This is a genomic window from Sporosarcina sp. GW1-11, from assembly GCF_033088395.1.
Lineage (GTDB): Bacteria > Bacillota > Bacilli > Bacillales_A > Planococcaceae > Sporosarcina.
The window spans coordinates 1-57,671 of the sequence record NZ_JAPMIW010000008.1; the positions used below are offsets into that span (position 1 = coordinate 1).

The 57,671-nt window shown below is 40.7% G+C and carries 60 protein-coding genes, 3 pseudogenes, 3 riboswitches and 1 other annotated feature (1 of these 67 running past the window's edge); of the genes and pseudogenes, 20 read left to right on the forward strand and 43 right to left on the reverse strand.

Annotated elements, in window-relative coordinates; genetic code table 11:
* The 4 genes from ORD22_RS06795 to ORD22_RS06810 form a co-directional block, all read right to left on the reverse strand.
* The coding region (locus ORD22_RS06795; protein ID WP_317645178.1) for a DeoR family transcriptional regulator at positions 1-265 on the reverse strand (265 nt) is incomplete at its 3' end.
* An 80-nt stretch (positions 266-345) separates the two neighbouring features.
* Positions 346-552 carry a hypothetical protein gene (locus ORD22_RS06800; protein WP_317645179.1) on the reverse strand — a complete coding sequence of 69 codons (207 nt, stop codon included), beginning with the start codon at positions 550-552 and terminating at the stop codon, positions 346-348.
* 117 nt (positions 553-669) lie between these two features.
* A complete protein-coding gene (locus tag ORD22_RS06805; protein ID WP_317645180.1) occupies positions 670-906 on the reverse strand; it encodes a PDDEXK family nuclease in 237 nt (78 codons plus the stop codon).
* Between the two features lie 177 nt (positions 907-1,083).
* Positions 1,084-1,806 (reverse strand): hypothetical protein, encoded by a 723-nt coding sequence (locus ORD22_RS06810; protein ID WP_317645181.1) that lies wholly within the window; start codon positions 1,804-1,806, stop codon positions 1,084-1,086.
* Positions 1,807-2,203: 397 nt separating this feature from the next.
* Positions 2,204-2,303, forward strand: a riboswitch (purine riboswitch).
* A gap of 54 nt (positions 2,304-2,357) precedes the next feature.
* Between ORD22_RS06810 and ORD22_RS06815 the strand changes: the two genes are divergently transcribed.
* The 4 genes from ORD22_RS06815 (at position 2,358) to yfkAB (ending at position 6,257) form a co-directional block, all read left to right on the forward strand.
* Complete coding sequence (locus tag ORD22_RS06815; protein WP_317645182.1) at positions 2,358-3,527, forward strand: MFS transporter; 1,170 nt, start codon at positions 2,358-2,360, stop codon at positions 3,525-3,527.
* Between the two features lie 61 nt (positions 3,528-3,588).
* Positions 3,589-3,906 carry a DUF3784 domain-containing protein gene (locus ORD22_RS06820; protein ID WP_317645183.1) on the forward strand — a complete coding sequence of 106 codons (318 nt, stop codon included), beginning with the start codon at positions 3,589-3,591 and terminating at the stop codon, positions 3,904-3,906.
* Between the two features lie 263 nt (positions 3,907-4,169).
* Positions 4,170-5,135, forward strand: a complete 966-nt coding sequence (locus ORD22_RS06825; RefSeq protein WP_317645184.1) for a YecA family protein — start codon at positions 4,170-4,172, stop codon at positions 5,133-5,135.
* 21 nt (positions 5,136-5,156) lie between these two features.
* Entirely contained in the window at positions 5,157-6,257 is a 1,101-nt protein-coding gene (gene yfkAB, locus ORD22_RS06830; RefSeq protein WP_317645185.1) for a radical SAM/CxCxxxxC motif protein YfkAB, read from the forward strand.
* A gap of 32 nt (positions 6,258-6,289) precedes the next feature.
* Here the strand turns inward: yfkAB and ORD22_RS06835 are convergent, their stop codons facing one another.
* From ORD22_RS06835 to ORD22_RS06855, 5 genes are all read right to left on the reverse strand, one after another.
* Positions 6,290-7,075 carry a MetQ/NlpA family ABC transporter substrate-binding protein gene (locus tag ORD22_RS06835; protein WP_317645186.1) on the reverse strand — a complete coding sequence of 262 codons (786 nt, stop codon included), beginning with the start codon at positions 7,073-7,075 and terminating at the stop codon, positions 6,290-6,292.
* A gap of 131 nt (positions 7,076-7,206) precedes the next feature.
* The gene (locus ORD22_RS06840) at positions 7,207-7,647 is read right to left on the reverse strand and encodes a DUF2269 family protein (RefSeq protein ID WP_317645187.1); all 441 of its coding nucleotides are present in this window, start codon (positions 7,645-7,647) and stop codon (positions 7,207-7,209) included.
* An 8-nt stretch (positions 7,648-7,655) separates the two neighbouring features.
* Entirely contained in the window at positions 7,656-7,988 is a 333-nt protein-coding gene (locus tag ORD22_RS06845) for an ASCH domain-containing protein (protein WP_317645188.1), read from the reverse strand.
* A 37-nt stretch (positions 7,989-8,025) separates the two neighbouring features.
* Positions 8,026-8,322 carry a hypothetical protein gene (locus ORD22_RS06850; RefSeq protein ID WP_317645189.1) on the reverse strand — a complete coding sequence of 99 codons (297 nt, stop codon included), beginning with the start codon at positions 8,320-8,322 and terminating at the stop codon, positions 8,026-8,028.
* A 55-nt stretch (positions 8,323-8,377) separates the two neighbouring features.
* Positions 8,378-9,136 carry a FixH family protein gene (locus ORD22_RS06855; RefSeq protein WP_317645190.1) on the reverse strand — a complete coding sequence of 253 codons (759 nt, stop codon included), beginning with the start codon at positions 9,134-9,136 and terminating at the stop codon, positions 8,378-8,380.
* Between the two features lie 154 nt (positions 9,137-9,290).
* Here ORD22_RS06855 and ORD22_RS06860 point away from each other — a divergent pair, with 154 nt between their 5' ends.
* The 4 genes from ORD22_RS06860 to ORD22_RS06875 all read left to right on the forward strand — a co-directional run bounded on the left by ORD22_RS06860 (position 9,291) and on the right by ORD22_RS06875 (position 12,356).
* Positions 9,291-9,968 carry a response regulator transcription factor gene (locus ORD22_RS06860; RefSeq protein WP_317645191.1) on the forward strand — a complete coding sequence of 226 codons (678 nt, stop codon included), beginning with the start codon at positions 9,291-9,293 and terminating at the stop codon, positions 9,966-9,968.
* Positions 9,965-11,365: a sensor histidine kinase gene (locus tag ORD22_RS06865; protein WP_317645192.1), complete on the forward strand. Its 1,401-nt coding sequence runs from the start codon at positions 9,965-9,967 to the stop codon at positions 11,363-11,365. Before ORD22_RS06860 ends, ORD22_RS06865 begins: the two co-directional genes overlap by 4 nt.
* A gap of 1 nt (position 11,366) precedes the next feature.
* Positions 11,367-11,927: an SCO family protein gene (locus ORD22_RS06870; RefSeq protein WP_317645193.1), complete on the forward strand. Its 561-nt coding sequence runs from the start codon at positions 11,367-11,369 to the stop codon at positions 11,925-11,927.
* Between the two features lie 63 nt (positions 11,928-11,990).
* Positions 11,991-12,356 (forward strand): hypothetical protein, encoded by a 366-nt coding sequence (locus ORD22_RS06875; protein WP_317645194.1) that lies wholly within the window; start codon positions 11,991-11,993, stop codon positions 12,354-12,356.
* Between the two features lie 14 nt (positions 12,357-12,370).
* Here ORD22_RS06875 and rlmN read toward each other — a convergent pair whose 3' ends face one another.
* The 11 genes and pseudogenes from rlmN to hisZ all read right to left on the reverse strand — a co-directional run bounded on the left by rlmN (position 12,371) and on the right by hisZ (position 22,318).
* On the reverse strand, positions 12,371-13,447 hold the full coding sequence (gene rlmN / locus ORD22_RS06880; RefSeq protein WP_317645195.1) for a dual-specificity RNA methyltransferase RlmN: 1,077 nt from the start codon (positions 13,445-13,447) through the stop codon (positions 12,371-12,373).
* A gap of 80 nt (positions 13,448-13,527) precedes the next feature.
* Positions 13,528-13,707, reverse strand: a complete 180-nt coding sequence (locus tag ORD22_RS06885; protein WP_317645196.1) for a hypothetical protein — start codon at positions 13,705-13,707, stop codon at positions 13,528-13,530.
* A 98-nt stretch (positions 13,708-13,805) separates the two neighbouring features.
* Positions 13,806-15,158, reverse strand: a complete 1,353-nt coding sequence (locus tag ORD22_RS06890; protein ID WP_317645197.1) for a cyclic 2,3-diphosphoglycerate synthase — start codon at positions 15,156-15,158, stop codon at positions 13,806-13,808.
* Between the two features lie 274 nt (positions 15,159-15,432).
* Positions 15,433-16,474 (reverse strand): annotated as a pseudogene (hisC, locus tag ORD22_RS06895) (histidinol-phosphate transaminase).
* A complete protein-coding gene (gene hisIE / locus ORD22_RS06900) occupies positions 16,467-17,117 on the reverse strand; it encodes a bifunctional phosphoribosyl-AMP cyclohydrolase/phosphoribosyl-ATP diphosphatase HisIE (protein ID WP_317645198.1) in 651 nt (216 codons plus the stop codon). The pseudogene hisC and the gene hisIE overlap by 8 nt, the downstream one beginning before the upstream one ends.
* Positions 17,110-17,874, reverse strand: a complete 765-nt coding sequence (gene hisF / locus ORD22_RS06905) for an imidazole glycerol phosphate synthase subunit HisF (protein WP_317645199.1) — start codon at positions 17,872-17,874, stop codon at positions 17,110-17,112. The genes hisIE and hisF overlap by 8 nt, the downstream gene beginning before the upstream one ends.
* Positions 17,861-18,567, reverse strand: a pseudogene (gene hisA / locus ORD22_RS06910) (1-(5-phosphoribosyl)-5-[(5-phosphoribosylamino)methylideneamino]imidazole-4-carboxamide isomerase). The gene hisF and the pseudogene hisA overlap by 14 nt, the downstream one beginning before the upstream one ends.
* A 33-nt stretch (positions 18,568-18,600) precedes the next feature.
* Positions 18,601-19,185 carry an imidazoleglycerol-phosphate dehydratase HisB gene (hisB, locus tag ORD22_RS06915; protein WP_317645200.1) on the reverse strand — a complete coding sequence of 195 codons (585 nt, stop codon included), beginning with the start codon at positions 19,183-19,185 and terminating at the stop codon, positions 18,601-18,603.
* Positions 19,186-20,466 carry a histidinol dehydrogenase gene (hisD, locus tag ORD22_RS06920; protein ID WP_317645201.1) on the reverse strand — a complete coding sequence of 427 codons (1,281 nt, stop codon included), beginning with the start codon at positions 20,464-20,466 and terminating at the stop codon, positions 19,186-19,188. It abuts the gene before it with no gap.
* Positions 20,463-21,098 (reverse strand): ATP phosphoribosyltransferase, encoded by a 636-nt coding sequence (hisG, locus tag ORD22_RS06925; RefSeq protein ID WP_317645202.1) that lies wholly within the window; start codon positions 21,096-21,098, stop codon positions 20,463-20,465. The genes hisD and hisG overlap by 4 nt, the downstream gene beginning before the upstream one ends.
* Positions 21,086-22,318, reverse strand: coding sequence for an ATP phosphoribosyltransferase regulatory subunit (hisZ, locus tag ORD22_RS06930; RefSeq protein WP_317645203.1), 1,233 nt, complete (start codon positions 22,316-22,318; stop codon positions 21,086-21,088). Before hisZ ends, hisG begins: the two co-directional genes overlap by 13 nt.
* Before the next feature lie 146 nt (positions 22,319-22,464).
* On the opposite strand from hisZ, the gene ORD22_RS06935 reads away from it, so the two are divergent.
* On the forward strand, positions 22,465-23,259 hold the full coding sequence (locus ORD22_RS06935) for a histidinol-phosphatase HisJ family protein (protein ID WP_317645204.1): 795 nt from the start codon (positions 22,465-22,467) through the stop codon (positions 23,257-23,259).
* A gap of 156 nt (positions 23,260-23,415) precedes the next feature.
* Here the strand turns inward: ORD22_RS06935 and ORD22_RS06940 are convergent, their stop codons facing one another.
* Positions 23,416-23,988, reverse strand: a complete 573-nt coding sequence (locus ORD22_RS06940) for a YdcF family protein (protein ID WP_317645205.1) — start codon at positions 23,986-23,988, stop codon at positions 23,416-23,418.
* A gap of 137 nt (positions 23,989-24,125) precedes the next feature.
* Positions 24,126-25,508: an NADP-specific glutamate dehydrogenase gene (gene gdhA, locus ORD22_RS06945; protein WP_317645206.1), complete on the reverse strand. Its 1,383-nt coding sequence runs from the start codon at positions 25,506-25,508 to the stop codon at positions 24,126-24,128.
* Between the two features lie 399 nt (positions 25,509-25,907).
* On the opposite strand from gdhA, the gene ORD22_RS06950 reads away from it, so the two are divergent.
* On the forward strand, positions 25,908-26,051 hold the full coding sequence (locus tag ORD22_RS06950; protein ID WP_317645207.1) for a hypothetical protein: 144 nt from the start codon (positions 25,908-25,910) through the stop codon (positions 26,049-26,051).
* 49 nt (positions 26,052-26,100) lie between these two features.
* On the opposite strand, the gene ORD22_RS06955 is transcribed toward ORD22_RS06950, so the two are convergent.
* On the reverse strand, positions 26,101-27,381 hold the full coding sequence (locus ORD22_RS06955) for a LysM peptidoglycan-binding domain-containing protein (protein WP_317645208.1): 1,281 nt from the start codon (positions 27,379-27,381) through the stop codon (positions 26,101-26,103).
* A 121-nt stretch (positions 27,382-27,502) separates the two neighbouring features.
* Between ORD22_RS06955 and ORD22_RS06960 the strand changes: the two genes are divergently transcribed.
* The gene (locus ORD22_RS06960; RefSeq protein ID WP_411567630.1) at positions 27,503-28,135 is read left to right on the forward strand and encodes a spore coat protein; all 633 of its coding nucleotides are present in this window, start codon (positions 27,503-27,505) and stop codon (positions 28,133-28,135) included.
* A gap of 104 nt (positions 28,136-28,239) precedes the next feature.
* On the forward strand, positions 28,240-28,899 hold the full coding sequence (locus ORD22_RS06965; protein WP_317645209.1) for an HAD family hydrolase: 660 nt from the start codon (positions 28,240-28,242) through the stop codon (positions 28,897-28,899).
* 110 nt (positions 28,900-29,009) lie between these two features.
* Here ORD22_RS06965 and ORD22_RS06970 read toward each other — a convergent pair whose 3' ends face one another.
* Together ORD22_RS06970 and metA are read right to left on the reverse strand one after the other, a co-directional pair.
* Positions 29,010-29,714 (reverse strand): YetF domain-containing protein, encoded by a 705-nt coding sequence (locus ORD22_RS06970; RefSeq protein ID WP_411567631.1) that lies wholly within the window; start codon positions 29,712-29,714, stop codon positions 29,010-29,012.
* Between the two features lie 87 nt (positions 29,715-29,801).
* Positions 29,802-30,710: a homoserine O-acetyltransferase MetA gene (gene metA, locus ORD22_RS06975; RefSeq protein WP_317645211.1), complete on the reverse strand. Its 909-nt coding sequence runs from the start codon at positions 30,708-30,710 to the stop codon at positions 29,802-29,804.
* A gap of 91 nt (positions 30,711-30,801) precedes the next feature.
* Positions 30,802-30,908, reverse strand: a riboswitch (SAM riboswitch).
* Positions 30,909-31,089: 181 nt separating this feature from the next.
* On the opposite strand from metA, the gene ORD22_RS06980 reads away from it, so the two are divergent.
* Positions 31,090-31,359 carry an AbrB/MazE/SpoVT family DNA-binding domain-containing protein gene (locus tag ORD22_RS06980; protein ID WP_317645212.1) on the forward strand — a complete coding sequence of 90 codons (270 nt, stop codon included), beginning with the start codon at positions 31,090-31,092 and terminating at the stop codon, positions 31,357-31,359.
* A gap of 43 nt (positions 31,360-31,402) precedes the next feature.
* On the opposite strand, the gene ORD22_RS06985 is transcribed toward ORD22_RS06980, so the two are convergent.
* Positions 31,403-31,714, reverse strand: a complete 312-nt coding sequence (locus ORD22_RS06985) for a thioredoxin family protein (protein WP_317645213.1) — start codon at positions 31,712-31,714, stop codon at positions 31,403-31,405.
* Between the two features lie 257 nt (positions 31,715-31,971).
* Positions 31,972-32,198 (forward strand) — a binding site (T-box leader).
* A gap of 134 nt (positions 32,199-32,332) precedes the next feature.
* On the opposite strand from ORD22_RS06985, the gene serA reads away from it, so the two are divergent.
* Positions 32,333-33,919 (forward strand): phosphoglycerate dehydrogenase, encoded by a 1,587-nt coding sequence (gene serA / locus ORD22_RS06990; RefSeq protein WP_317645214.1) that lies wholly within the window; start codon positions 32,333-32,335, stop codon positions 33,917-33,919.
* Between the two features lie 41 nt (positions 33,920-33,960).
* Here serA and ORD22_RS06995 read toward each other — a convergent pair whose 3' ends face one another.
* Both ORD22_RS06995 and ORD22_RS07000 read right to left on the reverse strand, forming a co-directional pair.
* Positions 33,961-34,407, reverse strand: coding sequence for a small multi-drug export protein (locus tag ORD22_RS06995; protein WP_317645215.1), 447 nt, complete (start codon positions 34,405-34,407; stop codon positions 33,961-33,963).
* 72 nt (positions 34,408-34,479) lie between these two features.
* Complete coding sequence (locus ORD22_RS07000) at positions 34,480-35,274, reverse strand: HAD family hydrolase (protein WP_317645216.1); 795 nt, start codon at positions 35,272-35,274, stop codon at positions 34,480-34,482.
* A 177-nt stretch (positions 35,275-35,451) separates the two neighbouring features.
* On the opposite strand from ORD22_RS07000, the gene thpR reads away from it, so the two are divergent.
* Entirely contained in the window at positions 35,452-36,000 is a 549-nt protein-coding gene (gene thpR, locus ORD22_RS07005) for an RNA 2',3'-cyclic phosphodiesterase (RefSeq protein WP_317645217.1), read from the forward strand.
* Between the two features lie 34 nt (positions 36,001-36,034).
* Here thpR and ORD22_RS07010 read toward each other — a convergent pair whose 3' ends face one another.
* From ORD22_RS07010 to bioD, 3 genes are all read right to left on the reverse strand, one after another.
* Positions 36,035-37,765 carry a methyl-accepting chemotaxis protein gene (locus ORD22_RS07010; protein WP_317645218.1) on the reverse strand — a complete coding sequence of 577 codons (1,731 nt, stop codon included), beginning with the start codon at positions 37,763-37,765 and terminating at the stop codon, positions 36,035-36,037.
* A 270-nt stretch (positions 37,766-38,035) separates the two neighbouring features.
* The gene (bioA, locus tag ORD22_RS07015) at positions 38,036-39,406 is read right to left on the reverse strand and encodes an adenosylmethionine--8-amino-7-oxononanoate transaminase (RefSeq protein ID WP_411567629.1); all 1,371 of its coding nucleotides are present in this window, start codon (positions 39,404-39,406) and stop codon (positions 38,036-38,038) included.
* On the reverse strand, positions 39,390-40,109 hold the full coding sequence (gene bioD / locus ORD22_RS07020) for a dethiobiotin synthase (RefSeq protein WP_317645220.1): 720 nt from the start codon (positions 40,107-40,109) through the stop codon (positions 39,390-39,392). Before bioD ends, bioA begins: the two co-directional genes overlap by 17 nt.
* Positions 40,110-40,204: 95 nt before the next feature.
* On the opposite strand from bioD, the gene ORD22_RS07025 reads away from it, so the two are divergent.
* From ORD22_RS07025 to ORD22_RS07040, 4 genes are all read left to right on the forward strand, one after another.
* Positions 40,205-40,774: a biotin transporter BioY gene (locus ORD22_RS07025; protein ID WP_317645221.1), complete on the forward strand. Its 570-nt coding sequence runs from the start codon at positions 40,205-40,207 to the stop codon at positions 40,772-40,774.
* A 105-nt stretch (positions 40,775-40,879) separates the two neighbouring features.
* Positions 40,880-41,785 (forward strand): AEC family transporter, encoded by a 906-nt coding sequence (locus ORD22_RS07030; RefSeq protein ID WP_317645222.1) that lies wholly within the window; start codon positions 40,880-40,882, stop codon positions 41,783-41,785.
* A gap of 178 nt (positions 41,786-41,963) precedes the next feature.
* Positions 41,964-43,121: an acyl-CoA dehydrogenase family protein gene (locus ORD22_RS07035; RefSeq protein WP_317645223.1), complete on the forward strand. Its 1,158-nt coding sequence runs from the start codon at positions 41,964-41,966 to the stop codon at positions 43,119-43,121.
* Positions 43,118-43,675 (forward strand): SLOG family protein, encoded by a 558-nt coding sequence (locus ORD22_RS07040; protein WP_317645224.1) that lies wholly within the window; start codon positions 43,118-43,120, stop codon positions 43,673-43,675. Before ORD22_RS07035 ends, ORD22_RS07040 begins: the two co-directional genes overlap by 4 nt.
* A 36-nt stretch (positions 43,676-43,711) precedes the next feature.
* Here ORD22_RS07040 and ORD22_RS07045 read toward each other — a convergent pair whose 3' ends face one another.
* Positions 43,712-44,251: a hydrolase gene (locus tag ORD22_RS07045; RefSeq protein ID WP_317645225.1), complete on the reverse strand. Its 540-nt coding sequence runs from the start codon at positions 44,249-44,251 to the stop codon at positions 43,712-43,714.
* 159 nt (positions 44,252-44,410) lie between these two features.
* Positions 44,411-46,594, reverse strand: a complete 2,184-nt coding sequence (locus tag ORD22_RS07050) for a malate synthase G (protein WP_317645226.1) — start codon at positions 46,592-46,594, stop codon at positions 44,411-44,413.
* Between the two features lie 442 nt (positions 46,595-47,036).
* On the opposite strand from ORD22_RS07050, the pseudogene metE reads away from it, so the two are divergent.
* A pseudogene (metE, locus tag ORD22_RS07055) lies at positions 47,037-48,152 on the forward strand (5-methyltetrahydropteroyltriglutamate--homocysteine S-methyltransferase); the annotation flags it as partial.
* Between the two features lie 52 nt (positions 48,153-48,204).
* On the opposite strand, the gene hutH reads toward metE, so the two are convergent.
* The 10 genes from hutH to cyoE form a co-directional block, all read right to left on the reverse strand.
* On the reverse strand, positions 48,205-49,749 hold the full coding sequence (gene hutH / locus ORD22_RS07060; RefSeq protein WP_317645227.1) for a histidine ammonia-lyase: 1,545 nt from the start codon (positions 49,747-49,749) through the stop codon (positions 48,205-48,207).
* 157 nt (positions 49,750-49,906) lie between these two features.
* Positions 49,907-50,356 (reverse strand): histidine utilization transcription antiterminator HutP, encoded by a 450-nt coding sequence (hutP, locus tag ORD22_RS07065; RefSeq protein WP_317645228.1) that lies wholly within the window; start codon positions 50,354-50,356, stop codon positions 49,907-49,909.
* Between the two features lie 159 nt (positions 50,357-50,515).
* Complete coding sequence (gene ribH, locus ORD22_RS07070; RefSeq protein WP_317645229.1) at positions 50,516-50,983, reverse strand: 6,7-dimethyl-8-ribityllumazine synthase; 468 nt, start codon at positions 50,981-50,983, stop codon at positions 50,516-50,518.
* A gap of 12 nt (positions 50,984-50,995) precedes the next feature.
* Positions 50,996-52,189, reverse strand: a complete 1,194-nt coding sequence (locus ORD22_RS07075) for a bifunctional 3,4-dihydroxy-2-butanone-4-phosphate synthase/GTP cyclohydrolase II (protein WP_317645230.1) — start codon at positions 52,187-52,189, stop codon at positions 50,996-50,998.
* Between the two features lie 31 nt (positions 52,190-52,220).
* Positions 52,221-52,865 carry a riboflavin synthase gene (ribE, locus tag ORD22_RS07080; RefSeq protein WP_317645231.1) on the reverse strand — a complete coding sequence of 215 codons (645 nt, stop codon included), beginning with the start codon at positions 52,863-52,865 and terminating at the stop codon, positions 52,221-52,223.
* 3 nt (positions 52,866-52,868) lie between these two features.
* A complete protein-coding gene (gene ribD, locus ORD22_RS07085) occupies positions 52,869-53,957 on the reverse strand; it encodes a bifunctional diaminohydroxyphosphoribosylaminopyrimidine deaminase/5-amino-6-(5-phosphoribosylamino)uracil reductase RibD (RefSeq protein WP_317645232.1) in 1,089 nt (362 codons plus the stop codon).
* A 118-nt stretch (positions 53,958-54,075) separates the two neighbouring features.
* Positions 54,076-54,224: riboswitch (FMN riboswitch) on the reverse strand.
* A 61-nt stretch (positions 54,225-54,285) separates the two neighbouring features.
* Entirely contained in the window at positions 54,286-55,365 is a 1,080-nt protein-coding gene (menC, locus tag ORD22_RS07090) for an o-succinylbenzoate synthase (protein ID WP_317645233.1), read from the reverse strand.
* A complete protein-coding gene (locus ORD22_RS07095; protein ID WP_317645234.1) occupies positions 55,362-56,201 on the reverse strand; it encodes a GNAT family N-acetyltransferase in 840 nt (279 codons plus the stop codon). The genes menC and ORD22_RS07095 overlap by 4 nt, the downstream gene beginning before the upstream one ends.
* An 11-nt stretch (positions 56,202-56,212) precedes the next feature.
* Complete coding sequence (locus ORD22_RS07100) at positions 56,213-57,340, reverse strand: M20 peptidase aminoacylase family protein (protein ID WP_317645235.1); 1,128 nt, start codon at positions 57,338-57,340, stop codon at positions 56,213-56,215.
* Positions 57,341-57,455: 115 nt separating this feature from the next.
* A protein-coding gene (gene cyoE / locus ORD22_RS07105) for a heme o synthase (RefSeq protein ID WP_317645236.1) crosses the window boundary here: on the reverse strand, positions 57,456-57,671 show its final stretch. 696 nt of this gene lie beyond the right edge of the window; only the last 216 of its 912 coding nucleotides appear in the window; the start codon falls outside the window, past its right edge; the stop codon is at positions 57,456-57,458.

Genomic DNA, 57,671 nt, shown 5'->3' on the forward strand with positions numbered 1-57,671 from the left:
AATGAATTCGCTCAATGATTTCTAGCTTAGCTAATTTTCGTAATGAACGGCGAATTGTAGAATTTGATACATGTAATTTCTTTTCCATCGTTTCATGCTTCAAGTGTGCGGCTAAATACTTCACCGAATAGCAGCGAATCATCTCCAGAACCGCACGATCTGTTTTATTCATCGCATTGTAGTGATTGTCTGAATGCTTGCGTGCTGCCGCGTCTAATTGTTCTTTGTTTGCGAATTTTGCGTAAGTAGAAAGATAGTGTGTCATAGGAAAAACCCCTTTTTCCCTCTATATAGAGAGGGAGGGGTGAAAAGTGGACAGGATGTAAGAAATATTTTTGAAAGTATTTATGCGAAACCTAATTCCTTATTTAGCTCTAACATACGTTCGATCGACACTCCCGTTATTCCGACGATTTTTTCTATATCCATATTCCGTATCAATAAATTACGCACAGTTAATTCTTTTTCTTTTTCAAGTTCTCCTTCTTTGGCTGTTTCTTCCCTGCACTTCGCTTCTCTCAAAATGTCTTCACAATCCACAAATTCTTTCACACGCGCTTGATCACATCATATTGATTCGTGTATTAGGTCTGCTAATTTTGATAAATATATCCGTTTCACCGCTCGTTTATTCATGCATTTCCCTCGTACTTTGTATAGTTGTAACTGCTAAACTATTTTAGCGGATTCAAATACGCTTTTCCCGTCGATCATCGTGAGTAATCGATTAAATTCTATATCTGCCAACGGTTTGCCTTTAAGTTTCTTTTCATTGAATCGATTGATCTGCGTACGGAAGTTTTGGATTAGTGCATCCTCGTTTGGAATCCTCACTTTTTCATAGCCTTGTTTAATCAATTTATCAATCATATTATTTTCAAGATGTGCCTCAGATTGATAGCTCATTCGTATCACATCCCTTACTCCGATAAGTAGCTTCTAACTTTATTCTACTATAAGTTACAATTATTTTTTAGTTAATGCAGGAAATTAGTGGTAGTACATAAAAAAGAACCAGCCATTTCTACATCGGTGGGAGTAGGAGGCTGATTGTTTAGTTTACTAAATTTGTCTGAAGAATCATTACAGCATAGCGAATTCTTGCTCCAGTTCTTCAATATTTTTGATAGCATCTTGAATCCCATCTTCTTTTAATTGAAATTCTTTTTTAACTTTTTCAATTTGACTTTTCGTAATTTTTTTGGTTATTTTTGCCATACCGCTAACTGCCAAAACACCTGGTATAATAGCACCTACCGCCAATATATAAGGGTTAGTCATAGCACCGGATACCATAAATGCCATATCATCTAGCTGATGTTTGGGCTTCAATTTTATTTTACTGTCGATTAGTAATTCATTTAATTCAACAGATAAAACCTGTTTAGTTTGTTCAATAGCATACTCCCCTATTTTTTTCATTTGCGAAACTTCCTTATCGTAATTCAGTAATTTCAAACATTCTATTTCATATCTACAAGCAACAGCATATACGTACCAATCAGTTGCAAGTAGTTCCTGTTGAACTGTTAATGAACTTTTAAATGTAGTCCATTCTTGCAGCGCTAATTCTAAATACTTAATGTAATTTTGTTCATGTGACCGATACAATAATGCTTTATTTTGATAACTTTCAGCGTTTACAAAATGAGTGAATTTTATATTGAACTGTAGATCTTCAATTTTCGCATCCATTTCATCTAATTTGGCACCTATTTTTTGTAACGATTTATCTACTTTCTTTAGGACTCTATGAGTGTTTATAAACTTACTCGCTGATAATGCCGCTGAAATTGGTTCGACCATAATAATACCTCCTTCATAAATGTTTAATTTTTATTAAATACCTACCTGTTGCTACCGTTATAATATCAAAGCTCAGTATTCTTATAAAAGGGATTGGTATTTCAACATATTGCAATTTAACTCTATTAATTGAGCATCCTTCTCTCAATAGATAAGCAGCTAGCGTTAGCTCTTTTGATGAAAGTAGAAGGCTAACGCTCATATTGTAATGTTGGTTTTAATTTGATCTATTTAACAAAGACCGTTTATCTAGTGATCCCTAAAAGTTAGATTGGAACTCTAACTTTTTGGATGCGCGTCATTATATTATACAGAATTTCCTCCCCCTTTACCATTCACACCCCCAAGCCGTCCACCTTGCCAACACACCAAATTCATGCTAAATTGAACAATAGAAAATTTCATTACGGAATCATTATGTATAACCTCGATAATATGGTTCGAGGGTCTCTACCAGGAACCGTCAAATCCTGATTACAAAGTACTTTTTGTAATCGGGATTTTTCTATGGAGTTTATTAGATACTGACAACTTAGGTAGGAGGAATTATCTTGGATTTACGTGTACTTTTATTAGCTATTTCGGCAATTACGGTTGGGCTTGTAGAACTGGTCGTTGGCGGGATTTTACCGGTTATTGCGGATGATTTGAATGTGTCGATCGCGACTGCTGGACAATTAATTACGATTTTCGCGCTAGTCTTTGCAGTCGCGGGGCCTGTGTTGCTTTCCTTGACGGCTAAGATCGAACGTAAGAAGTTGTATTTGATTACGCTTATTGTGTTTTTAATTGGAAATATTCTAACCTATATTAGTCCTACGTTCGGCTTGATGGTGGCAGCGCGTGTGGTGACGGCTGCTAGTGCGGCACTTGTGATTGTGCTGGCGTTGACTATCACAGTGCGGATTGTAGAGCCAAAGGTCCGAGCGAAGGCGCTAGGCTATATTTATATGGGAATTAGTTCGTCGCTAGTGCTTGGCGTGCCGATTGGGATTATGGTGACAAATGCATTTGGCTGGCGATCGGTGTTTCTCGGAATTTCAATATTAACGATTGGTTCGATTGTGCTGATTGCGAAGTTTTTGGAGAAGATTCCGACGGGCCAAGTGCAACCACTTTCCGCGCAGATTAAGGCACTTGCCAATAAAAAGATTTTCTTTGCGCATTTAGCAACGATGTTTATGTTAGCTGGGCATTACACGGTGTACGCGTATTTTACACCGTTTCTTGAAACGACGATGCAGCTAAGTCCGTATTGGATTAGTGTGTTTTACTTCTTGTTTGGACTTGCGGCAGTCGGTGGCGGTGTGTTCGGTGGCGGACTCGCTTCTCGTTTGGGATCGAAGAAGAGCATTTTGATCATTTTGGGGGCATTCGCTGTCAGCTTGTTCGCTCTTCCTTACTCAACGTTCTCGATTCCGTTGTTCATTGTATTCATGATGGTTTGGGGCGGGCTTAGCTGGGCGCTGGCACCTGCACAGCAGGATTATATTATTCAGAGTGATCCCGCGTCTTCAGATATTCACCAAAGCTTTAATAATTCTTCGCTACAAGTCGGAATTGCGCTTGGTTCAGGTGTAGGTGGTATGGTATTTAGTCAGACAGGCAGTGTGACGATGATGCCTGCGGTGGGTGGCAGTATTGTCATTATCGCGTTAATCTGTGCAGCGATTTCACTGAAAATAGTTGATCAAAAAAGAAGTCAGCAAGTAGTTTCTTAATCAGGTAGAATGGAGTCAACGTACTGTTGGCTCTATTTTTTATGGGAAGTGAGGTTGTAACATGCTCGGATTGTTAATTAATGTTGCTATGATGATTGTTTTTATCGTGTATGGGGCGATGTTGTCGCAAGGAAAAGGGGCTTCGTTACTGTCAGGCTATAATACGATGTCTTTGGAGAAAAAAGCGAAGATTGATGAATTCGCTTTATGTAAATTCATGGCAAAAATAATGTACGCACTCGCTTTTTGTCTAGGATTATTCGCACTAAGCGAGTGGTTGGAACAGGATATGTTATTTATTGTAGGTTTGGCTCTGTTCTTTGTAGTCATTATGTTTGCGATTGTTTATAGCAATACAGGCAATCGGTTTGCTAAGTGAGGAAGATAAAAAATGCTCTCTCCTTTTCATTTGTGTAGATCATATTATCAAACACCTCAGACATTTAAGCCAGCTTATATATATGCAATTTTCCACACTACTATTTAGTAGTATTTGATTTTCCCTTTACTTTATACGAATTCGATCTAAACTGTCCATTACTTCTACGCACTAAACTGCCACATCACAATAAAATCCATGCCAACTCCCCTACTGTTTGGTACACTAGACTATGTGCTAATTTTATTAAGGGAAGTGTAATAATGGTAGGAAGAAACGAACCATGCCCATGCGGTAGTGGAAAGAAGTATAAAAAATGTTGTGAATCAAAGCAAGCCGTAACTGTAGAAGATGTTCAAACAGAAGAAATGGAGCGTCTATTGCAGACGTTTTACGATACACATCCGGAACGTGTAGATGTGAACGAGTTTATCGAGTACTCGAAAGCTTGGAAGTCTTTATTAGATCATTATTTGCCAGAAGAAATGATCCAAACTATTGCGCTAGATGAGTTTTTCTTCCATCACCGGACAGATATTTGGGCGAACTATGTAGAGAAACAGAAAAAGAAACAAGTACGCCCTTCTATTTTGGAATTGTTAGACCTATGGGGTGAACCACGTGTCTTTATTGGTGAAGTAACAGCGGTAGACAATACGTATTTATCCGCCACAAGCATTCTTGGTGACGAGACAATTAAATTATGGAAAGAAAGCGATAAACCAGTTCCTGCGGGCGTTCACTTCTATTGCTTCCTATTGCCAGATGGTACTTCAACAGGCAATTATCTAGCTGTTTCTAGTCTCATCTTCTTCCCAACAGATCATACGGAAGCGATCAAGACATTCGCGAAGTCCGTTGCGGATGAACAATTGAAAGATTATACGATGAAGTTCTGGGAAGCTCTTGGGGAAGATGGATATTCAGGTGGCGAATTCACAGAATTTGAAGCGGGCGTCTTATTGTCTGCTGGTGCGTTCTTAGAGACGAATGACCGCCAGTCCGATGAATTACTTGAATTACTTGAAGATTTTTTAGTGGATGAGCAGCCGAAAGCACGTAAGATGGTTGCGATTGCCGCAGGTGCGATTCGTTATGGACAAGAGAATGATTTCTTCACACCTCTAGATATGACATTAAAAGAGATTGCGGAATCATTTGACGTGTCCCCTTCTTCAATGAATAAGTACGCAAAAGATATTTCGCAGTACGTGAGTGACAAGAACTAAACCGAGTGAGGAGTTTGGAAGATGATAGTATCACAATCTAAAATGTCGGATCCATGGGAAGCGTATAACGATGTAGAACTTTACGGTAAACAAGTATTATCAAGCATTGAGTTCACAACAACGTATTTATGTAATATGCGCTGTGAACACTGTGCGGTCGGATATATGTTACAGCCAAAAGATCCACAAGCTTTACCGATCAAACTGTTACTTGAGAAGTTAGATGACATTCCTCATTTACGGACACTTAGTCTAACTGGCGGCGAGCCCATGTTCTCAAAAAAGTCTGTTGAACAATATGTAGTGCCTCTATTGAAATATGCCCACGCACGCGGTGTCAAGACACAAGTAAATTCAAATTTAACGATGCCGTTTGAGCGTTACGAATTAATCGCACCATATTTAGACGTGTTGCATATTTCGCATAACTGGGGCACAGTCGACGATTTCATTGATGGTGGATTTGCGATGATGGAACGAAAGCCACCCCGCGCGCGTCGGGCGGAGCAATTCGCACGGATGATTGACAATAGTAAAAGAGTATCAGAAATGGGTGTCATGGTATCTGCTGAAACGATGTTAAATCGTCGGACGTTACCGCATTTGCAGAAGATTCACGAGCAAGTAGTGAATGAAATGAAATGTGGACGCCACGAGATTCACCCGATGTACCCGAGTGATTTCGCTTCTTCATTGGATGTGCTGTCGTTAGATGAAACGCGTATAGCGATGCTCGATATTCTATCGTTCCGTGATCAAGATACGTGGATGTTGTTTGGCACGTTACCGTTCTATCATTGCAGTCAAGATGCGCGTGATCAGGAACTATTCGCGAAACTAGCGACAAGCTCGAATGTTACGGTGCGTAATGATCCAGACGGTCGTTCTCGTTTGAATGTAAATATGTTCTCAGGAGACGTCATCGTCACAGACTTCGGTGATGTGCCACCACTCGGTAATATCCAAACCGATCGCTTGCCCGAATTATATGATAAATGGCAACAGCACGAGCTTGCAAAAAGTGTAAGTTGTCATTGTCCCGCAGTACGCTGTCTTGGACCAAACTTACTAGTCAAAGATGCATATTATCAAAACGTTGATTTTACAAAACGTCAATATTAAAAATACCGTATGGCTCCACGCCATACGGTGTTTTATTTTCCAAACCCTTGGAATTCTTTATCTATCGCATTTTTAAACGTATCGGATTGGACTGCTTCTTTTAATGCTCTCGCAAAGTCCTTATCCGTATCCCCTTCTCTAACCGCGATAATATAATTCAATTCTTCGCTCAGCTGCTCTTTCGCTAATGCAGCATCTAGTTCCATGTCATTTACTAAGACATAATTATCTGGAATGACGGCTAAATCTCCACTTGCCAAAGACGCAACGAGCTGTGCCGTTAAAACTGGCTGAATCTGAAGTTTTTTGGGATTGCTGTCGATTTGCGTTTCATTGACCGTATACGTTTTGGCATCTGTACGTAATGACAGTAATCCTTGTTGCTCAAGGAAACGCAGTGCCCTTGCTGTGCTTAATTCGTCATTTGGAATCGTGATCCATGCACCATTAGGAATATCGTCTATAGATGTCAATTCATTCGAATAAAGGCCAAGTCCAACACTTGGAATATCCGTTAGAGCAACGATTGGCAATTCTTCTTGTTGTTTGGATTGGTCTAAATACAAACGTTGCTGAAACATGTTTGCATCGATATCGCCTTCAGCTAAGTCAGCGTTCGGTGTAATAAAGTCTACGTATTTTTTCACTTCTGTTGTATACCCGAGCTCTTTTAAAGCCGGGGCAAGTGCTTTGTCGATGACTTTTGCGTAGTGTCCTTCTGTCGTTCCGATCGTTATCATCTGATCATTATCTTTTGGGCTACACGCCGTCAGCAACAAACCAAGTATCGCCAACAAACCTAGTACTTTCATTTTCATAGTGTTTCCTCGTTCCTTTCAATTTCTACTATAATTCATCATATTCGTTGCGCATTTTGCTGTCAAATGCAATCATACAAGAAAAAAGATGTGTAGCAATGTACACATCTTTTTTTCTCGTTATGTACTATTTACCAGACTGCCGGTTTTTGCACCATCAGCCACATCATAACTAGCATCAGACTAATGTAAATCCAAGCAGTGCGGCGTAGTTTTTTGATAATCTCTTCTTTAGTGTTACCTGATTCATGGAATTTCTTTAGTACCGCAGAAAATCCGGTAGCTAGAAACACGCCCGATAGTAACATGACGCTTATCGTGAGAATAACCCAAGAAGTATGCCACGGCCACGGACCAAATATGATTAGCAACACGCCGGACACTACTAGCACGTGACCGGCATGCATAACGAGACGGATAATGACTCGGATGAATGCCAAATAGATTTCTTCAGCTTCCGCATTTGCCGTGCGCAATCGGCGAATCAACGGCAACAGTAAAAATAAAGGGCCTACTGAAATAACTGCAGATACTACGTGCGCAAAGACGACCGCTCCGTAATAGAGATTCATCTATTAGATCATTTCTGTACTGGGCTGTATTCGTGCACCCAAACTTTCATCTGTGGAAGCCAAGGCATTTTGTCGTGAATTGCGAGCATTGTTTGTTTGTACTCTTCTACTGTTTCATGACCTTCTGATTTAGCATGTTCATCTGTTAGTTCTCCAAGTGTTTGGACGTACAGTTTGTCGATTGTGAACTCTTGACCTTCTAGTGTCATAATTTCACCTGGGTATGCATACACACCATTTCTTCTAGTTGCCCATTTTTTTCCGTCGAGTACTTTTTGTACATCTTCTGGAATGGTTACAAGTCGTTCAATAGAACACGTCTTTTTAGGATAATCTGTCATAATTACACTCCTCTTAATTAGATAATCTTTCACCCTCTTAGTGTAACGCTTTTCGACAGGGATTTCGAGGATTAGATTCGATGGGGAAGATTTCTATGAGCGCGGCAACGTGTTCTATGAGCACGAAACTGCTTTCTATGAGCGCGGCAACGTGTTCTATGAGCACGAAACCGGTTTCTATGAGCGCGCGGACGTGTTCTATGAGCACGAAACCGGTTTCTATGAGCGCGGCAACGTGTTCTATGAGCACGAAACCGGTTTCTATGAGCGCGGCGACGTGTTCTATGAGCACGAAACTGCTTTCTATGAGCGCGCGGACGTGTTCTATGAGCACGAAATTTCATTCGACAAAAAACACCCGCCACTGAATGTGACCGGTGTTTAATCTCTTACTTCACTTCAACTGTATGTTCTTCATGTTCGTGAATTGTGTCGTTCTCGATATGGATCGTTACTTTATACGTTCCAACTTCAGCAAATGAATGATTGCCTGTGTACTCCCCCGGTTTCGTTTCTTCTGTTTCGACCCATTGGATTCCATTGACAGGGTCTGTAATTTCGTAACGTACTTTTGTGTTCTCCAGTGCTTTTCCTTCTAGTTGAACATGTGTCATTAACTCCGTTCCCGTGTCCGCTTTTGCTTCTTCAGGCTGCACGAAATGAATCGACAAGCCTTCAGTTGAACCATGGTCGTGATGTCCATCTGTTGCTTCGTGGCTCTCATGCCCTTCCGCGTCATCTCCTACGACTACTTCACCTATTTGGATTTTCTTTTCAGGCATAACGTGCATTTCACGTGCAGTTACGTGAACTTGTACGTGGTATACACCATCGTTTTCAAACGTTGTAGTCGCTGAATACAGACCTCCTTTATCGTTCGAAGTGTCTATGTGGATGCTGTCCTCTTTCTTGCCTTCTTGCCAAATTTCGTACTCCACTTCAGTAGCATCTTCTACTTTCTCTTCTCCTTGTGTGACAAGTGTCGTAAGTGTAACAGGTTCCATTACCTCTGCAGTCTCAGGCACCGTTAATTCTACTTCAATTGGTTCGGGTAATGCTGCTTCTGTCGGTACATCGTCTTCTTGGCCACATGCCGCGAGCAATGCGGTCATCACAACACCTATAGTTAAAATTCCAAAACGTTTCATCTTTTTATTCTCCTATCTATTAGCTTAGCTGTTATGATTATAATATATGAATGCGAACTTTTAATGAAGTTTCGGCAACTTCTTGAAAGTTCATTCAGATTTCACAATTTTCCAGGAAAATAGAACGATAGACTGATCGAAAAGAGGAGTTTCCATGAGTTACACAATATTAGTCATAGATGATGAACAGCAAATGCGGGATTTGATTCGCATGATTTTGGAAGATGCGGGTTTTATAGTGTTAGAAGCGGGTGACGGTATTCAGGCTTTAGCGGTATTGAAACAACAGGAAATCGATTTATGTATAGTCGATGTAATGATGCCGTATATGGACGGATTTACCTTTGCGGAGCAAGTGAAGCGTACGTCTTCCATTCCTTTAATCTTTCTTTCTGCACGTGGAGAAGAATGGGATAAAGTCCAAGGGCTGAAGCTTGGTGGGGATGATTATATCGTCAAACCATTCTTGCCAGGTGAACTTGTAGCACGAATCGAAGCCGTATTGCGTAGAACGTATCGAGTCAATCCAGATTCGATCGTGTTGCAAGCTGGTCCATTGACGATTAGTGAAGATTCCCACACTGCGCAACTTGCAGGAAAACCACTTAATCTGACGCTGAAGGAATTCGGCTTATTATTGTTGCTCGTCAAACATAAAGGGCGCGCGTATTCTCGTGAACAGTTGCTTGAATTGGTATGGGGCGACGACCATCAAAGTAGTGAACGGACGATCGATACGCATGTGAAAACATTACGCCTAAAGCTTGGCGATGCAGGAAAGATGATTGAAACGGTCTGGGGTATCGGCTATAAGCTTGAGGATCCCGAATGAATAATTTGAATCTCAGCAAAAAGATGTTGCTCGTATTTCTCGGTAGCATAATCTGTACGATTCTATTTTCGTTCTTTTTTATTCATTATTTATATACTGATCTCTACAAAGAACGAATTAAAGAATCAATCATGTACCAAGGTAATCGCACAGCTGCGCACTATCATTACGGTGAATTAAGCGATTCAATCATCGAGAAAATTCAATGGTATAATATTGTTTCGGAATATGAAATCATCGTAGTCGATCGCCTGGATGATCTGACATCGCACTTTCCCTACCAGCTCGATTATCAGATGCTTGTCGATGATAGCGACGAGGACATATTAGAAACTGGACAGCCTGTCATGAAAGAAGGTTATGTTAAAGAGCTGAATCGTGAAATATTCGGTGGAATCTTCCCGATTAAAGGCGAAAATGGACTAATCGGTTTCATCTATATATACGTTCCACTAGCTGCAATTCAAGATGTGTTCCGCGATAGTTTACCTATTATGTTGCTTGTGGGTACCACATTTTTCATTATCTTATTTTTAATCTTGCAACGTGTTTGGCGCTCGTTATTTGAACCATTAAAAACTTTACAAACGTACTCTGAAAGCGTCTCTAAAGGAGATTATTCCAATCGTCTCGATTCCCAACGTTCAGATGAAATCGGAAAACTCGCTACAGCCTTTAATGTAATGAGTCATTCATTAGCCGAACAAGACCAGCGTAAAAAAGAGTTCACATCAAATATTGTCCATGAATTGCGGACGCCGCTGACGTATATTAGTGGCTATGCACAACTTTCACGAGACAAAATCGACTCATCCCCTGAAGATGTGAAACAGTATTTGTCGACAATTGAAAAAGAAACTGAACGACTGAAAAAATTGATTCATGATTTAGTAGAGCTCAATCACTTGGAGCAAGATTTCTACACGCTAGTGAATGAACCCATTGCAATTGCTCAATTATTATTTGATACATTAGAACTTTTTGCGATTCGCTTGAAAGACAAAGGGATTCAGTTGCAGGCGATGATTGATGAAAATTTGATCTTACAAGGTGATCCGAAACGATTGCAACAAGTATTTTATAATACAATCGATAATGCGGTGAAATATGCCGAGCGGTCGATTTCTATCCAATTAGCTGCGAATGATTATGGTGTAATTTATCGCATTGCCAACGACGGTGTGACAATCGGCGACGAAGATATTGCGCGAATCGGCGAACGCTTTTTCCGAACAGATAAAGCACGAAATCGGACGACAGGTGGTACAGGTCTTGGATTATCCATTGTTAAAGAAATTGTACGACTGCATGGAGGAACGTTTAACGTGTCCAATGAAACTACCGAAACAATTGTCACCATCACGTTACCGGTTTTTGATGAAAGGAGTGAAGGTTGATATGGAACGGCTAATCCCTATTCTTTTGGCTGTGTTATTACTAGTTGTTGGTTGCAGTGAGCCGCTTGAACGCGGAAAACAAGTCCGTGATTTCACCTTCACTGATCAACATGGGGAACCGTTCGGCACGGAGCAATTGAATGGTACACCATGGATTGCAGACTTCGTATTCACGAATTGTACGACCATCTGCCCCGCGTTAACGAGTGAAATGGCACAGCTTCAGAAGTTATTAAAAGAACAAGGAACAGACGTACAATTTGTGTCCTTTTCTGTCGATCCAGAAGTAGACACCCCTGCAACGCTAAAAGACTATCTCGCTAATTTTACCGATGACGAGTCCAACTGGCATGTTCTGACGGGTTATTCGCAGCAAGAGATCGAAGCGTTTGCGCGGGAAGAATTCCAGACTTTCGTGTTAAAGCATGAATCATCCACACAAGTCGTACATGGAACCAATTTTTATTTAATCGATGCGGAAGGGTATATACGCAATGAATATAATTTTTCGAATGAATCCTATCAGAAGGAATTGCTTGCGGATATGAAGCGTCTGAATTAATCGGCGATGCGTGACGAATGGTAGCGATTCCGCTATACTAGGTAAGGAAAGCAGGTGTACATGTTGGATTCTCGTTATTGGAAAGTCGGTTTTTTCACCGCATTGACTTCATTTGTCTTGCTCATTATCGGCGTTCGTACAGTCTTAGGCCATGAGCTCATCGTCAATAATTATTTGTCGTTCGCGGTGTTCGGGCTAATCGTCGGTATCGTCAGCTCACTTTTATTATTTTATCAACTACATATTGCCTTTAAGATGTTTATGGTCGTGCTCGTCTTGGCGTTTGCGGAGATGTTCAGAAGCTTTATCTTCATGGATAATGAATTTTCGGAAGCCATAGGAATTTTATCGTTGTTCATCATTTCGTCTTTCGGACTGGCGATTTCGGTCATCGTTCAATTCCTTGTAAAACTATTACGCAACAAGTAAAAGCCAGCTGGAGATTATTCTCCGGCTGGCTGTTTTTTTTCTGTTTTAATTTGTTTACTGCGTAATTGACCACAAGCTGCGTCAATATCCGTACCATTTTCTAGACGTACACCACAGTGGATTCCTTTACGTCGCAATACTTCATAGAATGATTTGATTGCTTCAGGTTCACTACGTTGGTATTGTCCATGTTCGTCTACCGGATTGTATGGAATCAAGTTGACATATGATAAGTGGCGTTTGTCAGCAAGTAGTCTACCGAGTTCTTCCGCTTCCTTAACATGATCATTGACGTCACGCAATAAAATATATTCAAATGTAATCCGACGATTCGTCGTTTCCAAATAATAATTGATCGAGTCCATAAGCTTTTCAATTGGAAATGCTTTGTTGATCTTCATAATTCGTGAACGTAACTCATTATTTGGCGCGTGTAAAGATACGGCCAAGTTGACTTGGAGCTTCTCATTCGCGAAATCTTTAATCTTTTCAGTTAGCCCACTCGTTGACACGGTAATATGGCGTGCACCGATACATAGACCCTTTTGATCATTAACGACATGAAGGAAATTCATCAAATGCGTATAGTTATCGAATGGTTCTCCGATTCCCATAACAACAATGTGGCTGACACGTTCGCCTTCGCCTTTGCCGTCAAGATGTTCTTGAACTTTCATAATTTGACCGACAATTTCTCCAGCAGTTAGATCACGGTTTTTACGTAATAATCCGCTTGCGCAAAAACTACAACCGATATTACAGCCAACTTGTGTCGTGACACAGACGGAGTTACCGTATGGGAACTTCATTAATACTGTCTCGATTAAATTGCCATCTGTCATTTTAAACAAGAATTTTACCGTACCGTCTTGTGAAACTTGCTTAACTTCTTGTTCAAGCGTCTGGATTGTGAAGTGGTCGTTCAGTAAGTCACGCGTTTCTTTGTTGATATTATTCATCTCATCGAAAGATAATACGCGTTTTTTATAGAGCCAGTCCCACACTTGTGTTGCCCGGAATTTTTTTTGTCCTTGTTCGATGAAGAAGTCTGACAATTGTTCAATCGTTAACCCGTATATGGATGGTTTCATTTAGATTCTAGCCTCATTTCAAAAATTGCAATTCTGTTATTATACTACAGGATTGCGTAAAAAGGAACAACTGATTCGTATTATTGATTTTGTTGTACATTTTTGTCGGTTCTGATTTTCAAATAAAATGCAAGCAAGTTCAATAATGCGAGTACAGCGAAAAAGATTCCCATTCCAGTGTGTCCTGTCGATATTCTATCATAAGCAAAATACGCCATAACTACACCGATGATGAGATCGATAATTTTTGAATTAAACAAGTCGTTTCCCCCCAATTGCTTTATCCGTAGTATAACAGAAAACACGCACCCGCGACGGAATTTTCATCCGAGACGGGTGCGTAGTATGTCAGATCTACTTATGCATTTGTAGTCGTTAGATTATGCTTTTGAATGAAATCCATCAAAACAGTTTCGAGATTTGGACTGCCGACTTCATCTAGATCATAATAAACACGCGTGCAAGGCTTGTTGATGTTGATGACACGTGATAGATCCATAGGTGTACCGATGATAACTGCATCTACATCTGCAGCATTTATCGTATCTTCAAGGTCTTTCAACTGCTGCTTACCATAGCCCATTGCCGGCAAGATATTCTCGATATGCTGATACTGGTTGAAAGTTGTGATCAAGCTACCTACAGCATATGGACGTGGGTCAACGATTTCGCTTGCACCTAAACGCTGTGCCGCGATTACGCCTGCACCCAATTTCATTTCTCCGTGCGTCAATGTCGGACCGTCTTCTACGATCAATACACGCTTACCTGCAATGATTTCAGGGTTGTCCACACTAATTTTTGATTCAGCTTTAATGATTGTGCTGTTTGGAGCTGCAAATTTAATATTGTTTTCAACTGTTTGGATTGCTTCTTCAGATGCGCTGTCGATTTTATTGATAATGGAGACATCTGTCGTACGCAAGCAAACTTCACCTGGGTAGTATTTCAATTCATGGCCAGGACGGTGTGGGTCAAGCACTGTAATCGCCAAGTCTGGCTCATAGAATGAAAAGTCGTTGTTTCCGCCATCCCAAAGGATTACGTCACAGCCGTCTGGATCATTTTCAGCAGCATTTAAGATATCCTGGTAATCAACACCCGCATAGATGATGTTTCCACGATCAACGTGTGGCTCATACTCTTCCATCTCTTCAATTGTACAATTATGTTTCTTAAAGTCTTCTACTGTCGCATAACGTTGAACACGCTGTGCAGCTAGATCGCCATATGGCATTGGGTGACGGATTGCTACTACTTTTAAGTCATGCCCAAGTAATGTTTCAATGACTTTACGTGATGTCTGACTCTTACCCGTTCCTGTTCTAACCGCACAAACAGAAATAACTGGCTTATTACTTTTAATCATTGTCGCTTTTGAACCTAGCAATGTGAAGTTTGCACCTGCTGCGTTAACAATTGCACCAATTCCCATAACTTTTTCGTAGCTAATATCGCTGTATGAAAATACACATTCATCTACTTTAAGTTCTTTGATCAACTCAGGTAATTGATCCTGAGAATAAATTGGAATACCTTCAGGATATAATTCGCCAGCTAGTTCAGCCGGATATTTACGGCCATCGATATCTGGAATTTGTGTTGCTGTAAACGCAACAACATTGTATTCTTCTTTATTACGGTAGTATGTATTAAAGTTGTGGAAATCTCGTCCTGCTGCACCAATAATGATTATATTTTTCGTTTTCATAAAGTTCATCTCTCCAATCAAGCTTCTTGTTATGATTATACAACACGATGTATAATAATGCAAATGCTTTTTAAAAAAATATTTCACAGTTTATCGGATTCTATGATACAAAGGATATTGACTTGAATTCAGTTAAAAACGTAGCAGGTACGATTTTAACTGGCAAATAGTTACTCAAAGAAGGTGTATATAAACCACCAGTTGACATAAAAAAGCCAAGTATGAGATTTACTCTCAAACTTGGCTTTATATATAATAAAACGCTACTCTATTGTTACATATAATCTTTTAATACAACAAACAGCTTCTCCATCTGTTCATCCGTACCAATTGTAATGCGTAAGTAGTCACTGATTACCTTCGTATCAAAGTGACGGACTAAAATTCCACGCTCTTTCAACTGCTCATACAGTGTCTTCGCGTCTTGGTTGATCGGCTTCGCAAATACGAAGTTCGCGTCAGAAGGTAACACATCGAATCCTAGTTGCTTCAAAGATTCAACAGTATACTCTCGCGTTCGAATGATTTTCTTCGTACTTTCCGAGAAATATGCATGATCTTCAAATGCTGCAGTTGCACCCGCCATTGCCAGACGGTCAATTGTATATGAGTTGAATGAATCTTTGATGCGCGTCAATCCGGCAATTAACTCTGGCTGCCCTAGCGCGAAGCCAACACGTAATCCAGCAAGGGAGCGAGATTTTGATGTCGTTTGAATCACTAATAAATTATCATACCGATCGATGACCTGCAAAGTCAATATACGCTTCATCAATGATCACGACTTGATCTGGATTTTGCTTTAAAATCTCTTCGATTCCGTCGAGTTCTTCGTAAATACTCGTCGGTGCATTTGGATTTGGTAAAATCACGCCGCCTTCTGAACCAAAAAATTTTTCCTTAGCGAGTGTAAAGTCCTCATTTAAAGGCACCTGTTCAAATGAAATATTGAATATTTTCGAGTAAACCGGATAAAAGCTATAGCTGATTTCTGGGAACTTTATCGTTTTTCCTGGTTCAAAAAATGCCATAAATGCAAATGCTAATACTTCATCGGAGCCATTACCGACAAAGACGTTCTCCTTAGTCAGTCCGTACGTCTCTGCAATCGCATGACGCAACGGCTCCACTGTTGGTGATGGATAACGTTGTAACGTATTGTCGGCAAGTGTTGCTTGGATAGCTTCCACTACCTTTGGGCTTGGTGGATACGGATTTTCATTGGTATTTAACTTGATGATATCTGGCTGATTCAATTGCTCGCCAGGAACATACGGTTCTGTCCGACGCGCAACTGTGCTCAGAAATCTACTCATTACGTAGCACTTCCTTTTTTGGTCTTCTTTCGCGTAATACTTGCTGGACATCTGTTAAGTCCACGTCAAGAATATTCATCAGGACAAGTGTGTGATAGACCAAATCTGCAATTTCATTGGATACTTCTTCTTTGTCTGCATTTTTCGCACCGATTACGACTTCCGTAGTCTCTTCGCCGACTTTCTTCAATACTTTGTCAATCCCTTCATTGAAGAGATATGTCGTGTAAGAACCTTTGATTGGATTTTCTTTACGGTCCGCAATTTCGTCAATCACTTCATAAATCACTTCACGTAATGACTCTTCTGTTTCTGTAACGGTAGTGAAGAAGCATGTTTTTTCACCAGTATGACAAGCCGGACCTTGAGGGGTCACTTGTATAAGCAAGGTATCTTGGTCACAGTCCAATGAAATACGCTTTACTTGCTGGCGATTGCCTGAAGTTGCGCCTTTATTCCATAGTTCTTGTCTAGAGCGGCTATAAAACCAAGTTTCGTTTGTTTCCAATGTTTTTTCAATTGCTTCTTTATTCATATATGCGAGCATGAGTACTTCACCTGTACGATCGTCTTGTACGATGGCTGGTAGAAGGCCTTTGTCATCGAATTTAAGTGTATTAATGTCTAGTGTCATATTAGTCATTCCTAACTACGATTTTTTCTTCTGCTAAGTAATTTTTCAAATCACGGATATTGATTTCATTGAAGTGGAATACGGAAGCTGCAAGTGCCGCGTCTGCTTTACCTTCAGTCAGTACCTCTTTAAAGTGTTCGGGTTTACCCGCACCGCCACTTGCGACGATTGGAATAGTAACTGCTTCTGCCATTGCACGGTTTAATGCGATATTATACCCATCCTTCACGCCGTCTTCATCGACACTATTGACGACTAGTTCGCCAGCGCCCAATGCTTCCATTTTAATCGCCCATTCAATCGCGTCAATACCAGTTGGCTCCATGCCGCCTTTTGCGTACACAGACCATTTCCCTTCGCCTTCTTGACGAACGTCCATTGACAACATGACGCGCTCAGAACCGTATTTGTCAGCTACTTCTTTGATTAAACCAGGATTTGTTATCGCTGCACTGTTGATGGAAATTTTATTACCGCCGATAGCAAATACGGTGTCTACGTCTTCTAATGTACGAATTCCACCACCAACGATGAATGGAACTGGAACCTCTTTTGCAATTTCTTCGATTAAGTCTAAGAACATACCACGATTTTTCGTAGATGCAGAAATATCATAAAACACAAGTTCATCCGCACCGTCTGCAACATACTTTTTCGCTAATGTTAGGGGATCTGCTACTTCTTGTACGTCTAGAAATTTCTTTCCTTTTACAACTTTACGGTTGTCTACATCCAAACATGGAATGATTTTTTTAGTTTTTGACATGACTGTCGTCCCCCAATAATTTTTCTAAAGATAAATTGCCTTCGTATAACGCTTTACCGATAATTGCACCATACATGTCCCTAGCAGCAAGAGTTTTGATATCCGATTCTGTTGATACACCACCTGAGGCGATAATATCAATTGAAGATGCTTCATTCATTAGCTGTAGTTCTTCAAAGTTCGGTCCTTGCAACATGCCGTCTTTCATGATGTCCGTGTAAACTACTGTTTTCACACCGATTTTTGCTAAGTCTTGCAATAGGTCCACCGCTTTAACATCACTTGTTTCAGTCCAGCCATCTGTCGCTACTAAACCATTTCGCGCATCGATTGATACAGCAATTTTGTCACCATACTTCTCAACTGCTCGTTTCAGAAATTCTGGATCTTGAATCGCTGCTGTTCCAATAATTACACGTGCTACACCGTTTTTTATATGCGAATCGACGATGTCCATGTTGCGAATTCCGCCACCCACTTGTACGGGAATAGTTACTGCTTTTGCGAGTTCGCTGAGTCGCCTGTTTTTGCCCCATCTAAATCTACCACGTGAATGTATTCGGCCCCTTGACGTTGCCACTCTTGCGCCATATCTGTTGGTGAGTCGTTATAAACGATTTCTTGAGCATAATCACCTTGAATGAGGCGCACACATTTGCCACCTCTAATATCAATTGCAGGGAATAAAATCATCAACAAGTCCTCCTAAGTAGATCATCAGTTTTATTACAAAGTACCTTTAGTGGATGGTACGCCTTTAATTTCCGGGTTAATCGTACTGGCTACACGCAACGCACGGCCGAAGCTTTTGAAGACTGATTCGATAATGTGGTGTGTATTCTTGCCGTAGTTCAAATTAATGTGTAACGTAATTTTCGCATTGCTCGTAAACGCTAGGAAAAACTCTTCAACTAGCTCCGTATCGAATTCGCCTACTTTGTCTTTCATTCCTTCGACATTGAAGACAAGGTATGATCGACCACTAATATCGATTGAAGCTGTAGACAATGCTTCGTCCATCGGTGTAGAAACAAGTGCGAAACGTTCGATACCTTCTTTTGTACCGATACATTTATTGAAAGCTTGTCCAAGAACAATACCGATATCTTCTACGGAGTGATGCTGATCTACTTCGATATCACCTTTACATTTGACTGTTAGATCGAAACGTCCGTGCTTTGCGAAAGCTGTTAACATATGGTCGAAGAATCCGACGCCAGTCTGAATATCTGTTATCCCTGTGCCATCAAGTGAAAAGTCCATTTCAATGTCCGTCTCACCTGTTTTACGTGATATTTGTTCTCTACGCATTTAGCATCCTGCCTTTCGTACTTTAATTGAATTCGCGTGACCTGTTAGTTGCTCAGCCTCCGCGAGAATAATGACGTCATTCGCTACTTCCGCAAGTGCATTTTCGGAGTAATAAATTACACTTGATTTCTTCATGAAATCGTAGACGCCTAGTGGAGATGAAAATGCGGCAGTACCGCTAGTCGGCAATGTATGATTCGGTCCCGCCATATAATCGCCAAGTGCTTCCGGAGCGTGTTGGCCGAGGAAGATTGCTCCCGCATTGCGGATTGAAGCTAAATGTTCCATCGGGTTGTCAATCATCAGCTCTAAGTGCTCTGGTGCGAGGCGATTGACGATATCGAATGCTTCTTGTAATGTATCAACGATAATAATACGACCGAATTGCTCGATTGATTGTGCCGCGATTTCTTTACGATCTAACTCCTCTAATTGGCGATCGATTTCTTTTGATAATTCCTCCGCGAACGCTTCACTCGTTGTGATGCAAACCGCTGCTGCTCGCTCATCGTGTTCTGCTTGGGACAATAAATCTGCCGCTGCATACACCGCATTCGTATTAGCGTCCGCCACGACACAAATTTCACTCGGTCCTGCAATCATATCAATCGCTACATCACCGAATACCCATTTTTTCGCACGTGCTACATATGCATTACCTGGACCTGTGATTTTGACGACTTTTCCAATTGTTTCTGTACCATATGCTAGTGCCGCAATTGCTTGTGCACCGCCTACTTTATAAATACGATCGACACCTGCTTCTTTTGCAGCAACTAGTACGTGAGGATTAATCTTGCCGTCTTTTTGTGGAGGAGTGACCATTGAGATTTGACCGACACCTGCGATTTTCGCCGGGAGCGCATTCATCAATACTGTTGAAGGATACGCTGCTTTTCCGCCTGGTACGTAGATGCCGACGCTATCAATTGGTGTGACTTTTTGACCAAGCATGATGCCTTCATTTGGATTAAGGAACCAAGATTGTTCTTTTTGCGCTTCATGATATGTAGAAATTCGTTGTTTTGCTGCGCGTAAAGCTCGGTAGAAATCTTCTGTCACAGCTTGTTCCGCTTCATTAATTTCTTCTTCACTGACGATTAATTCGTTCAGCGTCACACCATCAAAACGTGCGGTATAGTCGAGTACTGCTTTGTCACCTTGCGCACGAACGGTATCAATGATTGATAGAACTTTACGATCAAACTCCAAATCTGGTTGACTTGAATCGTCACGTCGAAGTAACTCTTCTGTAAATTCAACTCCACGAATCGTTTTCACGAGCACACCTCCAGCCCTTCCTTCATATCTTGAATAAACTGTTGAATATCTTCTGTTTTCGTAGCGTAACTCGCTTTATTAACGATTAAACGCGCACTCACGTCAGCCATTTCTTCTAGTACAACTAAACCATTTTCTTTCAATGTCGTGCCTGTTTCGACGATATCGACAATAACATCTGACATACCGATCAATGGTGCTAACTCAATCGAGCCGTTCAGCTTGATCATTTCTGTGCGAATGCCCTTCTTGTCGAAGTACTCCTTCGCTACTAGCGGGTACTTCGAAGCGACGGTTAGGAATGGAACATTATCTATCGGTGTATCCGGGAATCCCGCCACTGCCAGCTTGCATTTTCCAATTCCTAAATCAAGTAATTCATAGACATCACGCGGGTCCTCCATCATGACATCTTTACCAACGATCCCTACGTCAGCTGCACCGTTTTCTACATAAACCGGTACATCTACAGCTTTGACGAATATGAGCTTAATCTTTTTCTTATCATCATAAATAACGAGCTTGCGGCTATCATCCGTCCATTCGGAAAATCGAACGTCCGATTTGCCGAGGAATTTCATCGCTCGTTCCGCTGTACGGCCTTTCGCCATTGCGACTGTTAAATAGTCCATTCAGGTACCCCTTTCTTGCTTGTGATGCTGTCTAGTAATTGTTTGAAGTCTTCAAATTCCTTCGTTTCTTCTACATCTGCTAATAGATTTTGCTGTTCTAGCAACTGAATCGTGTACTCACTATCTTTTGCAGATGCTTGACCCCTTAACGGTTTGGATACGACACGATAGTCACGTTCTCTTAATTCATTTGCGATATCAATCGCGTATTTCATGCGACTCTCCTGATAAAATACCGTTACGTCGATGCTGTAGCGCTCTTTCAATTTTTTCTTTGCAGTAGCTTTCACTAATGAATCAATTTCACAAGCGAAACCAATCGCCGGCAATTTAACCCCAAACTCTTCGCTTAATGAATCATAACGTCCACCCATCAAAACAGGTTTACCGAAATTTTCTACATAACCTTGGAAAATGATTCCCGAGTAATAACCCATATGGTTTATTAACCCGAGGTCGATGACGATATGCTTTTTCAAGCCGTATAGCTCAACAATTTCATACGTTTTCTGTAAATAGTCAATTGCAAGCTGAACAGATTCGCTTACTTGTAAGTTTTGCAATCTGTCGAATACGACTTGTGGTGCACCGTATAGCAAAGGTAATTGCTCCAGTACTTCTTTCACTGCCGGATCAATCGGCAATTGATTGAGGAAAGGTCCGATTCCAACTATGTTCTTCGCTTGAATCAACCTCTTCAGTTCTGCCGTCTGTTCTTTAGTTAATTGCAAGTCCGCAATTAATTCTGTGAAAAACCCAGCATAACCAATTTCTATTTTCACATCCGAGAAACCAACATCACGTAATGCATGACATGCGAGCATAATTGTTTCTGCATCTGCTTGTGGAGAGCTTTCACAATAATATTCCACACCTGCTTGCGTCTTACCGATCGGTTCATTTTCTTGGAATGTCTGTCTAAATACTTCTTGGACGTAATAGTAACGCATCTCTTCTGGCAAGTTGCCATTCAACTGAACTAGTTGCTGAGTCAAAGGAATCGTCACATCTGGACGCAACACCAAAACTTCCCCCGTATAATCAATCACTTTGACCATCTCGTTTTGGTTGATTGACGTGCGCACATTTGAATACAAATCATATTGTTCAAATGCAGATGTTTTAATACGCTTATAGCCATATGTAGTGAATCGCTTGCTTAGCGTTCCTATAATTTTCTCATGTTTTTCATGTTCATTCGCTAGAATTTCAGAATACACTATTTCTTCTACCGCCTTCCGAATACTTTATCGCTTTACTACACTAAAGTTAATTCTAACTATAATCAATTATTTAGGTGTTGTCAACTGTATATAGCATGATTCATCTGCTACAATATGTTCTATAGAAAAGGAGACTTGAGACTATGTTTGATTATCACATGCACAGCGCATTTTCTGCAGACTGCGAGATTCCGATGGAAGAAATGGCTAAAGCCTCCATCGCTAAAGGACTCACTGAAATTTGCTTCACCGACCACGTAGATTATGAATACCCAGACGACACAATTCACTTCGACTTCGACAAACTCGAATACGCGAAAGAAATTCAACAACTTAATGAACAATTCAAAGGGAAACTGACGATTAAAAAAGGGATCGAAATCGGTCTCCAGCCAGACTTATTGCACCTCTACGAAGAATTGATGGACGAGCACAACTTTGATTTTGTAATCTGTTCTTTACATACGGTTGAAAACAAATCATTGCATTATCGTGAATTATTTACTGATCGTTCTGTAGATGAAGCATTCGAAACATACTATAAAGAATTGCTTTATTGTGTTCAAAATTATAAACGATACAGCGTTCTTGGTCATACCGACTTGATCAAACGATATACTGACCAACCACCTGCAAACCAATTTCATGATTATTTAGAAAAGATCTTCAATATAATTATACCAGAAGGCAAAGGCATTGAACTCAATACTTCTGGGACTCGCTACGGATTATCACATAATATGCCAAGCGAAGATATTTTACGGTTGTATAAGCAATGTGGCGGCGAAATCATCACACTTGGTTCTGATGCACATCGCACGACTGAAATCGCGCATGAGTTTAAAGAGTCACTTGAATTGTATCAATCGATCGGCTTTAATTATCTAGCCACCTTCACAGATGGCAAGCCTGAATTTCATAAAATTTCTTCTTTATAAGATAAGAAAAAGTGACGAAACATCTGTGTTTCGTCACTTTTTTACAGTTTGGCAGCGGGCTATGAACGTGGAACTATGCGCTATGTGCTCGTAGCCGTTGTCTATGAGCGAAAAATATATTCTATGAGCGCGCACCAATGAATCTATCATTTCATTTCATTTTCGAAACACCCACGTCTTAAATAAAGCTAAACGTTCCCGCACCAACACTTTCGTCTTCACTACTTCAGGCGTTTTCGCAGCGACTACGTCTGTATCCCAGCCTAGTTGCCTAGCCAAAAACCGTGCTCTCGCCAAATGAAAGTCACTACTAATAATCGTTACACCTGCTACTTCAGGTAATAACTCCTGCGCGAATTGCAGGTTTTCATACGTAGACGTCGATTGGTTTTCTAGTAGTAAACGTTCTTTCGCTAGTCCATGCGCAGTTAAATAGCGATACATAGCTTCTGCCTCACTAATATCTTCGTCAGGTCCTTGACCACCCGATAAGACTAGCTTCACATGGGGATAGCGATTCGCATAAGCTAATGCTTCGTCAAGTCGATAGCGCAAAGACAATGACGGCACTTTCCCATTTACTTTCGCTCCTAAAATCACTGCGTAATCATGGGTTCCATCTGCTTTAAATTGTTGCGCTTTCTGTATTCGCTCCCCTGGAATTATCCAGAACATCCAGGCCCCTATAGCCAATAGCAATACAACCACGGTGACTATCCCCTTTTTCATACACTCGCCTCTCTTCTTTAACAGTAAGACGGAGCTGTATGGAGATTGGTTTCAAAAACAACGAAGCTCTCTGGTCGCATTGAACTTTAATAAAAAAACAGACACATTTTTTCATAGTGTGTCTGTCTTTTTATTATTTATCGAATACCATGTGCAACCATAGCATCTGCAACTCTTAAGAAGCCAGCTACGTTCGCTCCCATAACAAGGTTACCTGGTTTACCGTATTGATCGGCTGCTGCTTTACAGTCATTATAAATATTTTGCATAACATCCTTCAAATGCATATCTACTTGTTCCGCTGTCCATGATAGACGCTGGCTGTTTTGTGACATTTCCATAGCGGATACGGCAACACCGCCAGCATTCGCTGCTTTTGCTGGGGCAAATAAAATATTATGCTGTTGAAAAATTTCAATTGCTTCAATCGTACAAGGCATATTCGCACCTTCACCAACCGCTTTTACCCCATTTGCAATTAGCATATGTGCAGCGATTTCGTCGATTTCATTTTGCGTCGCACACGGAAGCGCGATATCACAAGGAATTGACCAAATCGCACTGCAATCTGCATGGTATTCTGCGTGAAGATGTTCTTTCGTATATTCCCAAATTCTTTTATTGCCATATTCCTTCAACTCTTTAATAAGCTCAAGATCAATTCCATTTTTGTCATATATATATCCGTCTGAATCACTGCATGCAACGACTTTTGCGCCAAGTTGCATCGCTTTTTCCATCGCATACGTAGAAACATTACCTGAACCTGAGACGATGATTGTTTGACCTTCAAGTGACAGATTGTTCTCTTTGAGCATTTCATCTACGAAATAGACTGTTCCGTAACCCGTTGCTTCTTTACGCCCTAAGCTACCACCATGATCAGGATTTTTCCCGGTAAGGATTCCAGCCTCATAACCGCCTTTAATACGATTATATTGACCAAATAGATAACCAATTTCACGTTTACCAACACCGATGTCACCTGCCGGCACGTCGATATCAGGTCCGATATGTCTACTCAATTCTGTCATGAAGCTTTGCGTAAAGCGCATGATTTCACGATCCGATTTACCTTTAGGGTCAAAATCTGATCCACCTTTACCTGCACCAATTGGTTGACCAGTCAACGCGTTTTTGAAGATTTGTTCGAAAGCCAAAAACTTCATAATACTATTATTTACAGATGGATGAAAACGCAGTCCACCCTTATAAGGTCCAAGATCGCTATTAAACTGAACACGGTATCCTCTGTTTACATGTACTTTTCCTTGATCATCTTCCCACGCTACGCGGAATGAGATGATTCGTTCAGGTTCAGTAATCCGCTCAAGAATTCCATTATAGATAAATTCAGGATGCTTAGCAAAGACAGGACGAAGGGAATCAAAGATTTCTCTCGTTGCCTGTAAAAATTCCTTTTCATCCGGATTCCGTTTCTTGACTAACTCATATACTTCATGAACATAATCATTTGCTCTTTTACGATTATTAAAGTCAACCTCATCAATCTTTTTCATGTGCGACCATCCCTTTCCTTGTTGTTAGTTAAAAACTGACGACCGACGAGTCGCTCACTTTACTCCGTAGAAGTTATCCCGAAAGCCACATTTATCCCGGAATCCCACCTTATCAAAGGGAAGAACACTACCGAGAAAATTGTATTTTTATTGTTCGGAAAGTTACTGTGTATTTCAATATTATTACCGAAAACATAGAAAGTTACAAGATTTTTTTATAACTTTTACAGAATGCTTTAACTTTTGTGTCAATTTTATGTATTTACAACGACTTTTCACTTTACAATCGTCTGAATATATTGTATTATTAATCTATTCAATCAATCTATGTGAAGCTAGCCATTAATGGGTATTCGCTAGAGGGTGAGAAACTATACGAAAAGAAAGAGGCGAAGCACCATGACAAAGAAAACCAGTACATTCCGTTCTATTTTAGGAGCTAATCTACTACTCATCATGACATTTGCTTTCCTACCTGCTTTACTCGTAAATCCAGATATGGATTTCTTCCAAAATGCTATAAAAGTACTAACAAGCGAATAAAAGATCTAGCAAACGAGCCTTTCCTTTATTGTGGAAAGGCTCTATTTATTTATCTTTTTCTTATTCTAAATCGATCTTCTAGCAACAACCAATTTTGTGGAAAAGCTAAACCTAGCTTCCAATACATAATCCCACGTAATTTAAATTCCTTCAGCAAGTCAAATTTCGCATGAATACTTCTAGCATCTTCAAACCACACTTCATGTTCTGTTCCTTGTGCATCATAATACGTAAAATGTGGTGCTTGAGCGACTGCATCATATTCAATAGCAACGCGTTCTTTAATTGCTAAATTAGTTGCCATTCTTGGACTTAATGCGGTAGCTGGCATACTATCTTCTTGACCAAATGGCGCGGACCAATCATAACCATATAAATTCTGTCCTAGAAAAATCTTCTCTCGTGGAATTTGACTGATCGCATATTCTACAACCTTCCTAACGGGACCAATTGGACTGACAGCTTGCGGTGCACTATACGTATATCCCCATTCATACGTCATTAATACGACGAAATCAGTAATTTCCCCATGAACTTTATAGTCATGCGCACCATAAATTCCGGTCTTTACTTCCCCCGCTTTTGGTGCAAGTGCAGTTGAAAGCGTCAATCCCGCTTGATGGATTTGATCTCGCGCATTTCGCAATAATTGATTATATAATTCTCGATCTTCTGGGAATAATAATTCAAAGTCAAAATGAATATCTCCATAGCCTATTTTTTTCGCTTCAGCAATTGCTTGTTGAATCATTCGATTTTGCGCTGCTTGATCTGTAAAAATCACATGTGCTAGTTCTGCACTAAATCCGTAGTTCTCTAAGTTTGTGAGCACTATCATATTGATGACGCCTGCATTTTTAGCAGTCGTTGGCATGTTTGCAATATTCGGTTCTTTTAGGGAACCATCACGCTGTACTTCATAGCTAAACATCGCTAAATAGGTTAGCTGTTTTACGCGTCTTCTTACTTCCGCCAGCATTTCAGGACTTACTGGATTACGTGGTTCCACGTATAATAATGAATCGATTGGTGTTTTCGGTTGTTCAGGAATATAAAGGCGTTGTCCTACTTGCAATACGGCTATTGGGTTAATTCCATTGATTTGCGCAAGACGCTCAAAGGATAAGCCATGCGTTTGCGCTATTTTATATAAGCTATCTCCAGGTCGCACCCAATAATATGTACCGATAATAGGAATTACTAACGCTTGTCCTACAACCAACTGGTCGCTATCTAATTCATTCGCTAAGATGATTTGTTGATACGGCACGCCATAGATTTGTCCTATTTCAAATAGACTCTGTCCTTGTTGCACTACATGTATTTGCATAGTACTTCACTACCTTTCCCGTGTTCTTTTACCAAAGTATGATTGAGCGTAATGAAGTATGCATAAAACCTGTATACCTCCACATACTACAACTGATGGAAATGACTAGTTGAAGGAGGAAATATATTTGACCAATCAGTTTGAAACATCACAACACTTGCAAGGTGGTATGGTGCCACCATCGTTGAACCACGGTGGACATGAGCTTTTTGATATGCATGAAGTACTTGGCGCTGCGGTAGGTGCATTGAACCAATCGATGATCTTGCGTCCTCACGTACAAGATCCAGAGCTATTAGATATTTTGGATCGACAGTACCGATTTATGCTGGATGAATATAACATCACCGTTGAATGCTTTAAAACAGGAAAAAACCCTTCTCACCCGACACAGCGCTATCAAATGAAAGCAGGCAACGACTTTATTTATGGTATGAAAGAAAAACCTCCAACGAAGCCGATTCAATCGACTGGTGAAATTACAGACGAAATCATTTCCGGCTTTTTACTTGGTGCCGCGAAAGAAGGCTCCACTGGAAAAGCAGCTGCAGCGTTAGAAGTATGTAACCCTGTTGTTCGTCGTGTGCTCGCAGATTCCATACCAAACTGCATCGAAATGGCTTATGAGTTAGCGATTTATCAAAATAAACACCAGTATTACCAAATGCCACAATTAAAAGAACATGACATGAATTTGTTGCTTCAATCATTCGCACCTGTAGGACAACCAGGCATGCCTAATCCTCTTCAATAAGTCAGCAGGACGAGCAGATGGAGAACTTTCCCGTCTGCTCTTTTGCTTTTCACTTCATTATATTTGTATACTGTAGGTATGAATAGAAATGAAGGAGTGTTTATATGAAAGTTGCCATTTTCGACTTTGACGGGACATTGTATACGAAAGAAACCTTTTCATTATTGATGGATCAATTAAAGAACCATCCAATCTACAAGCGTTACTACGGAAAGTTTTATCGTTCGATCTTACCGCTTTATATAAGATACAAACTAAAAATATTGCCGGAAGCCGAAATGAAAGAACGTTCTATGAAACTATACTTACAAGCACTTTCCTCACTGACTACTTCACAACTACAAACCTATTTCGAAGACATGCGCGGTGAAATGTCACGCGATTTCAATGAAAAAGTCATCTATCGATTAGACGAGCACCGTGCAGCAGGTTATCGTGTATTATTAGTTTCTGGAGCTTATACACCATTTTTGAAAGCAGTCACCCCTCACTTATCCTTTGACCACGTCATCGGTACAGATATTCCATCACAAGGCGAGAAAATTGCAATGGATTTGCCGTTTATACATATTCAAGGACAACGTAAAAATGAACAAGTTGAGAAAGCATTACAAGGCGAAACAATCGATTGGGCTAACAGCTATGCATATGGAGACAGCATCGCTGACTTGCCCGTTTTAGAAAAAGTCGGAAACCCAGTCGCCGTTAGACCCGATGCAAAACTAACAGCTATAGCGAACGAACGAAAATGGGAGATTCTATAAAATAACCCCATACGAAACTTAGCTTGTGCTTAAATCCTTTACGTAGACTATAAGAAATTAGAGAATTAGAAAAAACAAAGAACTCTGAATAAACTTCAGAGTTCTTTGTTTTATATTTTCTTTAATGCATTCACATATAAACTACCATCTGTCTGAATTTCTGCGTAGAGAACATGCTCCGGCTTACCAATGCCTTGTTGCTCCAATTGTTGAGTCAACCATACATCCGTCAAGTTCAATTCGCGCATATTTTTCTCCTCTACTTTGCCATCCGTAATAATCTCAGTCGGAATATACTTTGGCATCGTAGTAGAACCTTTGACGTCTTTCTTTGTTGCTGGTTGTTCCGAAGGCTTTAGCATCACACTTAAGTTCCCATTCGTTTCGAAAATCGCATAATTGACATCCTTCATAGAGAATACAGATTGTTCTCGTAACATCATATTCAATTCATTGAAATTCAGACGTAATTTCCGTAACGAACCTTCGATAATTTTACCATTTTGAATGACAATCATCGGTTTATCATCTAGAGCAACACGTATTTTCACTGATTTGAATGATAAAAAATTGGCTAAAATCGTCAATAACGCCCATAAAATCATACCGTACATGCCATTAAGAAAAGGGGTTTCTGACTCCCCTGCTAAGTTCGCTGCAATAGAACCAATCGTTATACCAGTTACATAGTGAAAGAAGGTCAGTTGAGAAACTTGTTTTTTCCCCATGAAACGAGCCAAAATCATTAATACGATAAAAGAAAGTACCGTTCGTAATGTCATCTCCCAAAAAGCTAATTCCCAGAACTCATCTATGTTCACAACATGCACCTCCATTGCTTGGAGTATGTGTGAAAGTAGATGATATTATACGTTAAGTAGCCTATTCGAATCCAATCGCTTTTAATTCCAGACGTACGGTGTTTCTTGGTAAACGTAGTAGTTTAGCCAGTTAGAGAATAGCAGATGAGTATGCGAACGCCATGTATTCTTTGGATCTTTAGTTGGGTCATCGTTAGGAAAATAATTTACTGGCACATCGATATCCATTCCCTTTTGGACATCACGGGCATATTCTTCCGCTAATGTACAAGCATCATACTCTAGATGCCCGGTAACCATAATATGCTTTTCATCATTAGATATAATGATGAAAGCTCCTGCATCTTCAGAAGTAGAAAGCAGCGTTAACTCGGGATGGTTTTGAATTTCTTCAATGGGAACGGATGTATGACGAGAATGCGGAGCAACAAACTCATCATTAAATCCTCTTGCTAAGTTAACCGTCGGATCCGTAATATTGTGTACGAATATTCCTGAACACTTCTTCTCTAACTCAAACTTATCAATACCATAGTGATGATAAAGTGCTGCCTGCGCACCCCAACAAATATGAAGTACCGAAGTTACGTTCGTTTTCGTCCACTCCAAAATTTGCACAAACTCTTTCCAATACACTACATCTTCAAATGGCATAAGCTCAATGGGTGCGCCCGTGATAATCATACCGTCAAAACGACGATCTTTGACGTGTTCGAATGTAGTATAAAATGTTTCTAAATGTGTTTGACTAACATTTTTTGAAACATACGTCGCTGTATTTAAAAACGTTACATTCACTTGTAATGGTGTATTCCCCAGCAAACGCAATAATTGAAGTTCCGTTTTCTCTTTTTCAGGCATTAAGTTCAAGATCAATATGTTCAATGGACGAATATCTTGCGCAATTGCCCTTTCTTCATCCATAACGAAAATCTTTTCTTCTTTAAGTAATTCTCCTGCTGGTAATTTTTTAGGTATGTTAATCGGCATTTGTTTTCCCCCTTATTTTTCATGTATCTATTTTTTACAATAAAAATACCCCTTCTCTTGTAGATAAGAAAATGAGGGTATCCGCACACCATTCTTATCTCTCAAGAATAAAATCTTGTTGGAGGTAGCACCTTCCTGTTTACACAGAGGTTGCTGAAGCGTCATCAGGCCAATTCCCTTAGCTTCTCTTGATAAGTAATTATGAAGTTATTTTTCCAATACAAATTCAAAAATTGATTTACTAAGTATTATAACATTAATAAACAAATTGTATAGCGCAATTTTCAAATAGTTCGGTAGATTAACATCTTGCAAATTGTAGATCGTTAAAATTTGTGTATAATAGGAATTAACAACTACTTTTTTCAAGGAGGGCACCATGAAATCTTTAGGGATTGTTCGAAAAGTTGACCACCTCGGTAGAATTGTTATTCCGAAAGAGCTTAGAAAATCTTTGCTGATAGACAAAGGGGATCCGATTGAAATATTCGCTGAAGACGATCGAATTATTTTAAGAAAGTATCAAGCAAGCAGAGTCTGTTTCATTACTGGTGAAGTTTTAGATGAGAATAAACAATTATCAAATGGCTTATTCATTAGCCCTGAAGGTGCAAAGATTCTTTTGAAAGAACTAGAAAGTTTTTCATAATATAAAAGCCATCTCAATAGAGATGGCTTTTTGATTGAAACATTCATAGACTGTTGATGAACTCTTCTATTTCTTCTTTTGTTTTTCGATTCTTACTAACGAATCGCCCAGTTTCATTCCCTTCACTAAATGCAATGAAGCTAGGGATTCCAAAAATATCGAGTTGACTACATAAATCAATAAAGTCGTCACGATCGACAGAAATAAATTCATGCTCAGCAAATTCCACTTCCAATGTCGGTAGGAAAGGTTCAATTACTCTGCAATCGGGACACCAATCTGCCGTGAATAAGAATATGACGCGTTCTTCCTTTTTCAGTTGCTCAAATTGCTCTACGGATTCCAACTTCTTCATGTCCAAAACTCCTTTATATGAATAGTAAGGTTCTACTATAGCATTGATTTCACCTTTTCTTCTCTTCTGACGACTTACGCTATTTACCCTAGTCGCGTTTTAAATGTTAGTATTTCCATCATTTCATCACCCAAACACGAACGTTCACAATAAATTCACTATTTTACGTTCGTATTTGATAGTTTTTCATTTTTTGCAGAAAAGTAATTGACAATAACTTTGGACATGTTATGATTAGTTCTAAATTTAATACATGCAAAACAATTTTGACGAAGACATACCTACCTTTAAAAAGAATTTCTTAGAGAGCTGATGATGTGGTGAGAATCAGTAAATTCTTAGGCTGGTGGCACTTCTGAATTGATTGGCTGAATTTTTAGTAGGCCAATTCGTCACATGCACGTTACGCATGCTGAATGAAGGCTGCTTTGGCAGCAAAACAAGGGTGGTACCGCGTTAGTTTATCGAGCTTTTCGCCCCTTACGTAGTATGTAAGGGGTGGAAGGCTTTTTTATTTTACATAAAAAGGGGGTTTCGCAAACTTACATAAACGCTTGATTGCGTGCAATTTAATCAATAAAAATCCAATACAAACAATCGAAGGAGAGAATGATTAACATGGCTTTTAAAGTACTAATTAGTGACCCACTTAGCGAAGACGGTATTTTCCCATTACGACAAGCAGAAGGTTTTGAAATTGTAATTGACACAGACTTATCACCAGACCAGTTGAAGGATCGCATCAAAGGTTTCGACGCACTTCTTGTACGTAGTCAAACAACCGTTACAAAAGAATTGTTGGAGTCAGCTGATCAATTGAAAATCATTGGTCGTGCAGGTGTAGGTGTCGACAATATCGACCTAGATGCTGCGACTGAAAAAGGAATTATCGTTGTAAATGCTCCTGACGGCAACACAAACTCAGCTGCTGAACATACAATCGCTATGATGATGGCAATGGCACGCAAAATTCCACAGGCATTTAACTCGTTGAAGAACAGCAAATGGGACAGAAAGTCGTTCCTTGGTGTGGAATTAAAAAATAAAACACTAGGAATTATCGGACTTGGGCGTATTGGTGCTGAAGTGGCAAGACGCGCAAAAGGACAGCGTATGAACGTAATTGCATATGATCCATTCCTGACAGAAGATATCGCGAAAAAATTAGGTATTGAAATCGGAACAGTTGACGAAGTACTAGTAGCTGCGGATTTCATCACGGTTCACACACCATTACTAAAAGAAACACGTAGAATGATTAACAAAGAAGCATTCGCGAAAATGAAAACTGGCGTACAAATTATCAACTGTGCACGCGGTGGAATCATCGATGAAGATGCTCTATACGATGCAATCATTGAAGGCAAAGTAGCAGGAGCAGCACTTGACGTATTTGAAGAAGAACCATTCTTGGATCACAAATTATTGACGTTACCAGAAGTCATTGCTACACCTCACCTAGGCGCAAGCACGTTCGAAGCACAGGAATCTGTTGCCGTGGACGTTAGCCGTGACGTAGTCAACTTCTTAACGATTGGATCTGTACGTAACCCAGTAAACTTACCATCTGTTTCTCGTGACGTTTTGGCGAAAATCGAGCCATTCTTCGATCTAACAGAAAAACTAGGTATGTTCTTATCACAAATCCAAAACTCTGTTATTAACGAGATCAACATTCAATATGCGGGTGAACTAGCTAACTACGACGTACGCGCACTGACACGTAATACAGTAAAAGGACTTCTAAAACGCAACCTTGGTGAAACTGTCAACGACGTAAACGCGAAGCTATTAGCTGAACGTTACGGCATCAAGATAAACGAGCAGAAGACGACTACTGGTAAAGGTTTCTCTAACTTGATCACAGTAGAAATCATAACAAATAAAGGCATTCGAAAAGTAGCAGGTACACTTCTAAACGGTCTTGGACCACGTATTGTAAAAGTTGACGATTATATTGTTGATGCAATCCCAAGCGGTCACTTGCTATTCATTCGCCATATTGACCAACCTGGTGCAATCGGTCGTGTAGGCACATTGCTCGCTGAAGAGAATATCAACATTGCAGCGATGCAAGTAGGACGTTCTGCTGAAGGTGGCGGCGCGATCATGATGTTAACGGTCGATCACCACGTAGAATCTAGTTCCATTAAACGCATTAAAGAAGTTCAAAACATTCACGATGCAAAAGCAATCGACCTATAAGAACGTGAAAACTCAGCTGATATGCGTATCAGCTGAGTTTTTTATGTTCGACTAACAAAGAAGTCGAAGCCCATGGCGGTAAGGATGCCAAATACTAGGCACCAAAGTGCGATGCTAATGGCAGACCAAACCGCAGTAGTCATTTTATTCGCACCGAAGACAAGCCCAATAAAAGCTGCAATATGTGTACCGATAAGGATCGGACCTGCAAGCGCCAACACAGGTAAGCCATATGTATTCATTATTTTTTCTCCCTGTCGCCGGCGTTTTGACTCCCTTTTTCCTTTTTTCTTATTCCTCCGTTCAATCCAATCTTGGATTTGCTGAAAGCCGAGGATTAGTAGTAGGACGGTTGCCATATTTCCTGCAAATGAAAGGATTACAACCCATACAGGTGACAAGCCTCGTATGATACCTAGAGGGATGACAAGCATGATTTCTATCCATGGTATAGCTGCGCCTAAAAAAACAAAAACGTATTCTAGCATGATGAACCTCCTCGATGTAGTTTCTGCTAGAACAAGTATAGCAGAATAGGAAAACCGATGAGGAAGGAATCCTCATCGGTTTTCTAAATTAGCTATTATAGGAAATATCTCATTTAAATTTGTTATTTCATATGTTGGTTTTACTTCATCACTTGGCGCTTTGTTTTCGCGATTAATCCAAACGTTTTTCATGCCTACACGATTAGAACCCAAAATATCCGTCATCAAATTATCACCAATCATCAACGCTTCATCCGCTTGAATGCCACATGTATCAAGTACATGTTGGAAAATAGAAGCATCAGGTTTCCCCTTACCAAATGCACCTGAAACAATAATATGTTCAAAATACGGTGGGATTTCTGGTGAAATTGTTAACTTAATTTTTTGTAGACTAGGTGAACCATTTGTCAGTAACACTAGCTGATAATTGTCTTTTAAACGATCAAGCACTTCATATGTTTCTTCATATATAAAGGGATGATTTTTACGCTCTCTAGGGAACTTTTCCGCTAGTTCTCTACCGAACGCTTCATCATCGATTCCAAGTGACTTTAATCCTCTAATCCACGCTTCTCTTTGGTATCCTGGAATAATTTCCTTCATCTTCTGAAATTCTTCGCCTTCATCGTCGAAGACGCCCCATAGTCCTTCAAAAGGGTTAATACCGATGTTTTGCGTGTGCGAGAACGTTTCGTACGTTGCATATAGTTTTCTCGCTTCTTGACGTACCGCATGTTCTAATTCCGCTGGGTTTACTCCCATTTTTTTAGTTGCATACTCACACGTTTTTTGAAATGCCATCGCAATACTTTTCGCATCCCAAATTAACGTGTCATCCAAATCGAAAATCAATGTTTTAATCATAACGCCATCCCCTTCATTTTCGTAATTTCATAGTTACATCCAATTTCTATTATACACTTGAATCCGCTAATTTGTTAGGTAGCTTGCTACTGTTTATAGGCCTTAATTCCTCTTTCATTATTTTATGCATATTTCAAAACAAGTAAGGGAAACTATCAAATAGGAGGTGAGCTGAATTTGGCACAACATTATTTTATTGGCATCTCCATCGCCCACAACGTTGTTGATATTGCTGAACATTTTCGAATGAAGTATCAATTAAAGGAAAAATACAAAGTCATTCCACATGCTCATGATTTGCACTTGACCCTACGGTATATTGGAGAATTAAATGAAGACGAAAAAAACTCACTCGAATATACTTTGAGAAAAATTGCACAAGACCACAATTGTTTCACTACGTCAGTTACGGGTTTATCATTTTTCGGATCACCTACAGGACCGCGCGTCATTTATCTCTCGGTTGATCCAGTAGCAGCGCTATGTAACTTACAAAGACATGTCGCTAGACGCACGGAAAAAACACTTGGATTAGAACGTGAAAATCGTTTCGTCCCTCATATTACAATTGCTAAAAAGCGAAAAGTGTTAGACAAAATGCAACTAGCTCGAGAAGAAATTTCTCCCGTTCCTCTAGCGATTGAAGGTTTCACATTGTTTGCGATTCATCCAGAGATTAGCCCGTCCTACACATCCGTTACTTATTTCCCATTAAAAAAGAGCTGATTATATGCAATCAGCTCTTTTACTTAGTCATTCGTTACACTTTAAAACGTCCCATATCATTTTGAAGTTGTTCCGCTAATTGCGCTAATGTTTGCGAACTAGAGGTGATTTCTTCATTAGCTGCTAATTGTTCTTCTGTTGCTGCGCTAGTAGATTGCGCTTCGGCGGATGCTTGTATTGCCAATTCTTCCACTTGTCTAGCACCAAAAGCGACTTCGTCCGTCATCGCACGAATTTCTTCGATCGCAGAAGACACAGTAGCTATTTTTCCGCTGACATCTGATGTGGCATATTCAATACTTTCAAAGATTGAATTAGTCTTCTTCGTAAATGCCAAACCTTCTTCCACACGTTTATGTCCTTCATCTGTACTATCGACAACTTTCGATACATCTTCAATAATCGTATCGACCATGCGACCAATTTCTTCAGTCGATCGTTTGGATTGTTCCGCTAGATTTCGAACTTCTTCAGCAACAACAGCAAAGCCTTTACCATGTTCTCCTGCACGTGCTGCTTCAATCGCTGCATTAAGCGCCAACAAGTTCGTCTGTTCTGCAATAGCGGTAATGATTGACGTAACGTTACGAATATTTGCCGTATTTTTAGCCATTTCATTAATTGTGACAATAGATTCTCCGATTGTCTCACTAATGTAATTCATCTGCTCTGTCGTTTCATTCATTAAAGTTGAGCCTTCTTTTACTAATTGAGCAACATCTTCAGATGATTTCAACATTTCTTCATTATCATGAGTGACCCCGTCTATCGCAGTCACCATCTCTTCCATAGAAGCGGTTGATTGATTGACGATTTGCGATTGTTTTTCACTTGTTTGTAAATTCTTCTCTGAGATTTCCGCAACCATTTCAGATGCAGCTAAACTTTCTTCTGAACTAGCTGATAGCTCTTCTGATTGCACAGCCAACTTTATAGCCGAATCGCGCGCACGTTGGATAATCCCTCTTAGATCTACCACCATCGCATTCAAAGCAGTTGCCATTTCTCCAATTTCATCTCTGTTTTTAATAGATATTTTTTCTATTGAAAAATTACCCGCAGAAACTTCTGCCAATGCTTCTGTCATATGGCTAACCGGACGGCTGATTAGTCGACTAATGATTATCGAAGTCACTATACTTGCTATCATTCCTAGAATAATCAACCCAATCATTAGCAACGTCGCATTTTTTGTTAATTCTTTTACTTCGGCTGACATCACATCTTGTTGATCCTTGTAATACTCAATCAATGTATGTATGTTATCTGATATTACGAATTGATATGTTACGCCATTTCTCCCTATTTGTAATACTCTCTCATCATTACCTTTCTTTTTTTCAGCAATAATATCTTGCAGGAACTCGTTATATTTATCCGTCGCTTCACGAATCTCTAAAATCGAATTTTTCATCACTTGATCATGAATAATTTTGTCCAATTCATTCAAACGATCTTGGTTATTTTGTCGTGCTTCTTCAATGTCCGTCAAATATTCCTCACTACCATAAAGCATAAATCCTCTAATACTCATACCCAACATATTTTGATCACGAAGTTGTTGTTCAAGTAAAATTACTTTGTACATACGATCATCAATTAGAAATTGATATTTTTCATTGACATTTTTCAATGATAAAAAACCTATTGTGCCGATTAAAATCATAATCACACCGACACTCAAAAAACCAACCCATAACTTTCTCCCCACGGTAAACTTCACGACTTTCTCTACCTCCATTAATTTCAATTTATAATTATTCACCAATATATAAATCTTCTTTATTATATCTCAAGCAAAGGTAGACGTATACAAGAACTACTACCACATAGGGAAAACACACCCTTTCACTTACTTTGTTATTTTTTTGTGAAAACTTTATATTCTTATAGTTAATTAGGGAATTACGTATATCAAAAAAAAATCACAGGGTAGTTCCTTATATCTAACTAACAGGTGCAGGAGTTCTACCTTCTGTGATTTCTCTACTTTTCTACTATACCATGTTTAACGTATCCCAGTTTACTTCTTTTACTAGTCGGTGGTTGCCATTTCAGCTAATTCTTCTGTCGCTAAATAGATTCCTTTTTTAAGAATTTCCACCATTTCTGCTAATTGTTCTTTTGTAGTGGCTAGGGGTGGCATTAAGACAATCACATCACCGAGAGGTCTTGTCAATAAGCCAAGCTCTCTCATTTTCAATGTGGCTCGATAAGCCACACGACTTTCAGGCTGGAATGACTCTTTTGTAAATGGATCTTTTACAATTTCGACTCCACACATTAGTCCGCACTGTCGTACATCGCCTACATGTGGTAGCTGCTTCACATCTTCTAGTAATTGTTTAAGTACCACAGACTTCTCCGCAGCTTGTTGCACAAGTTGTTCCTTTTCAAAGATTTCCAAGTTCGCCAATGCAACTGCGCAGCCTAACTGATTACCCGTGTAGGAATGACCATGAAAGAATGTTTTCATTTCTTCATATTCTCCATAGAAAGCATGATAGATTTCTTCTGTGGCAAACGTAGCGGCTACTGGTAAATATCCCCCTGTTAGCCCTTTCGCTACAGTCATCAAATCAGGTTGAATCGCTTCATGCTCTACAGCGAACATCTTCCCGGTACGACCGAAACCAGTGGCTACTTCATCTACAATTAGAAGCACATCGAATTCTTTGCACAATGCCTCCACCCCTTTTAGGTATCCAGGAGGCATCGTATTCATTCCACCAGCACCTTGAATCATCGGCTCGAGTACCATTCCGGCAATCTCTTCATGGCTCTCTTCAAATAACGAACGCAACACCTCTAAACTTTCATCAAGCACGATGTTTTCATCACCGGACGGATGTCTATATACAGAAGGGAATGGAATAACAAGTGCATCAAATAATAGAGAGCTATACACTTTGTGGTACAACTCGATAGAACCAACACTCATCGTACCCACCGTATCACCGTGATATCCATTGCTCACCGTAACAAATTTCGTCTTTTTCTGGACGCCTTTATTTTGCCAATACTGATACGCCATCTTGACAGCAATCTCTACAGCCGTCGCACCACTATCTGAATAGAATACTCGAGTCAGTCCTTTAGGTGCTAACTTCACTAATTTCTCCGCCAATAAAATAGAAGGGATATTTGCCGCACCTAGTAAAGTCGAATGGGCAATTGATTGTAATTGTGTTTGAATCGCTTCATCTAATTCCTTTTTCCGATGACCATGGACATTCAACCATAAAGAAGAATAGCCATCTAAATACGTGTTTCCGTGAATATCAGTGACCGTCACCCCTTCTCCGCTTTTAATAATGAGTGGGTCTTTTTCGTAATCAGACATTTGTGTAAACGGTAACCACATATATTGCTTACTTTTCTCCAATAATTCATTCGCTTCCATCATCTAACGCCTCCTCTAAAATCTTGTGATTCCACTGCTTATAACATGCTTTTCTTTTTACCGGGTCAGTCAGCGTATCGTATATATCCTCCTGGTAAGGAATAACGCCGATGACTGGCACATCACTTAATAGAGCAATCATCCGCATATTATCTTCCGTAATTCCAGCTTCCTGTGGCTCTAATTCATTAAATAGCAACCCCGCAATTGGAATACCCCTGGATTTCATCGCTTCAATAGAAAGAAGTGTATGATTGATCGTCCCAACACCCGTGCGCGTCACTAACACAACAGGTGCCTTCAATTCCTCCATCCAATCAATTATACAAAAACCGTCCATCGTCAGAGGAACATAAAGTCCACCCGCACCTTCTACTACTACACCTTCATAAGTTCTTTCCAACCTTTCAACTGATTGCGTCAACCTTTTCGGTTCAATTGTCATTTCATCTAAATTAGCAGCCAAATGAGGCGAGCATGGCGTTTTAAATAAATAGTCAGCAGGTTGTTGTTCATCATCTGACAAAAGCCCATATGTCAGAATATCTGGCGCGCACCACTTCTCCTCCTGTAAAACAGCACCTGTTTGAACAGGTTTGAATGGTACGAAATGCTGTCCGTGTTCTCTTAAACAATCGCTGATCAACACCGTCGCTACGGTTTTTCCTACATCGGTATCCGTTCCTGTAATGAATAATACAGACATTATTTTATCTCCTTTGAAAATATACGTTAACTAAATACAGAAATATGTTAACATATAATTAGGAAGACAACAATGGTTAATGGGAGGATTAGAAAATGAAAGCGAAAGAAATTGTACTATGTGCTCTATTTGCGGCACTTATGGGAGTTGGGGCGAACATCGCACCTTTACTGACAATCGGTGGGGTTCCTGTCACACTTCAATTGCTGTTCGCCATACTAGCAGGTGGATTATTAGGGAGTAGGCTAGGTAGCTTGTCTATGTTTGCGTATGTATTCATCGGACTCGCAGGTGCACCGATCTTCGCTCAATTTAAAGGAGGGGTAGGCAGTTTCCTTAGCCCAACATTCGGCTACATTATTTCTTTTATTTTCGTAGCCTATATTGTAGGGAAGTTTTTCGAACGCAAACAGTCTTTATTTAGCTACTTTAGTGCAGGCACGTTAGCTATAGCTGCTAACTACTTGATCGGGACGAATTATATGTATTTCGCTTATACGTATTGGATGGAGGCACCCGCAGGCTTTAGCTATGTCCTCGCTTGGTCCTGGATGGTCGCTTATTTACCGCTAGACATTGGTGTGACGATTCTTTCCATCGTACTCATTCCAAAAGTACAAAAGGCCATTAAGTTCCAACCCATTCGCAAACAACCTAGTATTTAAGAAGAACCCATCCATTGCGATGGGTTCTTTTATGTACAACATCTAGATTCCTAAGCAAAGATATGTTTATAATACAAAAGACAGCTTGGAAAGGAAGGAATCGTTTTGGAACTACTCAGTATCATTGCACCTGTACTCTTTATATTCTTAATAGGCTTTATCGGACAAAAGCTACTCTCATTTGATATCAAAACGATATCTACCGCGGCCCTATATTTACTATCCCCTTTTCTAGCATTTCGCACATTTTACACAAATGAATTGGATAAGACGTATTTATACATAATAGTGTTCGCTATTTTATTAACTATCGTATTATTTATAATTGTTTGGGTGACTGCCAGTGCGATGAAGGCGACTCGCTCTGAACGATCTGCCATGATTCTAAGTAGCGTATTCATGAATAGCGGAAATTATGGTGTACCAGTCGTGTTGTTCGCATTCGGTAATGAAGCATTCAATTACGGTGTCATCATGATGGTATTTCAGTCGATTTTAATGAATTCAATTGGTATTTTCTTCGCTTCTATCGGTGGAGAGGCCCAAGCTACATGGAGAGACTCGATGCAACGCGTGATTCGAATGCCTTTGATCTACGCGGCAGCTCTTGGCGTCATTTTCCAAGTAACTTCCGTTTCATTGGCCGATTCTCTGATGCAAGGGATCGACTTAATCGCTGATGCTTCTATACCTTTAGTTATGTTAGTTCTCGGAATGCAATTAGCCGTAATCGCGCACAAACGTGTCGCTTATCGTCACGTCACAGCAGCTACGATTATCCGGATGATTGTCTCGCCAGTAGTTGCAGTAGGAATTTTATTGTTTTTACCAGTAAATGATTTGCTAAAAGCTGTTCTAATTATCCAAGCAGCTATGCCGAGCGCGGCCAATACGACGATGTTCGCACTGCAGTTTGGTACAGAACCCGACTTAGTTTCATTTACAACATTGATTACTACACTGCTCAGTTTGTTAACCATTCCAATCGTACTCTTTTTCGTCATGAACTGACTCAAATACAGATAAAAGTTTTCTATTCGTCATGATGGTATTTTTTTTGGTTTTCTAGTATACTATAACTTCATGACTTTGAGAGAGGTACTCAAGGAGTTCTTACGATTTTACATATCTACTTAGTAAGAAGAAACGATAGATGAATGAAGACTGAAACAGTTAGGACGTGTTACTCTTGTCAACAGAACTTTTTATCACAACGGACTTTCAACGCCGATGGGTCAATGAATTGACTGAGGCAGGTCCGTTTTTCAGTAGCTATTCAGAGCCATCTGATACACTTTCAAAATTCCCAAAAGAGAATATCCAGAAACTTGTAGATATAGGCTATACAACACTGACATTACCAAAAGAATTCGGTGGTTCCGGTATCTCGGTTTCAGATATGGTTCTATTTCAAGAGACTCTCGCTCGATTCGATAGCGCTACAGCACTCGCAATCGGCTGGCATCAAGGAGTCGTAGGTGAATTATTTGAAAACCGTAAATGGACCGAAGAACAGCTAAAACAATTTAGTGAAGCCATTCAGCAAGGTGCTCTCGTCAATCGTTCCGTAACGGAAGCACAGACCGGTAGCCCAACGCGTGGCGGACGTCCCCAAACGACAGCAACGCGTTCAGCGGACGGCTGGGTAATTTCTGGTGAGAAAACCTTCACAACAATGGCCCCTGCTCTGACGCATTTCTTAGTATCTGTTTGGATTGAAGAAAAGCAAAAAGTTGGTTTCTTCTTAATCCCACGTGAGTCAGTAGGTCTTTCCATTAAAGAAACATGGCATACGATTTCTATGCGCGGTACAGAAAGTCAAACACTTGTGCTAGAGCAAGTCAAAGCGACTGAAGAACAGTTAGTCGAAGTGAATGAGGCTCCACGAGGTAATAAACAAAATGGTTGGCTCCTTCATATTCCTGCTTGTTATTTAGGTATTGCCCAAGCTGCACGGGACTATGCTGTACACTTTGCGGCAACCTACCAACCAAATAGCTTGAATGAACCAATCGCTTCCCTTTTTAGTATTCAGACACAGATCGGCAAGATGGATCTTGAACTGATTAAAGCGCGCCACCTTCTATACGATATCGCCGGCATTTATGATGATCCCGCTCGACGCATTCATTTGCAAAACGAACTAGGTGTAGCGAAGTCTATCGTAACAAACAGCGCAATCGAAATAGTTAATCTTGCGATGCGTATTGTAGGCGCAAAGAGTTTAGAGCTTTCCAATCCCCTTCAACGCTATTACCGCGATGTGCGTGCCGGTCTTCATAACCCTCCAATGGACGATATGACGATTACAAAGCTAGCACACGCCGCAATCAGCGAACAACAATGATTAAACGACTTGTCGTTAGCGGCTACAAAGCGCATGAGTTAGGGATTTTCAACGAACAACATCCAGGTATTGCGATTATAAAAAAAGCTTTGACCGATCAATTATTGACATTACTCGACCAAGGACTTGAATGGGTAATTATTAGCGGACAACTCGGAGTCGAAACGTGGGCCATTGAGTGCGTCTGGGACTTACAAGAAGACTACCCCCATTTACAGTATGCTGTAATCACTCCATTTCTTGACCAACAAGCTAATTGGAATGAAACAAAAAAAGAGACATATGAGCAGCTTATTGCGCTCGCGGACTATTCCGTTAGTTTGACGAAAAAACCGTATGAAGCCCCTTGGCAATTCGTTGAAAAAAATAAGTTTCTGCTTAGAAATTCAGATGCTTTATTGTTAGTTTACGATGAAGAAAATGAAGGATCTCCAAAATTCATTAAACAAATGGCTATGCAATTGGCAGATACGACACATTATCAATTACTGACGATCACAGCAGATGATCTACAACTCATTGCTGAAGATTTACAACGAGAGCAATGGGAATAAAAAAGCGCAGTGCCAATGGGCATTACGCTTTTTTATTTATTTTACGATTTTTAACACTTTTTTAAATTCATCTGTCCCCGCTTCACCAACCAATTCATATAAAGCGGTTTCCACGCAAGTTGCCGATATACCGAGACCTTTCATTTTTTCTAGACCGATTTGTTTATTTGCTACCGTTCTAGAACTTACAGCATCTTCTACAACTTCTACTTCATAACCTTTTTCCACTAAGCCTGCAGCAGTCATGTAGACACAAATATGCGTCTCAATTCCAGCGATTAGCACTTGCTTTCGTCCTGAAGTTTCTAGTTGCTTCATAAATTCTTCATTGCCCACTGCACTAAATGTCATCTTGGCAATCGGTTGCTGTCCTTCTAGCAAACTAGCCAGGGATTCAGTTGTACCACCAAGGCCATCGGGATATTGTTCTAGCCAAAGTATTGGGATATTCAATACTTGTAATCCTTTGATTAGTTTCTCAAGATTCTGATGCAATGTTTCACTTTCGTTAATAATTTGCGCAAGCTTGCCTTGTACGTCTACTAAAACAAATACCGTCTGATCTTTTTGTAACATGTGCATATCCCCCTTTTATTCCAAACTCTTCCGCTAGTATAACATATTTACAGAGTAGTTAGATAAATCGTTAAGGAATTGGAATGATAGCGTTTAAAATTTTTTTCGCTTCTAGAAAAACTAAAGCCACTCCCATAAAGGAAGTGGCTAGTAAAGTTATTAGTTCTGTACTGTCGCTCTTTGTTTCGCCTTCGCTTCGATACGGCGAGCGTGTAGGATTGGCTCTGTGTATCCACTTGGCTGTTCAGCTGCTTTGAAGATTAAGTCACTAGCTGCTTGGAATGCGATGGAGTCATCATAGTTAGGAGCCATCGGTTGGTAAAGCTCATCGTCAGCGTTTTGCTGGTCAACAACTTTTGCCATACGCTCCAATGTTTCTTGAACTTGTTCTTTCGTACAAACATTGTGACGCAACCAGCTTGCAATGTGCTGACTTGAAATACGCAATGTTGCACGGTCTTCCATTAAGCCTACATCATTGATATCTGGAACTTTTGAACAACCAACACCTTGATCAATCCAACGAACAACATAACCTAAAATACCTTGTGCATTGTTATCAAGCTCTGCCTGAATTTCTTCAGCAGTCCAATCTGTGTTTGGCGCCAAAGGCAGTTCAAGAATTCCATCACGGTAATCAATTGAACTATCAATTCCCGCTTGTACTTCTTTCACGTTTACTTCGTGATAATGCAATGCGTGCAATGTTGCAGCTGTTGGCGATGGTACCCATGCCGTGCTCGCGCCAGCTTTTGGATGAGCAATTTTCTGTTCAAGCATTGCAGCCATTAGATCTGGCATCGCCCACATTCCTTTACCGATTTGCGCGTGACCTGGTAGTCCTGCTTTGATACCGATAGCTACGTTAGATGCTTCATATGAAGAAAGCCATTTAGACGTTTTCATTTCATTTTTACGGATAACCGGTCCAGCTTCCAACGAAGTATGGATCTCGTCTCCAGTACGATCAAGGAAACCTGTGTTAATGAACGCAATACGTTCTTTAACTTCGTTGATTGCAGACTTCAAGTTCAATGACATTCTGCGCTCTTCATCCATTACACCGATTTTCAGCGTATTACGCTCTAGGCCTAATAGGTCTTCGATACGATCGAATAATTTATTCGCAAATGCAGCCTCTTCCGGACCGTGCATTTTCGGTTTAACGATGTAAATTGAGCCATGTCGAGAATTTTTGAATTGCGTGTCAGCTTTTAGATTGTGTGTAGCAATCAATGAAGTCAAGACACCATCCAAAATCCCTTCAGGTATTTCATTATTGTTTTCATCTAAAATTGCATTGTTTGTCATCAAGTGACCCACGTTGCGAACGAACATCAATGAACGACCATGTAGCGTCAATCCTTCGCCATTCGCAGTTTTATATGTGCGGTCAGGATTCATTCTTCTCGTAACTGTTTTGCTGCCACGTTGGAATGAGGCTTCTAAATCACCTTTCATTAAGCCTAACCAGTTGCGGTAGACAGCTACTTTATCTTCAGCGTCCACAGCTGCAACTGAATCTTCACAGTCCATTAATGTAGAAAGTGCCGCTTCCAAAATTAAATCTTTAACGCCCGCTTTATCATCTTTACCGATTGGATGATTGCGATCAATGGCGATATCAATGTGCAAACCATTATTTTTAAGTAAAACAGCTGACGGTTCAGATTCTTCTCCATTATATCCAACAAATTGAGAAGCCTCTTTCAAACTTGTCTTATTACCATTTACGAGTGTAACTTCCAATTTGCCGTCCGAGATTGCATAAGCAGTAGCTTCCGCATGGGAACCTTCTGCAAGTGGCGCTGCTTGATCAAGCAATTTTTTCGCAAAGTCGATAACTTTTTGACCACGGACTGGATTGTATTCCGAACCCGCTTCCGCGCCACCTTCATCACTGATAACATCCGATCCGTAAAGTGCATCGTATAGGCTTCCCCATCTTGCATTCGCCGCATTCAATGCATAACGTGCATTATCTACAGGTACAACAAGCTGTGAACCTGCCTGCGTAGCAACTTCACTGTCAACGTTGGAAGTTGTCACTTGGAAATCTTCAGCAATCGGCTCTAAGTATCCGATCTCTGTTAAGAATTCTTTATATTTGTTGGAATCTATAGTTCCGTTATTGTTTTGGTGCCATTCGTTAATTGCTTTTTGTAATTCGAGACGTTTATCTAATAGCGCTTTGTTTTCAGGTGCAAGTTCATGAATGAGCGAATCAAAGTTTGCCCAAAATTGATCTTTTTGGATTTCTAAACCTGGTAGGACTTCCCCATTTACAAAGTCAAATAGTTCTTTAGCGACTTGCAATTTACCTACTTGCTGATAATTTGTCATAAAATAAAGACACCCCTTAAGAATATTTTCACCACTCTGTTGTATAACATGTAGCGTCGAACACGTATCTTCGCCAGTTAATCGTAGGATCCCTACAGCTAAAGAAATAAAATACAGATGCAGGAATGACGAATTCTCCCCCTATCGAAGACGTGTTAGTACCTATCATACCTAAACTCTTATAAACTTTCAACTGAATTGTGAAAATTTTCACATCGTTACATTAAACTTATTTTTTCACTATTTTCATCAGTTATATAACAGAAGAACATTTTTTCCGGAGTAACTAACCGACAAGTTAACACATTATTTTTCGTGTGATAGGTTTAAAGACAATCACTGAATTGAATAGTTTGAAAATAGGTGGAATGAATATAAATTCATTTCTTAAAAGGGAATCTTTAACTTTTGGAGCGGCCCCTCCACTGTGAAGACGCTTTTGCGTCCAGAAGTACGCGAAGCAACATCGGGTAGTATCCTTTCAGATAGTAAGCGGAATTTACCATTCGCTGAACGTAAAGTGAAGCAGCAAGAAAAGTTCCAATTACCTCTATTGCCATCAACAACAATCGGTAGTTTCCCACAAACTCCAGAAGTACGAGCTACTCGTAATAAATGGAGAAAAGGTGAAATTACAGACCAACAATATAAAGAATTCATTAACGCAGAAATTAAAGAATGGATCGATATCCAAGAAGATCTTGGACTAGACGTTTTTGTGCATGGTGAGTTCGAGCGTACAGACATGGTAGAATACTTCGGAGAAAAACTTGATGGCTTTGTCTTCACAGAAAAAGCTTGGGTTCAGTCATACGGTTTCCGTTGCGTGAAGCCACCGATTATCTTTGGTGACGTAGCATTCACAGAAGCAATGACTGTTGAAAAATCTGTTTACGCGAAATCACTAACAGATCACGAAGTAAAAGGTATGCTGACTGGTCCTGTTACAATCCTTAACTGGTCATTCGTTCGTGACGACCCCTCTCGTGAAAAGGTAACTAACCAAATCGCTATTGCACTTCGTAAGGAAATTGAGGCACTAGAAGCTGTAGGGATTCATATGATCCAAGTCGATGAGCCCGCACTTCGCGAAGGACTTCCATTGAAGAAATCTGAATGGAAACAGTACGTAGACTGGGCAGTTAATGCATTCCGCGTATCTACTGCATCCGTTGACGATACGACACAAATTCATACGCGTATGTGCTATTGCGACTTCAACCACTTCATTGAAGCAATTAGCGATCTAGACGCTGACGTTATTTCAATTGAAACGTCACGTAGTCATGGAGATTTGGTTGAGGCGTTCAACAGCTACCACTACGACAAAGGAATCGGTCTTGGCGTGTATGACATCCACAGCCCACGCGTTCCTGCTGTCGAAGAGATGACGGAAATTATTGATAAAGGTTTAGAAGTTCTAGATCCTTCTCAGTTCTGGATTAATCCAGACTGTGGCTTGAAGACAAGAAAGCGTGAAGAAACTATAGCAGCATTAAAAAACATGGTAATCGCTACAGAAGTTGCACGTGAGCGTTTAGGTGTTACAGTAAAATAAATACCCAAAAGAGCAGACCCCCTTATCGGGTCTGCTCTTTTCTCGAATATAATTACAAATTAGAACTAGCTTCGTGGTAAGTTTCTTTAGATAAGATTGGATCTACAAATGCTTTCCAGTCCATTGATAGTAACCACGCAGTAACGGCTTCGATGTCTTTTGAGAAGATACGGTCTTTTCTGATACTAGGCACAATTTGTCTCGCCTCTTTATGGAAGGCTCTTGAAAAGTCTGCTAGTTTTTCTATCCCTCTATACTCCGTTGCTTGTAGAGCACAAATCAGTTCAATCGCCAATACTCTACGTGCGTTTTGAATAATTTGATGCGCGTGTCGCGAACCAATCGTCCCCATACTGACGTGATCTTCTTGATTAGCTGAGGACGGGATAGAATCTACACTCGCTGGGTGCGCCAACGTTTTATTTTCGGATACGAGTGAAGCCGCTGCGTATTGCATAATCATGGCACCTGACTGCAAACCCGGTTCTGGGCTTAGGAACGCTGGCAAGTCATTTAATTGTGGATTGACTAGACGCTCGATTCTACGCTCAGAAATATTCGCAAACTCAGCCATTGCCACTTTCAAGAAATCCATCGCAAACGCAATCGGCTGACCATGGAAATTCCCCCCTGAAATGACTTTCTCCCCATCATCGAAAATTAACGGATTATCTGTCGCCGCGTTCATTTCAATTTCAAGCTTCTCTTTTACATAGTCTAATACTTGCCAAGAAGCTCCGTGGACTTGCGGGATACAACGTAGAGAATAAGCATCTTGAACACGTATCTCCCCTTGCCTAGTCGTTAACTGACTACCTTCGAACATACGACGCATCCGTTCTGCGACTTCTGTTTGCTGACGGTAGCCACGCGCTTCGTGAACATCCGCGTCAAATGCGTCCACAATTCCGCGCAATCCTTCTAATGTTAATGTAGAGATTGCTTCTGTTTGATATGCCAGTTGCTCCGATTCTATATAATTAACTAGCCCCATTGCTGTCATCGCTTGCGTTCCATTAATAAGCGCTAATCCTTCCTTCGCTTTTAACGTGACAGGTTCGATTCCTTCTTTAGCCAACGCAATGGCGGCTTCCATTCGTTGCCCTTCATAAAACACTTCACCTTCACCCATCAGCACAAGTGCCAAGTGAGAAAGTGGCGCTAAGTCACCGCTTGCGCCGAGTGATCCTTGCTGTGGAATGACTGGATGAATACGTGCGTTGACGAGGTCGAGTAAACGTTCGATAACGACTGGACGAATACCTGAAAAACCTTTTAGTAGCGCATTTGCTCGTAATAATGTCATTCCACGGGAAACGATTTCAGGAAACGGTTCACCAATTCCGCATGCGTGCGAATGAATTAAATTTAATTGTAACTCTTCTGTATCTTCAGGTGCGATTAACACATCGCTAAACTTTCCGAATCCTGTCGTTATGCCGTATACCACTTTACCTTCGGCTACGATTTTCTCTACAGCTTCTCGGCTCTTCTGAACAGCTTTCATACTTTCTTCTGAAGCCCTCACAAATGCACCATTCACTAATACTTCTTTCGCTTGCTCAATAGTTAATGTTTGTCCTGTTAATTCAATCATTCTTATTCCTCCTCGTTGTCTTTTCTTGTTGTTACTACATTCCACCTGCCAAGAATTCATACCTGAACAAACAAAAAGAGGCTATATTGGCAAACGGATCCCGTCTGTCAATATAGCCCCCTTATTGTCTAAATAACTATAGGCTTCATTCTACTATTCAGATGTGATTAATTCCTAAACCAATGGCTTCATGCTCGAATCCTCGAACAGGTGCACCAATCGTTCCATAAACCGCAACTGCGATCCATTCACCTTCTATTTCTTTCTCAAAAGGGGTTCCTCGCACAATCGCAAATCGCAACCCCGCCGTTCGCAGCATGCCGCCAAGTTCCACTTGTCCCCGCGTCACACCATGCATCGCTTCGATGATTGCGTGATAGAGTGCATGCATTTCTCGATAGACGTCTTGGTCTACAATTCCTTGCCGTTTGGCCAAGGTTTCAATAGCCGCAACGATTTTCTGGAACTCCATCGAACCGACTTTCCCTTTACCGAACCGCCAGCCTAGTTGCTGTAAATCATTTTCAATTCGAAGCTCTTCTGCTTCACTGTCTGAAAACGAATACAAAACTGCTTGACGTCCGATTCTCGTATCAAACTTTTTCATACTGTACCTCTTTTTATGTGTACTTGATTTCTATTTTTCACTAATGACTACTTCCATTATTACAGACGAAAGGTAGTTGGTCAATGACTTTAAGCGCTATCTTTTTCGCTACTACATCAAAAACACAGTACGAACACTTTGCCCGCACCGTGTTTTGAGTCAATCAAATTGTTTCGTCAAGTTCGCCATTTCAATTGCAGATACAGCTGCATCCCAGCCCTTATTTCCCGCTTTCGTGCCTGCGCGTTCAATAGATTGTTCAATCGTGTCTGTTGTCAACACACCGAAAATTACGGGAATTCCTGATTGCATGCTCGCTTGTGAAACACCTTTTGCCGTTTCATTGCAAACATAGTCAAAGTGAGGTGTTGCACCGCGGATTACGGTACCTAACGTAATTACCGCATCGTATTTTTTAGAGTCCGCCATTTTCTTCGCGATCAATGGAATTTCAAATGCACCCGGTACCCATGCGATGTCAACGTCCGCTTCATCTACACCGTGCCGTTTGAATGCGTCTTGTGCGCCAGAAAGCAACTTACCTGTGATGAATTCATTGAATCGTCCTACGACGATTCCTACTTTTAATCCTGTACCTACTAAATGTCCTTCAAATACATTCCCCATAGTTATCTCTCCTTAGATTGTTAGTAAATGACCAAGTTTTTGCGCTTTTGTCTGTAAATATTTTTCGTTCGCTTCTTTTGCTGGCAATTGAATAGGCACACGTTCGATTACTTCTAACTCGTAACCTTTCAAGCCTGCAATTTTCTTCGGATTATTCGTCAATAAACGCATGTGTGTAATTCCTAGTTCGCGCAGAATTTGTGCACCGATGCCATAATCACGTAAATCTGCTGCGAATCCAAGTTTTTCATTGGCCTCGACTGTGTCGTAGCCTTGTTCTTGTAGTTCATAGGCTTTGAGTTTATTGATCAAACCGATACCTCTACCTTCTTGACGCATGTACAGCAAGACACCGCGACCTTCTTGCTCAATCTGCGCAAGAGCAGCATGAAGTTGCGGTCCACAATCACATCTACAAGAGCCGAATACGTCGCCCGTCAAACACTCCGAATGCACACGCACAAGTACGGGTTCTTCCGTCGTTACGTCACCTTTAACTAGCGCAACATGTTCCTTGCCAGTCAGTGTTTCAGTATAGCCAACCATACGGAACTCACCAAAATCTGTCGGCAAGTTAATTTCTGCTTCTCGGACGACTAACCGTTCTCGTTGCAGACGATAGTGAATCAAGTCTTGAATTGTAATCAACTTCAGATCAAATGCTTCTGCCATTTCGCGCAATTCTGGTACACGCGCCATCGTGCCATCTTCACTCATAATTTCACAAATGACACCCGCTGATGAGTAGCCCGCAAGTCTAGCCAAATCTACAGCCGCTTCCGTATGGCCTGTACGTTTTAAGACGCCGCCTGATTTAGCTACGAGTGGAAAAATGTGACCCGGACGCTTAAATTCTCCTGCAGTAGCTGTCGGTTCCATCATTTTAATAATTGTATCCGCACGTTCAAATGCACTGATTCCTGTATGTGTTGAACAGTGATCCACACTGATTGTAAATGCTGTACCATGCGAATCTGTATTATCATCAGTCATCATCTGCAATCCTAGTTGCGTAGCCTTCTGTTCAGTCACCGGCACGCAAATTAATCCGCGACCTTTCGTTGCCATGAAGTTAATGATTTCCGGCGTCACTAAATCAGCAATAGCGACAAAATCACCTTCATTTTCACGATCTTCGTCATCTACAACAATAACTACTTTGCCCTGTTTTAAATCTTCTAATGCTTCCTCCACTGTATGGAACATCCCTATTCACTCCTTCTAGTTGACTCATTCTTCACATAAATCCGTGTTGTTTCAAGAAGTCTTCTGTCACGGAAGGACTATTACTCTCCCTTTTCACGAGCATATTCTCGACGTATTTCGCGAGCATATCACATTCAAAATTTACGACTTCCCCTTGTTGCTTTTTCGCTAAAACCGTCATTTCTTGTGAATGCGGAATTAAAGAAATCGTAATATCTGTTTGATCGACTTCAAATATAGTCAACGATGTGCCATCCAATGCAATCGAACCCTTTTTCAATAGGTAAGGCGCGTAAGCCTCTGGTAGTGACAATCGAATATATAGTGCATTATCTACTGTCCGTTTTTGACGAATCGTCGCCACTCCATCGACGTGTCCAGTTACAAAATGTCCACCGAACCGACCATTTGCAGCAAGTGCGCGTTCCAAATTCACGCGACTTCCAGCAGTCAACTGCCGCAACGAAGTAGATGATATCGTTTCCGGCATAACATCTGCTGAAAATTGATCTTTCGTAAAGTCTTTGACCGTCAAACAAACACCGTTAACCGCGATACTGTCACCTAAGCGGACATCAGATAATACAGTAGATGCAGCAATTGTCAACGTCATCGATTGGGCGCCAGGCTGTATACTCTTAACCGAACCAATTTCTTCAATAATTCCTGTAAACACTGCTCACTCACTCGCTTTCGGTATCGCTATAATTTTAATGTCTGGTCCAATCATTTCCACACTTTCAAAAACGAGCGGGAAAGCTTCGTCCATAAATACAGGATCTAGTCCACTAACAGGCGTCAACGATCCACTTCCACCAAGTAATTTTGGAGCCATATAGCAAATCACACGCTGAATCGCACGCGCTTTGACGAATGAAGCGTTAACTGCGGCTCCACCTTCTACTAGTAGCGTCATGACACCCCGCGAGCCAAGTTCTACTAAAATATCTTCTACGAAAAGCGTAGCGTTTGGCATACGAATAATTTGCACATGCGGTTTTTTTAATAATAATTCCTTTGCAGAGTCCGCTTCATTTCCGCAAAAAATCCATGTGGGTGCTTCATCCTGCTGAATGACGTAACTATCCACGGGTGTTCGTAACCATGTATCTAAAATAACTCGAATAGGATGTTTTCCACCTTGGGGCAATCTGGTGGTGAGAAGAGGATTATCATGAAGAAGAGTTTGTACGCCTACTAATATTGCATCTTGCGTATGGCGAAGCAGATGAACATCGAGTCGCGCTTGCTCACTCGTCACCCATTTACTATCTCCAGTTGCAGTTGCAATCTTACCGTCAATCGTCATTGCTGTTTTCATTGTCACATGAGGTGTTTTGTTTCGAATAAAATGAAAAAATGGTTGATACAATTTACGTCCTTGATCTATACAAAAATCTTCCGTTACGTCAATGCCAGAAGCTCGCAGTCGCTCAAACCCTTGACCAGAAACTAACGGGTTCGGGTCAGAAATAGCCACATACACGCGTTTGACCCCCGCCTCAATGACAGCATCTGCACAAGGCGACGTTTTACCGGTATGCGAACACGGTTCAAGCGTTACATATAAATCGGCACCTTCCGCTTGTGCACCCGCCATATCAAGGGCTACTCGCTCCGCATGACGTTCTCCTGCACGTAAATGCGCTCCCATTCCAATGATTCGACCGTCTTTTACTAAGACAGCGCCCACTGGCGGGTTAGGAGATGTTTGGCCAGCCACACTTTCAGCGAGCTTTAACGCCATTTCCATATAGGCTTGATTCACTACACAACACTCCAACTTGCTAAATTCCTCTTGTGACAAAACAAAAAGCCCCGCGGTGTAAAAACAGCGGGGCTTTGACCATGACAAAATAAGCGTTAGTATTAACGTTTTTAAAAGTTCGTTCCTTCTCTCATCCAGACTTTAACTGTCGGCTTTGGAGTTTCACCAAATCCACCTTCTGCTTATAAAAAGCATCCGGGTCACGGACTAAGAGCTAAGTAGCTCATCACCGCCGGTAGGGATTTCCACCCTGCCCCGAAGGAAACTTATTCGATTAATTATGAGTTTAGCACAAAGTATAGAAAATTGACAATCACAGAATATTTATTCAGCTATAAACTCCATCGTATCGACTGTAAATCGATATTCCCGATTCATGAGGGACGGTAATATATCCATTTTCCGCTACTACTTCAGGCGTTATAATATCCTGATCCCAATAGCGTGAAGAACCTGCTGTATCTCCTGGCAATGTGAAATTGTGGAGTGTTGTCAACGCAATATTTTGCGCACGCCCAATACCTGATTCAAGCATTCCTCCGCACCATACGTCAATGCCCTTTTCAGCGCAATAATCATGAATTTTCTTCGCTTCAGTTAGACCACCGACACGACCGACTTTGATATTGATAATTTTACAGCTACCAAGCTCTACCGCTTTACGCGTATCTTCTAACGAATGAATACTTTCGTCCAGACAAATAGGCGTCTGGATCTGTTTTTGTAACGTTGCGTGATCGATAATATCGTCAGACGCAAGCGGTTGCTCGATCATCATGAGATTAAATTGATCCAATTCTTTCAGTAACTCCACATCGTCTAATGTATATGCAGAGTTTGCATCAGCCATCAAAGGCACTTTGGGGAACTGTTGGCGAATTGCGCGGATTACTTCTACGTCTTGACCTGGCTTAATCTTTATTTTAATACGCTTATAGCCTTCATCAATAAATCCTCTAACATTCGCAAGTAAATCTTCCACATTCTTTTCGATCCCGATACTAATGCCCACTTCTATTCGATCGCGTTTACCACCTAATGCCTCCGTAAGCGAGATGTTGCGACGTTTCGCATAAAGATCCCACACTGCGCCTTCAATCGTCGCTTTCGCCATATTATTTTTGCGGATTGGTGCAAACAATTCACTAACTTCGTCGGGATGTTCAATCGTCTTTCCAAGCACTGCTGGAATTAAAAAATCACGTAACATATGGATCGTCGTTTCTGTCGTTTCTTCACTGTACCAAGGATACGTAAATGCGACAGACTCTCCCCACCCTTCATTATCTTGCTCATCCTGCACTGTTGCAAGAAGGAAATCCTTTTGTTGAATCGTCCCGAAACTTGTTGTGAACGGATGTTTCATCGTCATATTCATTCGACGAAGTGTAATCTTTTCAATTTTCATTTAAGAGACTCCTTTGATTTTGCAAGTGGAATGCTAGACCGCTTGCAGAAACGATAATAGTGTACAGTTTCTTCAGTTCTGCGTACGTCAATTAATGCGAAGCCCGCATCGCATAACTGTTGAAATACTTCTCTTGTTTTCAAGCGCCAATCATAAGCTAGTTCAGGTTGTTGTGTCTTCATTAGTTGAATATGCTTTGGAACAGGTACTTCCACTGCATCTGCAGATAGCCATTCTTTCCCTTCAGGAAGCTGCAATACCGGAAATTCCTCAGCTAATAATTCGACACTACACGGATTACTATATTGTATAGTTGTTGGTTGCCATTGTTCCCTAACACGTTGGCTATCAATCCACCAAGCGACTTGGAAACGATCAGTCGGCAACCCTTTATTGAGACCATCATCCATTTTGCCATAACAATTCACGATATAGTCATAGCACACACCATATAATTTAGATGTGTTTAAATAGGCGTTGCGACTTTCCAATGGATCGAACGTCCAGACGATCAATTCATATCCCATATCTCGCGCTTCTCGCAATTGTTGTTCTTTTAACATCTTGCCAAGTCCCATCAGTTGAAATTCCTGATCCACCGCTAACATATGAGAACATAAATAGGATTGCCCTTCCGCGAAACCAGGGAAACTATAAGAGAAGCCAATCATTCGCTTGCCGATGAAAGCGCCGATAACAAGTCCCCCATTTTTCACTGCTGTAACAGTTTGGTGGACAGGAATCGGCTCCATCCCCCAAACTCGCTTCTCTAACTTTTGCATTTCTAAAATTTCTTCTATTGCTGTTACTTTCCTAATATCAATTTCGTTTATCATCGGTGCACCTTCTATTTTTCAGATTGGAATGCCAGTTCAATGGCATTCATAAGAATTTCAATTCCAGTGAGTAAAGATGTTTTGTTAAATGTCATCTGCGGGTGGTGAAGACCCGGAGTTAAATCACAGCCAAGTCCAAGCATCGTACTTTTTATTTTCGGACGATGCACCCCGTAGAAATGAAAATCTTCTCCGCCTGGCGTAACAATCGTTCGCACTGTTTTCGCTTCCCCAACGGTTTTAGCAATCGCTTTTGCCATAATTTGTTCTGCTTCTGGATTAACTTCTGCAGCAACCATTTCCGACATGACATGACACGAAATATCAACACCATATTGATCAGCGACCGCTCTAATTACACGTTGAACATGTTGATACAACTCATCCATAACGTCATTTTGTTGCGAGCGAAGATCTAAACTGAATTTCGCGGTCCCTGGAATAATATTCGCTGAATCTCCTCCCGCTTGGAACATCGTCATTTTAACTGTATGAGAAACCATCGGATTACAATGAATCGACTGCAATGCTTGCACTAATGAAGCACCTACTTCAATCGCGTTTTGTCCTTGATGCGGCCGTGCGCCATGGGCTTCAGTTCCGGTAATTGTACCCGATATCATTTTCGCAGCTCCATGCTGAAGAGAAGCAGCAGAGTAGCCATCATCGAGTTCATCCGCAGCTCGTAAATGCACGCCAAATAGATAGTCGATATCATCCATTATACCTTGGTCAAGGACAGCAAGAGCACCTTTCCCCTTTTCTTCAGCTGGCTGAAAAATGACTTTCAATGTACCTATAGAAGGAATTCCTCGTTCTTTCGCCAACAACAGCGCGCCAATCGCCATTGTCATATGGCCGTCATGACCGCATGAATGATTCGCTTGATAGACACCGTCGACTTCCTGCCAAAGCGCATCAATATCAGCCCGTAAGCCGACGACTGGAGAACCTTGCCCGATAGTTACGGAAAAGCCAGTGATCCCTTTAAACAAAGAAACTTCAAACCCTTGACGTTCAAGGAATTCCTTCAAGTAGCGCGTCGTTTCCACCTCTTTCCAACTGACTTCTGGGTGTCTGTGCAAATGTGCAAACACTTCTTCGATCTTCGGTTTTAGCAATTGCAATTGTTCATTCATTAAACTGCCTCCTCATCAAACCTATTAAACTGCTTAATCTCTCGAACGATTCCCATCAATTCTAACATATGAAAAGACTTCCCTATCACTCAAAAAGTGAAGGGAAGTCTTTTCATTAAAACGTCCAAAGAATCATCATGCCAAAAAGCAATGTCATGTAGTTCACTGAATATAAGAACATGAGGTTAGCCCATTTATAATCGTCTTTTGCGTAGAAACCATAAATACTGGCAGCTATATAGCCGATGTTCATCAATGTTGCGATGACGATAAATGCCGTACCAAACATTGGTAGCAAAAATGGCAGAGGTAGTAAACAAAGTACATAGAT

What these genes read in the sequence shown, in the direction of transcription:
- ORD22_RS06805 (WP_317645180.1), bottom strand. Translation starts at nt 906, where the DNA reads ATGAGCTATCAATCTGAGGCACATCTTGAAAATAATATGATTGATAAA.
- ORD22_RS06810 (WP_317645181.1), bottom strand. Translation starts at nt 1,806, where the DNA reads ATGGTCGAACCAATTTCAGCGGCATTATCAGCGAGTAAGTTTATAAAC.
- ORD22_RS06820 (WP_317645183.1), top strand. Translation starts at nt 3,589, where the DNA reads ATGCTCGGATTGTTAATTAATGTTGCTATGATGATTGTTTTTATCGTG.
- ORD22_RS06825 (WP_317645184.1), top strand. Translation starts at nt 4,170, where the DNA reads ATGGTAGGAAGAAACGAACCATGCCCATGCGGTAGTGGAAAGAAGTAT.
- yfkAB (WP_317645185.1), top strand. Translation starts at nt 5,157, where the DNA reads ATGATAGTATCACAATCTAAAATGTCGGATCCATGGGAAGCGTATAAC.
- ORD22_RS06835 (WP_317645186.1), bottom strand. Translation starts at nt 7,075, where the DNA reads ATGAAAATGAAAGTACTAGGTTTGTTGGCGATACTTGGTTTGTTGCTG.
- ORD22_RS06840 (WP_317645187.1), bottom strand. Translation starts at nt 7,647, where the DNA reads ATGAATCTCTATTACGGAGCGGTCGTCTTTGCGCACGTAGTATCTGCA.
- ORD22_RS06845 (WP_317645188.1), bottom strand. Translation starts at nt 7,988, where the DNA reads ATGACAGATTATCCTAAAAAGACGTGTTCTATTGAACGACTTGTAACC.
- ORD22_RS06855 (WP_317645190.1), bottom strand. Translation starts at nt 9,136, where the DNA reads ATGAAACGTTTTGGAATTTTAACTATAGGTGTTGTGATGACCGCATTG.
- ORD22_RS06860 (WP_317645191.1), top strand. Translation starts at nt 9,291, where the DNA reads ATGAGTTACACAATATTAGTCATAGATGATGAACAGCAAATGCGGGAT.
- ORD22_RS06865 (WP_317645192.1), top strand. Translation starts at nt 9,965, where the DNA reads ATGAATAATTTGAATCTCAGCAAAAAGATGTTGCTCGTATTTCTCGGT.
- ORD22_RS06870 (WP_317645193.1), top strand. Translation starts at nt 11,367, where the DNA reads ATGGAACGGCTAATCCCTATTCTTTTGGCTGTGTTATTACTAGTTGTT.
- rlmN (WP_317645195.1), bottom strand. Translation starts at nt 13,447, where the DNA reads ATGAAACCATCCATATACGGGTTAACGATTGAACAATTGTCAGACTTC.
- ORD22_RS06890 (WP_317645197.1), bottom strand. Translation starts at nt 15,158, where the DNA reads ATGAAAACGAAAAATATAATCATTATTGGTGCAGCAGGACGAGATTTC.
- hisIE (WP_317645198.1), bottom strand. Translation starts at nt 17,117, where the DNA reads ATGACTAATATGACACTAGACATTAATACACTTAAATTCGATGACAAA.
- hisF (WP_317645199.1), bottom strand. Translation starts at nt 17,874, where the DNA reads ATGTCAAAAACTAAAAAAATCATTCCATGTTTGGATGTAGACAACCGT.
- hisB (WP_317645200.1), bottom strand. Translation starts at nt 19,185, where the DNA reads ATGCGTAGAGAACAAATATCACGTAAAACAGGTGAGACGGACATTGAA.
- hisG (WP_317645202.1), bottom strand. Translation starts at nt 21,098, where the DNA reads ATGGACTATTTAACAGTCGCAATGGCGAAAGGCCGTACAGCGGAACGA.
- ORD22_RS06935 (WP_317645204.1), top strand. Translation starts at nt 22,465, where the DNA reads ATGTTTGATTATCACATGCACAGCGCATTTTCTGCAGACTGCGAGATT.
- ORD22_RS06940 (WP_317645205.1), bottom strand. Translation starts at nt 23,988, where the DNA reads ATGAAAAAGGGGATAGTCACCGTGGTTGTATTGCTATTGGCTATAGGG.
- gdhA (WP_317645206.1), bottom strand. Translation starts at nt 25,508, where the DNA reads ATGAAAAAGATTGATGAGGTTGACTTTAATAATCGTAAAAGAGCAAAT.
- ORD22_RS06950 (WP_317645207.1), top strand. Translation starts at nt 25,908, where the DNA reads ATGACAAAGAAAACCAGTACATTCCGTTCTATTTTAGGAGCTAATCTA.
- ORD22_RS06955 (WP_317645208.1), bottom strand. Translation starts at nt 27,381, where the DNA reads ATGCAAATACATGTAGTGCAACAAGGACAGAGTCTATTTGAAATAGGA.
- ORD22_RS06965 (WP_317645209.1), top strand. Translation starts at nt 28,240, where the DNA reads ATGAAAGTTGCCATTTTCGACTTTGACGGGACATTGTATACGAAAGAA.
- metA (WP_317645211.1), bottom strand. Translation starts at nt 30,710, where the DNA reads ATGCCGATTAACATACCTAAAAAATTACCAGCAGGAGAATTACTTAAA.
- ORD22_RS06980 (WP_317645212.1), top strand. Translation starts at nt 31,090, where the DNA reads ATGAAATCTTTAGGGATTGTTCGAAAAGTTGACCACCTCGGTAGAATT.
- ORD22_RS06985 (WP_317645213.1), bottom strand. Translation starts at nt 31,714, where the DNA reads ATGAAGAAGTTGGAATCCGTAGAGCAATTTGAGCAACTGAAAAAGGAA.
- serA (WP_317645214.1), top strand. Translation starts at nt 32,333, where the DNA reads ATGGCTTTTAAAGTACTAATTAGTGACCCACTTAGCGAAGACGGTATT.
- ORD22_RS06995 (WP_317645215.1), bottom strand. Translation starts at nt 34,407, where the DNA reads ATGCTAGAATACGTTTTTGTTTTTTTAGGCGCAGCTATACCATGGATA.
- ORD22_RS07000 (WP_317645216.1), bottom strand. Translation starts at nt 35,274, where the DNA reads ATGATTAAAACATTGATTTTCGATTTGGATGACACGTTAATTTGGGAT.
- bioA (WP_411567629.1), bottom strand. Translation starts at nt 39,406, where the DNA reads ATGATGGAAGCGAATGAATTATTGGAGAAAAGTAAGCAATATATGTGG.
- bioD (WP_317645220.1), bottom strand. Translation starts at nt 40,109, where the DNA reads ATGTCTGTATTATTCATTACAGGAACGGATACCGATGTAGGAAAAACC.
- ORD22_RS07025 (WP_317645221.1), top strand. Translation starts at nt 40,205, where the DNA reads ATGAAAGCGAAAGAAATTGTACTATGTGCTCTATTTGCGGCACTTATG.
- ORD22_RS07040 (WP_317645224.1), top strand. Translation starts at nt 43,118, where the DNA reads ATGATTAAACGACTTGTCGTTAGCGGCTACAAAGCGCATGAGTTAGGG.
- ORD22_RS07045 (WP_317645225.1), bottom strand. Translation starts at nt 44,251, where the DNA reads ATGTTACAAAAAGATCAGACGGTATTTGTTTTAGTAGACGTACAAGGC.
- ORD22_RS07050 (WP_317645226.1), bottom strand. Translation starts at nt 46,594, where the DNA reads ATGACAAATTATCAGCAAGTAGGTAAATTGCAAGTCGCTAAAGAACTA.
- hutH (WP_317645227.1), bottom strand. Translation starts at nt 49,749, where the DNA reads ATGATTGAATTAACAGGACAAACATTAACTATTGAGCAAGCGAAAGAA.
- hutP (WP_317645228.1), bottom strand. Translation starts at nt 50,356, where the DNA reads ATGAAAAAGTTTGATACGAGAATCGGACGTCAAGCAGTTTTGTATTCG.
- ribH (WP_317645229.1), bottom strand. Translation starts at nt 50,983, where the DNA reads ATGGGGAATGTATTTGAAGGACATTTAGTAGGTACAGGATTAAAAGTA.
- ORD22_RS07075 (WP_317645230.1), bottom strand. Translation starts at nt 52,189, where the DNA reads ATGTTCCATACAGTGGAGGAAGCATTAGAAGATTTAAAACAGGGCAAA.
- menC (WP_317645233.1), bottom strand. Translation starts at nt 55,365, where the DNA reads ATGAAAATTGAAAAGATTACACTTCGTCGAATGAATATGACGATGAAA.
- ORD22_RS07095 (WP_317645234.1), bottom strand. Translation starts at nt 56,201, where the DNA reads ATGATAAACGAAATTGATATTAGGAAAGTAACAGCAATAGAAGAAATT.
- ORD22_RS07100 (WP_317645235.1), bottom strand. Translation starts at nt 57,340, where the DNA reads ATGAATGAACAATTGCAATTGCTAAAACCGAAGATCGAAGAAGTGTTT.